Source organism: Nocardia niwae NBRC 108934 = DSM 45340 (genome assembly GCF_001613465.1).
Classification (GTDB): Bacteria; Actinomycetota; Actinomycetes; order Mycobacteriales; family Mycobacteriaceae; genus Nocardia; species Nocardia niwae.
On the sequence record NZ_BDCK01000020.1, the window covers coordinates 57509 to 114396 of the forward strand.

A 56888-nucleotide genomic window follows, 5' to 3' on the forward strand; every position below is an offset into this window, starting at 1 on the left:
TCTCGGTGGCAAGCTCCTCCTCGATCACCCTGATCGGGTTGGTCGCCGCGGCCACCCAGCGCATCCGGGTGGGTTCGGCGGCCGTACAGGTAGGTCATCACACCTCGGCCTCGATCGTGGAGGCGTTCGGCACGATCGACGCGCTGTATCCGGGCCGGCTCGACCTCGGTCTCGGCCGGTCGGGTCATCGGCGCGGCCAGTTCGGGGCGGAAGCCGCGCGACCCGAGAGCGGCAAGCCGGTGGTCGACGCGCGGACCGGGCGCACCGAGGTTCGCGGCGGCGTGGTCGTTCCGCCGCCGTTCGATCCCGGCCGCATCACCGACCGGTCGCGGTTCATCGCCTCGGCGGGCGCGTTGCAGCAGCGCGGCGCGCAGCCGCTGGACTTCGCCGAGCAGGTCGACGAGGTGCGCGACCTGCTCGCGGGCACCTTCGTCAGCCCGGAGGGCATTGCGCTGCACGCGGTTCCCGGTGAGGACGCGCAGGTGCGGTTGTGGCTGTTCGGCAGCACCGCGGGCGAGAGCGCGGAACTGGCCGGGCGACTGGGGCTGCCGTTCGCGGCGGCCTACCATGTCTCGCCCGGCACCGCGCTGGACTCGATCGAGGCGTACCGCGCGGCGTTCCGCCCCTCCGCCGAACTGGCCGAACCGTACGTGGTGATCTCCGCCGACGTGGTCGTCGGCGAGGACGACGCGACCGCGCGGGGGCTCGCCGCCGGCTACGGCCACTGGGTCTACAGCATCCGCAGCGGCGCGGGCGCGGCCGAGTACCCCGATCCGGTGTCCATCGCCCCGCTCACCGCGGAACAGCGGCGCCTCGTCGACGATCGCCTGGCCACCCAGTTCGTGGGCTCCCCCGGCACCGTCGTGGAGCGCCTGGACGCACTGCAACGCGTCAGCGGCGCGAACGAACTGCTGGTCACCACCATCACCCATCGGCACGCCGACCGCCTGGAATCGCATCGGCTGCTCGCCGAGGCCTGGGGGCTGCGCGCCGCCCGCGCGGCCTGACCCTGCTGCGGCCGGTGCGCCCCGGGCGCACCGGCCCGCGGACACCGACGCGGAAACGGTGATCTGTCCGCGCAGGCCCCGGCGCACCGTCCGGGGGCGGGCCGCCGCAGGTCACGTCACCGGAGCAGATACGTGCTGCCCGCGACGGGAGAACTCAGACGCCGACCGGAGCGGCCGTGACGCCGTAGCCGAGGTTGGTCAGCACCTCACTGGTCGCCTTGGCGAAGTTCAGCGTGATGAAGTGCAGGCACGGAGCGCCCTCATCGATCAGCCGCTGGGCGATCTCCGTGGCGATCTCGATGCCCGCCGCGCGCACCGCCGCGGTGTTCTCCTCGCCACCGTCGCCCGCCGCCTTGCGCAGCCGCTCCATGACCGCGGGAGGCAGCGGCCTGCCGCACAACTCCTCGGCGCGCTGCACCGTGCGCAGCGACGTGATGGGCATCAGCTCGGGAATGATCGGCTTGGCGCCTTCGATCGGGTCCAGCGCCACGAGCCGATCCCGCATGCGCAGGTAGTGCTCCACGTCGAAGAACATCTGGGTGATCGAATATTCCGCTCCCGCACGCAGTTTCGCGGCCAGGAACGCGGTGTCGGTCGCCAGGTCCGGCGATCGATGATGGCCCTGCGGGAACGACGCCACGCCCACGTGGAAATCGCCGAGATCGCGCACGATGCGCACCAGTTCCTCGGCGTAGGAGACACCCTCGGGATGCCGGTGCCACTCCCCCAGTGGGTCACCGGGCGGGTCGCCGCGCAGCACCAGGATGTTGCGGATCCCGGAGTCGGCGTACGCGCCGACCAGCGAGCGCAGTTCGGCGACGCTGTGCCCCACCGCGGTGAGGTGCGCGACCGGCAACAGCGTGGTCTCCTGCGCCAGTTCCCCGGTCACGCGGACGGTGCGGTCGCGCGTGGAGCCGCCCGCGCCGTAGGTCATCGACACGAACGCGGGATGCATGCACTCGAATTGCCGCACGGCGCGCCACAGCCGCGCCTCGGCGGCCGCGTCGCGGGGCGGATTGAACTCCACGGAGAAGGGCACCGCGTGCCCCGCGTGAGCCCGCAGACTCTGTACGACCGAAGGTGTGCCAGAGACGTTCGGGTGCGTCCGGGACGGCCGGCCAGGGGTCGAGCTTCCCCGCACGTTGTCGAAAGTCACCGGTTCAGTGTAGAGGTGGCCGGTGGCGGCCCCGTCGGGTCGCTCGGGCGCCCCGCGTATTCTTCGCAGCGGGCGATATGGTCGCCACGCCGAGCGACACGCGCGCCCGCCTCCGCTCGGCCCCGAATCACCCGCAGCGCCCGGGCACCCTCCGCGACCCAGCGCGTCCACCATCCGCACGACCTTGGAGGCTCCTCTGTCCGCCGCAACCGGTACTCAGACGCCGCGCCCCGCGGTGCCGCAGCCGGGCACCCCCGCCTTCGTCACCGCCGTGGAAGACGCCCTGACCAGTTTCTTCGACACCCGCCGCCCGACGACCGAGCGCCTCGGCCCGGTGTTCGTCGAGGCCACCGACGCGCTCGAGCAGTTCGTGCTGCGCGGCGGAAAACGCACCAGGCCCGCGTTCGCGTGGACCGGGTGGCTCGGAGCGGGCGGCGACCCGCACGCGCCCGAGGCCGCCGCGGTGCTCACCGCGTGCTCCGCGCTCGAGCTGGTGCAGGCCTGCGCGCTGGTCCACGACGACATCATCGATTCCTCCCGGACCCGTCGCCGCTTCCCCACCGTCCACGTCGACTTCGAGCAGCGTCATCGGGACCGCGGGTGGGCCGGCGACGCGGCGCACTTCGGCACCAGCGTGGCCATCCTGATCGGCGATCTGGCGCTGTCCTGGGCCGACGACATGGTGCACGCGTCCGGCCTGGCGCCCGCGGCCATCGCCCGGTTCGCGCCGGTGTGGGCCGACATGCGCACCGAGGTGCTCGGCGGCCAGCTGCTCGACGTCAGCGGCGAGGCGGGCGGCGACGAATCGGTCGAAGCCGCGCTGCGCATCAACCGCTACAAGACCGCCGCCTACACCGTCGAACGCCCGCTGCACCTCGGCGCCGCCATCGCCGCCGCCGACCAGGGGCTGATCGACGCGTACCGCCGGTTCGGCACCGCCATCGGGATCGCCTTCCAGCTGCGCGACGACCTGCTCGGCGTGTTCGGCGATCCGGCGGTGACCGGCAAGCCGTCCGGCGACGACCTGCGCGAGGGCAAGCGCACCGTGCTGCTGGCCGAGGCGCTGCGCTGCGCCGACGAGACCGATGCCGCCGCGGCCGCGCTGCTGCGCTCGAGCATCGGCACCGACCTGGACGCGCAGCAGGTGCAGCGGCTGCGCGCGCTGCTCGTCGAACTCGGCGCGGTCGACGAGGTGGAACGCCGGATCACCGAGCTCACCGACAGCGGCCTGGCCGCCATCGAGACCAGCTCGGCGACCGCGGTGGCCAAGGAACGGCTGCGCGCGATGGCGCTGGCCGCGACCAAGCGCACCGCGTGAGCGCGGCACATCGCAGGGCGAGGAGGCGAACCCGGTGAGAACCGTTGCGGGACCGGCCGATCGCGTCGTGGTGGTCGGCGCGGGCTTGGCCGGCCTCTCCGCCGCCCTCTATCTGACCGGGGCTGGTCACACGGTGACGCTGCTCGAGCGCGCCGATCATCCCGGCGGCCGGGTGGGGCGCTATCGGGGCGCGGACTACGACATCGATTCCGGCGCCACCGTCCTCACGCTGCCCGAGCTGATCACCGACGCGCTCGCCGCCGTCGGCCGCGCCCCGGAGACCTGCGTGCCTCCCCTGCGCATCCACCGGATGACGCCGGGCTATCACGCCCGGTTCGCCGACGGCGCCGAGATCAGGGTCTTCGCCGATCCGGACGCGATGGCCGCGGAGGTCGAGCGGATCTGCGGTCCGGCCGAGGCACGGGGATACCGGCGCCTGCGCGCCTGGCTGGCGCGCATCTACGCGGCCGAATTCACCGAATTCATGGACACCAACTTCGACTCGCCGCTGGATATGGTGCGCAGCCCCGAAAAGCGCCGCGCGCTGATCGAATTGGTGCGCCTCGGCGGCTTCGGCAGGCTCGGCCCCCGGGTGCGCGGGTTCCTGCGCGATCCGCGCCTGGCGCGGCTGTTCACCTTCCAGGCGCTGTACGCGGGCATGCCGCCCGCGCAGGCTCTCGCCGTCTACGGCGCGATTCCGCATATGGACACTTCGCTGGGCGTCTACTTCCCCGAGGGCGGTATGCGGGCGATCGCCGGGGCACTGGCGCAGGCGTTCACCGAAGCGGGCGGCACGCTGGAACTGAACGCCGAAGTGGTCGGGATCGACTACGCGGGCCGGCGCGCCCGCCGCGCCCGCACCGCCGACGGGCGCTCGTTCGACTGCGACGCGCTCGTGCTCACCGCCGACCTCGGCTCGCTCGACCGCTTCGGTGTGCGGACCCGGCGCTGGCTGCGCGCCTCACCGTCGGCGCTCGTCGCGCACGGCACCGTCCCCGCCGCGGTCGCGGCGGACTGGCCGGTGCAGGCGCACCACACCATCGAATTCGGGCAGGCGTGGGACCGCACGTTCGCCGAGATCACCGCCCGCCGGGGCCGCGGCACGCTGATGAGCGACCCCTCGCTGCTGCTGACCCGGCCCGCCCTCACCGATCCGGGCCAGTTCATCGAACGCCCGGACGGACGCCACGAACCGTTCTCCTTACTGGCGCCGTGCCCGAATCTCACAGCGGCTCCGCTGGATTGGCCGCGACTGGGACCGGCCTATCTCCGGGAGCTGCTCACGGTGCTGGAAGCGCGCGGCTACCGGGGCATCGCCGAGCACTTCGCCGTCGACCGGCTCGACACGCCGCGGACCTGGCTCGACCACGGCATGCTCGCGGGCACGCCGTTCTCCGCGGCCCATCTCTTCCGGCAGACCGGCCCCTTCCGGCCGAGTAATTTCCCGCGCTCCAGCGACAATGTGGTTATCGCCGGTTGCGGCACCACGCCAGGTGTGGGCGTGCCAACCTCCCTGCTCTCCGGGAAACTGGCGGCAAACCGTATCGCGGGCGAACTCGGGCGCACTCCGCGTGCGACCCCGCGCACCAGCCGGATAGTGTTCGAGGCGACGCCGTAAACTAAGCGCCGACCTATTCGCTCGCGGTTGCGACCGCCGACCACTCGGGGGGACCGACACCAGATGGCATCCCCCGAAACGCGCACCGCTGAGGCCGCCTCCGCCGGTGACACCCGCACCTCGTCACTCGCCTCCGCACGTCGCGAATCGGCCGATCCCCGCGGTTTTCTTTGGTGGATGCGCACCAGCGCCGACTTCGCCAGAAGCCCGGAGGGCCATGCCGCCCTGCTCGGCTTCTTCGGCGCGATCATGATCATGTTCGGCGGCTTCGGCGCCGGCAGCGTCCGCAAGCGCGACCCGCTGCTGGAGGCCATGCACCTGTCCTGGCTTCGGTTCGGGCACGGTTACGCGCTGTCGACCATCTGCATCTGGATCGGCGTGCTGCTCATGATCACCGCCTGGGTCCGGCTCGGGCGCGCCACGATCGGGACGGGCGACCGGATCGGCGCCGAGGTGACGCTCAACGAACTACGCGCCATCGTCGGCATCTGGATCGCGCCGCTGCTGTTCGCCGTACCGATGTTCAGCCGCGACGCGTACTCGTATCTCGCCCAGGGCGCGCTGCTGCGCGACGGCTTCGACCCCTATCAGGTCGGACCGGTCGCCAACCCCGGCGTGCTGCTGGACAACGTCAGCCCGGTGTGGACCACCACCACCGCCCCCTACGGGCCGGTCTTCCTGCTGCTCGGACGCGCGATCACCGCCGTCACCGGCGACAACGTGGTGGCGGGCACCATCGCGATGCGCCTGGTCATGCTGCCCGGCCTGGCGCTGATGATGTGGGCGGTGCCCTATCTGACCAAGCATCTCGGCGGCAAGCCGACCGTCGCGCTGTGGCTGGCGGTGCTCAACCCGCTGGTGCTGATCCACCTGATCGGCGGCGTGCACAACGAGATGCTGATGGTCGGCCTGATGTGCGCGGGCATCGCCCTCGTGCTGGAGCGCCACCACGTGGCGGGCATCGTCGTCGTCGCGATCGGCGTGGCCATCAAGGCGACCGCGGGTGTGGCGCTGCCGTTCCTGGTCTGGATCTGGATGCTGCACGAACGCGAGCGCCGCGCCGCGCAGCGGGTCGGACGCGATCCGGAGCACCTGCCCGCGGGCGAACGGCCCGGCGACGCCGCGGAGCCCACCGAGGACATGCCGCATCCCGCGCTGATGTTCGGCAAGATCGCGGGGCTCGGTCTGAGCGTGTTCGCGGTCGTCTTCGTCGCCGCCTCGGCCATCGCAGGCGTCGGCATCGGCTGGCTCACCGCGCTGTCCGGGTCGAAAAAGATCATCAACTGGCTCTCGCTGCCCACCGTGATGGCGCATGCGATCACCTGGATCACTCCGCTGCGCCTGGAATCGGTGCTCGAGGTCACCCGCGCCCTGTGCGCGCTGGCCTTGGTCGCGGTGCTGGCCTTGACCTGGTGGCGGTTCCGGCACAGCGAGCGGGAAGCGGTGCTCGGCATCCTCATCGCGTTCGTCGCCATCGTCATCCTCTCGCCCGCCGCGCTGCCCTGGTACTACTCCTGGCCACTGGCGCTGGCCGCCGGTTTCGCGCTGTCCACCACCACGCTGATGGCGCTGGTAGGCGTGTGCACCTGGCTGATGCTCGTCTTCCAGCCGGACGGTTCGATCGGCCTGTACAACTTCTGGCACGTCGTCGCCGCCACCTTCGCCGCGGGCGTGGCGGCGCTGTCGCTGCGCACCGTGGACCCGCTGCGCCTGCGCACCGCGCCGCCGAACTCGGTCGCGGACACGCCCGGCGAGGCCACCGCTTCGCCCGCCGCCCCATGACCGAAGGCGGGCTACCCGGATCCGCCCTGCTCCCGCTCGCCTACCGCGAGTGCAGGCAGATCGCCGCCACGCACGGGCGCACCTATTTCCTCGCCACCCGGCTGCTGTCGGCCGAGCGACGGCCCGCCGTGCACGCGCTGTACGCGTTCGCGCGCATGGTGGACGACGTCGTCGACCGAACGGGCCGTCCCGCCGCGACGCCCGATCACGACCCCGCGGCGGAGCTCGACCTGATCGAGCGGGATCTGCGGGCCGCACTCGGATCGTCCGTCGGCGCGGCCGCGCCCGCGGCACCCAGCCCGCAGCACGGAACCGACCGGGCAGCGAGCCCGCGGCCGCGCGTCCTCGTTCTGGCCGCCGTCAGCCACACCATCCACCGCTACGGCATCGCGGCACAGCACTTCTGGACGTTCCTGGACTCCATGCGCATGGACGCGCCCGGCGCCCCGGCCTTCCGCGATCGCTACGCCACCATGGCCCAGCTGCGCGACTACATGCGCGGCTCGGCGGCCGCGATCGGATTGCAGCTGCTACCCGTGCTCGGCACGGTCGTCCCGCTGACCGAGGCCGAGCCCGCCGCCGCCGCGCTGGGCGAGGCGTTCCAGCTGACCAACTTCCTGCGCGACGTCGCGGAGGATCTCGACCGCGACCGGGTCTACCTGCCCGCCGACGCCCTCGCGGCGTTCGGCGTCGACGACGATCTGCTGTTCGAGTGCCGCCGCACCGGCCGGACCGATCCGCGCGTGCGCCGCGCCCTCGCCCACCTCATCGCGGTCAACCGGGATCTCTACCGCCGCGCCGAACCGGGCATCGACCTGCTCGAACCCCGGGTCCGCCCCGCCATCCGCACTGCGGCCACCCTGTACGCCGACATCCTGCGCCACATCGAACACAGCGACTACGCCGTCTTCGGCCACCGCGCCGTCGTCCCCCGCCGCCACCGCCTCCGCGTGGCCGCCACCGAATTCACCACCGCCGCCCTCCGCAGCCGACTCCCCCGCTGAGGACCGCCGGAACTCAGAACGGGTCGGCGGCCGCCCGGCGCAGCACTTCGCGGGCCAGGGGTCCGTGCAGGGCGTCGACCGGCTTGCCGGGCAGGGTCTCGTCGTCGGTGAAGATCCACTCCAGGATCTCCTCGTCGGTGTACTTGGCATCGCGCATCACCGTGATCAGGCCCGGCAGCGGCTTCACGACCGCACCGGTGTCGTCGAAGAACCGCTCGGGGACGCCCGCCACGCCGCCTCTGCGAACAGCGATCAGCTGATGATCGCGCAGCATCTGATGCACCCGGGTCACCACCAGTCCGAGTCGCTCGGCCACCTCCGGCAGCGGCACCAGGGCCACCGACTGCGGAAGGACGTCGTCACTGCAGGGAAATGCACTCACCCGGACAACGGTAGACGGTCCCGCGCCGCACGTCGTGAGACACCCGGGCTGGTGGGAGTCGATACCATCGTGGGGGCCGCACGGAGCGGCCGACTATGTGAAAGCCGGAGGACTTCTCTTGATCGGCCAGATGCTCGAAGGGCGCTATCGGATCGATGCGCCGATCGCCCGCGGCGGAATGTCGATGGTCTTCCGCGGGGTGGACACCCGCCTCGACCGGCCGGTCGCCATCAAGGTGATGGATCCGAAGTTCGCCGGCGACCCGCAGTTCCTTTCCCGGTTCGAGTTCGAGGCGCGCGCGGTCGCCAAACTCAAGCATCCTTCGCTGGTCGCGGTGTACGACCAAGGCGTCGACGGCGATCACCCCTTCCTGATCATGGAGCTGGTCGAGGGCGGCACCCTGCGTGAGCTGCTGCGCGAACGCGGCCCCATGCCCCCGCACGCGGTACGCGCCGTCGCCGAGCCGGTCCTCGCGGCGATCGGCGTCGCGCACTCCGCGGGCCTGGTGCACCGCGACATCAAACCGGAGAACGTACTGATCTCCGATGCGGGTGAGGTGAAGATCGCCGACTTCGGCTTGGTGCGCGCGGTAGCGGCGGCGAACACCACGTCGGCGAGCGTCATCCTCGGCACCGCCGCCTACCTCTCACCCGAGCAGGTCACCAGCGGCTCCGCCGACTCGCGCAGCGACGTGTACTCCTTCGGCCTGCTGATCTTCGAAATGCTCACCGGCCGGGTGCCGTTCACCGGTGACACGTCGATCTCGGTGGCGTATCAACGCATCGAGAACGATGTACCCAGTCCGAGCGGCTTCATCTCCGGGGTGCCGCCGGAGTTCGACGAACTGGTCGCCAAGGCCACCGCGCGCGAACCCGCGCACCGGTTCACGGATGCGAACGAGATGGCGGCCGCCCTGCGGCAGATCGGCGCCGCGCTGCACCTGCCCCCGTATCGGGTGCCTGCGCCGCAGGAGTCCGCCGAGCATCTCAGCGCCGGCTACCGAGCCGTTCCGCCGGACCCCGACGACCGGCCTGGCTTCGCCGGGGCATCGGCCCACGAGCAGCATCCGCCGCAGACGGTGCAGCACACCAGGGTGGTCACCGCGCAGCGGCCCCGCGTCGACCACATCCCGGAGAATTACGACCGGCCGCAACCGGTGCGTCAGCCCCATCCCGCGCCGCCGTATTCGCCCTACGCCGACGAACTCAACCGGTCCCGGCGCACGGTGTGGATGTGGGTGGCCATTGTCGCGGTTCTCACGTTGCTGGTCGGCATCGGCGGCTGGTGGCTGGGTGTCGGCCGGTACACGGCGGTGCCGCCGATCGCCGGTCTGGACACCGACAAGGCGGTCGCCACGCTGGAGAACGCCGGGTTCGAGACCGAGATCCGGCAGAAGGCGTCCGACACGATCCCGGTCGGCGGCGTGGTCGGCAGCGACCCGTCCGCCGGATCCAAGATCACCAAGGGGTCCACGGTCGCCGTCCTGGTCTCCAACGGCAAGCCCAAGGTGCCGGACGTCAAAGCCGGTGACCAGGTGTCGAAGGTCAACCAGTTGATCCGGGACAACGGGCTGCAACCGGTGGACGCCGGTGAGGAGGGCAACACCGCGCCCAAGGGGACGGTCGCCCGGGTGGAGCCGAGGCCCGGCACCGTGCTGCCGCTCGGCGCGCAGGTGAAGGTCTACCGCAGCAAGGGATCCCAACCCGTGAAGGTTCCCGACGTCCGCGGCAAGTCGACCGAGGAGGCCACCAAGATCCTCAGCGCCGCCGGCATCGCGATCCGCGAGACCAAACCGCAGTTCGACCGCGCCATCGAAGCGGACAAAGCCATCGGCACCCAGCCGGGCGCCGGCGCCACCATCCAATCCGGCGACGGCGTCGTCCTGCTGATCTCCAACGCGTTGAAGATGCCGGACGTGCGCGGATGGACCGTGGCCAACGCCCGCGCCAAACTGGAGAGCCTCGGCCTGCAGGTCGAGGTGAAGCAGCTGGCCCGGGCGGACAGCTCGCTGGTGGTCTCCCAGACCCCGGCTATCGGGGTCAATCTCGAGGCGGGCGACACCGTCACCATCGTCGCCCTCCCCTAGCGGACCGGCCCGCGGATCGGAGTCGACCGCGCGGCCCGGCCTCAGGAACTCAGCGCAGCATCTCGGCGACGAGGAACGCCAGCTCCAGCGACTGCTGGGTGTTCAGCCGGGGGTCGCAGGCGGTTTCGTAGCGGCCGGACAGGTCCAGGTCGGAGATGTCCTGGGCGCCGCCGAGGCATTCGGTGACGTCCTCGCCGGTCAGTTCGATGTGCATGCCGCCGGGGTGCGTGCCGAGCGCGTGGTGCACCTCGAAGAAGCCCTGCACCTCGTCGACGATGCGGTCGAAGTGGCGGGTCTTGAAGCCGGTGGACGCCTCGTGCGTATTGCCGTGCATCGGGTCGCACTGCCAGATCACCTGGTGACCGGTGGCCTGCACCTTCTCGATGATGGGCGGCAGTACGTCGCGGACCTTGGTGTGGCCCATGCGGGAGACGATGGTCAGCCGTCCCGGCTCGTTGTTCGGGTCGAGCCGCTCCACGTATTCCACGGCCTGCTCGGGCGTGGTGGACGGGCCGATCTTCAGGCCGATCGGGTTGGCGACCAGCTCCGCGAACGCGATGTGCGCGCCGTCGAGCTGGCGGGTGCGCTCGCCGATCCACAGGAAGTGCGCCGACAGGTCGTAGAGCACCGGCTCGCCGATCGCGTTCTCGCTCAGCCGCAGCATGGCGCGCTCGTAGTCCAGCACGAGCGCCTCGTGACTGGCGTAGATGCGGGCCGCTTTCAGGCTCGGATCGTTCACCCGGCACGCGGTCATGAAGGCAAGGCCGCGGTCGATCTCCTCGGCCAGCGCCTCGTAGCGCGCACCGGCGGGCGACTTGGCCACGAAGTCGCGGTTCCAGTCGTGCACCTTGTGCAGGTCGGCCATGCCCGCGCCGGTCAGCGCGCGCACCAGATTCATCGCGGCGCTCGCGTTCGCGTAGGCCCGGACCAGGCGCGACGGGTCGTGCTCGCGCAGCGCCGCATCGGCGGCCAGCGAGTTCACCATGTCGCCCCGATAGGACTTGAGGCCGAGCGAATCGGTGTCGGAGGAGCGCGGCTTGGCGTATTGGCCTGCGATCCGCGCGACCTTCACCACCGGCAGGCTCGCACCATAGGTCAGCACGACCGCCATCTGCAGCAACGTGCGAATGTTGCCGCGAATGTGCGGCTCGGTGTTGTCGGCGAACGTCTCCGCGCAGTCACCGCCCTGCATGAGGAACGCTTCGCCGCGGGCGACCTCGGCCAGCTGAGCGCGCAGCTCTTCCACTTCGGCGGGCACGCAGATCGGCGGCACGCTCTCCAGTACGGTGCGCATCTTGGCCGCCTGTTCCGGATCCCAGGACGGCTGCTGCAGCGCAGGTCGCGCCAGCGCGTCGTCCAGCCGCCTGCGCAGCTCGGCGGGCAGCGGCGGCAGTTCCGGCAGGCGATCGATGGGTACGTCGACGGTCCAGTTCACGACTTCAGAATACGGACCGTTCGCCCCGTGGGGATACCCGGTGGTAGTGGTGGATTCCGGCACCGAGGTGGCGAAAATCTCCACCGTATGGACCCTTGCGCGACACTCGGCACACGTCACCATAGGGTTGCCGGGAAACCCTTCACCTGCCGCGACGGCACCGGAAGCCGAGGAGAGACCGATCTCGCTGCGATATTTTTACGACTGCGAATTCATCGAGGACGGTGTGACCATCGATTTGGTCTCCATCGGCGTCGCCTGCGAGGACGGCAGGGAGTACTACGCGGTGTCCACCGAATTCGATGCCGGACGTGCGGGGCCATGGGTGCGCAAATTCGTGCTGCCCCAGTTGCCTTCGCCCTCCTCGCCGCTGTGGCGCAGCCGCACCCAGATCCGGGACGAGTTGTACGCGTTCCTGGTGCCGCGGCCGACGGTGCAACCGGAGCTGTGGGCATGGGTCTCGGCCTACGACCACGTCGCCCTGTGTCAACTGTGGGGTTCCATGGTCGACCTGCCCAACGCGCTGCCGCGCTACACCAACGAGTTGCGCCAGCACTGGGAGGCGCACGGCCGCCCGGAACTTCCGCCCATCCCGCCGGACGCGCACGACGCGCTGGCCGACGCCCGCCACAACCTCGCGAAGTTCGAAGCCATCGAGGCCGCGCGGCGGGCGACGCCCCGCCTGTGACATCCGCGGCATGACGCACGACGGCCCCGAGTCGATTCGACTCGGGGCCGTTCGCGTGGGGGCGTCAGTGGCCGTTCTTGCCGTTCGCCGCCTCCTGCACTCGTTGCAGCACCTTCAGCTGCTTGTGCTCTTCTTCGTGATCGATCTCGAAGTTCCGGTCGCTCTCCTCCTGCGGGTCGGGCCGCAGGAAGCTGCCGGTGCCGGGGCTGCCGGCCGAACCGAGCTGGTTCATCTTCTTGGGCACGGGGGCGCCCTGGTACTCCAGCGGGATCGGGTGGCCGTGGTCGTCGACCGGGCCGAGCGGCTGGTGCACCTCGATGTACTCACCGTGCGGCAGACGCTTGATCACGCCGGTCTCGATGCCGTGCTCGAGCACCGCGCGGTCGCTGCGCTGCAGACCCAGGCAGAACCGGTAGGTGAGGTAGTACGCCACCGGCGGCGCGACGAGCAGGCCGATGCGGCCGATCCAGGTGGTCGCGTTCAGCGAGATGTCGAACTTCAGCGCGACGATGTCGTTGACGCACGACAGCGTCAGCACCACGTAGAAGGCGATCGCCATCGCGCCGATCGCGGTCCGGACCGGGACGTCTCGCGGACGCTGCAGCAGGTTGTGGTGCGCGCTGGTGTCGCCGGTCAGCCGCTTCTCGATCCACGGGTAGGCGATCAGCACGGTGAACACCAGACCCATGATCAACGCGACCCAGAACACCGCGGGGACGGTGTAGTTGCCCAGGTACAGCTCCCACGGCGGCATCAACCGGGCCATGCCGTCGGTCCACATCATGTAGAAGTCCGGCTGCGAACCCGCCGACACCTGCGACGGGTTGTACGGACCCAGGTTCCAGATCGGGTTGATCTGGAACACGCCGCCCATAATGCCCACGATGCCGAGGGTGAAGGCGAAGAACGCGCCCTGGTCGGCGGCGAACACCGGCACGATGCGCGCGCCCACCACGTTGTTCTCCGTGCGGCCGGGACCGGGGAACTGGGTGTGCTTCTGGTACCACACCAGCGCCACGTGCGCGGCGATCAACGCCAGGATGATGCCCGGGAACAGCAACACGTGGGCGATGTAGAGGCGCGGGATGATGATGTCGCCCGGGAAGTCGCCGCCGAAGATCAGCCAGTGCATCCAGGTGCCGATGATCGGGATGCTCATCGTGATGCCGCCGAACGCGGCCCGCAGGCCGGTGCCGGAGAGCAGGTCATCGGGCAGCGAGTAGCCGAAGAAGCCTTCGAACATCGCCAGGATCAGCAGCAGCGAGCCGATCACCCAGTTCGCCTCACGCGGCTTGCGGAACGCGCCGGTGAAGAAGATCCGGAACAGGTGGATGATGATCGACGCCGCGAACAGCAGCGCCGCCCAGTGGTGGACCTGCCGGACGAACAGGCCGCCGCGGACCTCGAAGGTGATGTTCAGCGCGGTCTCGTACGCCCGCGACATGGTCACGCCGCGCAGCGGCTGGTAGGCGCCGTTGTAGACGACCTCGCTCATCGACGGGTCGAAGAACAGGGTCAGGTAGACGCCCGACAGCAGCAGGATGATGAAGCTGTAGAGCGCGATCTCGCCGAGCAGGAACGACCAGTGTGTCGGGAAGACCTTGTTGATCGACCGCTTCATGAACGCGGCGGCGCGGTAGCGCTCGTCCGCCTCGCTGGCTTGGGCTGCGACTGAAGGACTCATGAACGGCGCTCCCAGTAGGCCGGGCCGAGCGGCTCGATGAAGTCGCCGTTGGCGACCAGGAAGCCCTCAGCGTTGACGGTGATCGGCAGCTGCGGCAGCGCGCGAGCGGCGGGACCGAAGACCGGCTTGCCCCACTCGGTCGCGGAGAACTGCGACTGGTGGCAGGGGCAGAGGATCCGGTTGGTCTGCTGCTCGAACAGCGAGGTCGGGCAGCCGAGGTGGGTGCAGATCTTCGAGTAGGCGAAGTAGTCGCCGTAGTTGAAGCTCTCCTGACCCTTGCGCTTGATCGCCTTCTGCGCGTCTTCGGTGCGCAGGCGGATCAGCATGACGGCGTTGCGGATGCCGCGCAGCGACTGCAGCGTCGCGTGCTCGTCTCCGCGCCACTTCTCCTTCCACGGGAACACCGTCTCCATGGCGCCCGCGTCCAGGTCCTCCGGACGCACCAGCACCACGTCCTCCGGGCGACCGGTGTCGCGGCGGATGTAGATGGTCTCGCCCGGGAAGTCCGGGGTCCAGCCGGAGACCCACAGCGGCGACTTGTCGCCCTTGGCCCACGGGTTCTTGATCAAGCCGCCGACGAACACCAGCAGTGCGCCGATACCGAGCACGCCGACGCCCGCGCCCGCGGTGCGGGTGATCATCTTGCGACGCCCCAGCGTGGAGGTGTCCAGCGCGTCCTGCAGCTCGGCGACCAGTGTGCGGCGCTCGACCTCCGGCGACGGACCGTCGTGCCGCTCCTGGATGGACAGCTCGGCGGGGATGAACAGCTTGCGGATCAACACCACCGCTACGCCGATGACCAGCACCGAGATGCCGAAGGTGAGGCCGACCAGCGGGGTGAACAGCGAGTAGAGCCCGTGGCCCTCCTCGTCCTTGCCCTTGAACTCCCACGGCCAGAACAGGAACACGCCGACCAGCGCCGCGGCCGCGATGCCGGACACGGCGAACCAGAAGGTCACCGCGCGCTCGGCGCGCTTCTCCGCCCTGGTGCCCGGGATCGGGAAGCGCTCGCGGCGGTAGGCGACGTCCACGCCGTCGCGCTCGGTACCGAGCTTGACCAGTTCGTCGCGCGACATCTTGTCGAGTTCCGCCTCGGTCGGCTCGGCCGGGGTGGCGTTCACCGACTGCTCCTTCGACCGTTGCGCGTCGTGGCCCTCATCCGGCCGACCCATGTCGTCTCGCTCCTTCTCGCTGTTGCTCATGACCGGGATCCGATCCACATCGCGGCGCCGACCACGAGCGTGATGCCGACCACCCAGATGGCCAGGCCCTCGGTCGCCGGACCGAACCCGCCGAGATCCCAGCCGCCCGGGCTGTGCTCCTCGGTCGCGTTCTTGACGTAGGCGATGATGTCGCGCTTCTCCTCCGCGCTCAACTGGCGGTCGGAGAACTTCGGCATGTTCTGCGGGCCGGTGAGCATCGCGGCGAGGATCTGCTGCTCGCTGGCCGGTTCCAGCGGCGGCGCGAACTTACCGGAGGACAGCGCGCCGCCGCGTCCGGTGAAGTTGTGGCAGGACGCGCAGTTCATCCGGAACAGCTCGGAGCCGCGGGCGATATCGTCGCCGCGCAACGACTCCTGGGCGACCTCGCCGTTGGCATCGCGGACCACGGTCGGGCCGCCACCGTTGGCTGCCACGAACGCGCTCAGCGCGTCGGTCTGGTGGGCGTCGAACTTCGGCGGCTTGCGCTGCGCCTGGGCCTCGTTGCGGGCCATCGGCATGCGGCCGGAGGACACCTGGAAGTAGACCGCGGCCTCGCCGACGCCGATCAGGCTGGGACCACGGTCGGCGACACCCTGCAGGTTCGCGCCGTGGCAGGTGATGCAGGACGTGTCGTAGAGCTGCTGCCCCTCGCGGATGAGCGCGGACTGGTCCTCGTGCGCGGTGGCGCGCTGCGGGTCCGGCGTGAGGGCCGATGCCAGGAAGCCTGCTCCGACGAGGCCCACCAGCAGCGCAAGCCCGCCCGCGATGCGACGGCGAACGCGGCGCTGCCTGCGCGTCTTGCTGGCCTGGCCGTTCCCGGGGCTGGCGGGCTCTGGCGCTGACGGGGGAGATGAACTCATCTGTGTCCCTTTGGAGTAGACGGAACCGACTTCTGCGAAAGATCCTGGGTCGCGCCGCGCGCGCTCGGCAGCGCGGCGTCCACGATCAGCGGACGAAGTAGATCGTGGCGAACAGCCCGATCCACACGATGTCGACGAAGTGCCAGTAGTAGGAGACGACGATCGCCGCGGTGGCCTGTGCGGGGGTGAACTTGCTGACCTTGGTGCGCAGCAGCAGGAACACGAACGCGATCAGACCGCCGATGACGTGCAGACCGTGGAAGCCGGTGGTGATGTAGAACACCGAGCCGTAGGAGCTGCTGGAGATCGACGTGCCCTCGTGCACCAGGTTCATGTATTCGTAGCCCTGGCCGCCGACGAAGAACGCGCCCATGATCAGCGTGACGACGTACCAGCGGCGCAGGCCGAACACGTCGCCCTTCTCCGCGGCGAACACGCCCATCTGGCAGGTGAACGACGACGCGACCAGCACGGCCGTGACCGGCACGGCGAGCTTCAGGTTCAGTTCGGTCGGCTCCGGCGGCCAGTTACCGTGCGCCTGGGCGCGGGCGACGAAGTACATCGCGAACAGGCCGGCGAAGAACATCAGCTCGCTCGACAGCCAGATGATGGTACCGACGCTGACCATGTTGGGCCGGTTCAGCGAATGCACACGCTGGGTAATGGCCGATCCTGGGGTCCCTACTGCGGTCGTCACGGGGGTAAGTATGACTCGTCGTAGTACGACGGCCGTAGCCGGGTACGAAACTGGTTCCTCCGTGTCGGAAAACCCAGGGAACGACAGGCTCTGGACCAGGCGGGGGCCTCGGGGCGAGCGGTGCGCGCGACGCTGGAACGGGTCGCGCGCGGACGAACGCCCGGCCAGCATGACAGGCGAGGGTAAGGAGAAGCTGAGATGAACGTGTGGCGGCGGCTGTGGCGGCGGGAGCGGACCCCTGTCCTGGACCCGGACCGAGCCGATCTGATCGTGGTCGCGTCCGGCTTCGACGACGCGGAGGCCTGCTCGGCCGCGCTGGCGCGCGCTACCGCACTGACGCCGGACGCGCCCGCCGTGCTGCGCCACCACCTGCGCATCCCGCCCCGGCACGTGCAGACCGTCTGCGCGATCGCCGCGCAGGACGGCTACTCCCCCGCGCCGCAGGTCGGCGGCCCGGGCGCCGACGCACTCGAAACGGTGATCCTGCGGCGCGTCCAACTGCTCGACGCCCTGCACTGCTCCCAGGAGCGCTCCCGCATGGCCGGTCTGGCCCAGCGTCACGACGGCATCGCCGACGGCTGGGACGCCCTGCAGCCGGGACCGCAGGCATAACCGGTCGCGCACTAGGCTGCAGGCAACCAAACTGGTGCGGGAAACCAGTGTGACGGGAGAAGTGTGGAATGAGCGTGCGCAGCTGGCCCCAGGTGCTCGGAACCCTCGCCGACGGTGGCGACCTGGCCGCGGACGACACAGCGTGGGCGATGAACGAGATCATGTCCGACAACGCCACCCCCGCCCAGATCGCCGCGTTCGGCGTCGCCATGAAGATCAAGGGCCCGACGCCCGCCGAGCTGACCGGCCTGGCCACGGGCATGCTCGAGCACGCCCGGCTGGTCCGCATCGACGGCGACGCGGTCGACATCGTCGGCACCGGCGGTGACCGCTCCGGCTCGGTGAACATCTCCACCATGTCCTCGATCGTGGTCGCCGCGGCCGGGGTTCCCGTGGTCAAGCACGGCAACCGGGCCGCGTCGTCCAAGAGCGGCGGCGCCGACGTGCTGGAAGCGCTGGGCGTCAAGCTGGCGCTCGGTCCCGAGAGTGTGGCGCGCTGCGTGCGGGAAGCGGGCATCGGTTTCTGCTTCGCGGCCGTATTCCATCCCGCCCTGCGATACGCCGGTGCGGCACGCAGCCAGATCGGCATCCCGACCGTCTTCAACGTGCTGGGACCGCTGACCAACCCCGCGCAGCCGCGCGCCGGGCTGGTCGGCTGCGCGTTCGCCGACCTGCTGCCCGTGATCGCGGGCGTTTTCGCCGAGCGCGGCGCGAGCGCGCTGGTGGTGCGCGGCAACGACGGCTTGGACGAGATCACCACCTCCGACACCACCGAGGCCTGGATCGTCTCGGGCGGACGGACCCGCAAGACCACCATCGACCCCACCCGCATCGGCATCCCCCGGGTGGATCTGGACGCGCTGCGCGGCGGCGACGCCGAGGTGAACGCGGGTGTGGCCCGCGACGTGTTCGCGGGTAACGGTGGCGCGGTCCGCGACGCGGTGCTGCTGAATTCGGCCGCCGCGATCGTGGCCTACGACTGGTCGCGCGGCGCGGGCGATCCGGACGCCGACCTGCACGCGGCGCTCGCCGCGGGCATCGAGCGCGCCGCCGCGGCGATCGACACCGGTGCCGCCACCGCGCTGCTGGAGCGCTGGGCGAAGCTGACGCAGACCCTCGGCGACAGCTGAGGCGGGCCACCGCCGACACGCTGACCTGAACGGAGGCCCTGATCGGGCCGGGCGCGGCCGGTAACGTCGAGCGGGCAATCCGGCGCATGCCGAGTTTCGCCGGGCACCGCGCCGACCGGTTCGACCGACGAGGAGCACAGCCATGCGACCCACTGTCCCGGCGCTACTCGCCGTCCCCGCCGCCGTGAGCATCATCGCCGCCCCAGGGGCGAATGCGGCCGAAGGCGCGTTGTTCGCCGACGGCGTCGTCTACGAGGATCCGGTGGGCTGCGTCGAGGTCGGCGACGGGTCCGACGTGGAGATCCGCAACCGCACCGACGTCGTCGTACACCTGCACGACGCGCCGGGATGCTCCGGCGACGTCGTCGCGCTCGCGCCGAACGACGCCGCCTACTTCGCGGTGCGCAGCGTCCGGATCGAGGACTGAGCGGGACTACTCGCCCAGCGAGAACCCGGCCTCCACTTCGGCGCGCGAGTACGACTTGAACGCGATGTGCGTCGTGGTGCGCTCGACACCCGGTGTCTTGTCGATCCGGCCGGTCACCACCTCGGCGATCTGCTCGTGGTCGCGCACCCGCACGATCGCGATCAAGTCCACGTCGCCGGCACAGGAGTAGACCTCGGCGACGCCCTCGGTGTCCGCGACCGCCTGCGCGGTCTCGGGAATGCGGCCGTTGTCGGCGTGGATCAAGACGATCGCGGTAATCATGACGCTCAGCCTAAGCGGTCGAGATAGCCCTGCTCGGTCGGTTGCGCGCGGACCGCCGCGTCGGCCAGTTCCGCCCAGCCCAGCCATCGCGCCGCGCCGAACAGCGGCTCGTGATACCCGTCGGTGGTCCGCACGATCCGCACCCCGGGCCGGGCCAGCCAGCGGGCGATCAATGCCACCTCTTCCGGTGCGGCGCCGCGCAGCGGCGGGGCGTCGTCGCCCGCGGTCCTCTCGCCGGATCCCCCGATCGGCGCCGCGCTCTGTGGAAGCGGATCCTCGGTGTGCGCGAAAACCCCTGTCGGCACGACGGTTTCGGCGGAGGCCACGATCTGTTCCACGATGGGCATCGGCGGCGTACCGCGTGGCGCGGTGCCCGAACCGGCCAGGCGGCCGTACCGGATGACGGCGAACTCCCACCCGCCGTCACCGTCCGGGTGCGCGGCGATCAGTTCGGCGATGCGGGCCACGGCGGCCAGGCGTTGCATCCGGTGAAGCGCGCGCACCACCCGCGCCGCCCGGTCACGCAGCCGCGCGGCGGCCTCGAACTGCTCTGCCCGCGAATGGATTTCGATGCGATCGAGCATGTTCCGGATCGGCGCGTCGCCGCGCCCCGCGAACAACGCGCGCACGAGCTCGGCCGCGGGGGCGTACTCCGTCATGGTCGACGGTCGTCCGCCGGAGCCCGCCGGACACCCGCCGACGAGGGCGGGCGGGCACTCGTGCACCGCCCGCCGGGACAGCCGGGTAGTACAGGTCCGCAGGCCGGTGAATTCGGCGATGATCACGCCGAGATCGGCGGCGTCGTTGCGGGAGTGGAACGGCCCCAGCGCATTCCCACCGGCCTCGCGCACCACCGAGAACCGGGGGAACGGCTCGTCGGTGAGGGTGAGCCACCAGGCCCGCTTCGGGAATTTCGACCGGCGGTTGTAGGGCGGAGTGTGCGCCACCAGCAGCCGCAGTTCGCGGACCCCGGCCTCCAGCGCGTGCGCGCACACCACGTGATCGACCCGCGTCGCCAGCGACACCATCTCCTTCATCCGGCCACGGGTCTCCGAACCGGTGAAGTAGTTGCGGACGCGGCGGCGCAAGTTCACGGCCGTCCCTATATATAGGGCTTCTTCGGTGGGACCGCGGAACAGATACACCCCCGGAGCGGCGGGGAGATCCGCCGCGAGGACACGTTTCGAGCGCTGCCGGGGCGTGACGTCGGGAAGATAGTCGAGCAGTTCGGTGAGACTGTGCACGCCTTGGTTGCCCACTCGGCCGATCAGCGCGTGCAATACGTCGACGGTCGCACGGGCGTCGTCCAATGCGCGGTGGGTGGGTTGCGTGGAGGCGCCGAGCAGCCGGGCCAGCGAACTCAGCCGGACGGAGGGAGCCTCATCGCGCCCGAGCACGCGCCGTGCCAGTTTCACGGTGCACAGCACCTGCGCCGGTGGCCACGGGGTGTCGCACTGCGCCGCGGCGGCGCGCAGGAAGGCCATGTCGAATCGGGCGTTGTGCGCCACCAGCACCGCGCCCGCCGCGAATTCCAGGAAGCCGGGCAGCACCGCCTCGATGCGCGGCGCGGCGTACACCATCGCGGTGGTGATGCCGGTGACGTGCACGATCGCGGGTGGGATCGTCCGCCCGGGGTTGACCAGCGTCGCGAACTCGCCCAGCACCTCCCCACCGCGCACCTTCACGGCGCCGATCTCGGTGATGCCGTCGGCCCCGGGGCTGGTCCCGGTGGTCTCCAAGTCCACGACCACGAATGTCGTGTCGTACAGGGGGGTGTCGAGCTCGTCGAAAGCCAGCTGCTGGGCGGGCGGGCGCGGCGCGGGGGCGGACACGGCGTGCAGCGTAGGGCCACGGTCCGACAGGAACCGGGCGCGCGGACACGACACGAAATGTCCGAATGACACCGTGGGGATTCGAGGGCGGTACCCGGGAAATGATCTAGAAATGCGATAAAGAGAGCCAGATCACAAAAGGTCGATAACTGTATCAAACATTGCCGCGAGTCCGGCAAAAGGCGACAGTCGCGCCCCGGGCAGTTCGACAGGCCCCGGCTCTACAGTGTACGAACAGGCGTCCATATCGGAGTCTACGTCTGATTTCTAGCATTTACCTGGGAAAACGAGCCTCGAGTCCACCTCGCGGCGCCAGCCGGTATCGACCGGTTCTTCCATCCGTCGAAACCCACCCGATCGTGGGAATACTCAGCCGTTATCTGTTCGTGATTCGATGGGACATATCTCACACCGATTCGCCGGTGAAATTGTTGAGCGACCGCATTTCGCTTTGCCGACGCTTTACAAATCACCGTGATGTCTTCGTAACCTTTTCGAGACCTCACGGAGTCCGCCGCGCCGACCGGTGCGGCGCCGACGAAGTCCGCGGCACCACCGGGTGCGGCGTCGTGAGGCAGATTGGGAGTACCGCATCATGACGACCAACGCCGTCAAGCGTCACGCACAGCGCGCTGTTGCCGCCGGGGCCGTCGGCGCTGCCACCGTCGGCGCGTTCCTGCTGCCCGCAGCCCCCGCGTCGGCCCAGCCGGTGACCATCCCCGGCGTGGGGACCTTCGAGGTCCCGAACGAAGTCCCGGTGCCGCCGGGTCTGCCGGGCCTCGAACTGCCCGGTCCGGCTCCCCTCCCCTTCGCCGCACCCAAGAGCTCCGGCGACATCGCCCTGGACGCCGCGCTGAGCAAGGTCGGCTCGCCGTACGTCTACGGCGCCGCGGGCCCCAACTCGTTCGACTGCTCCGGACTGGTCCAGTGGTCCTACCGCCAGGCGGGCGTGGAACTGCCCCGCACCAGCGGCGCGCAGCTCGCCGCGGGCAGCCCGGTCTCCTTGGACGACCTGCGGCCGGGCGACCTCGTCTCCTTCTACGGCGGCAGCCACTCCGGCCTCTACGCCGGTGACGGCAACGTCGTGCACGCGTCCACCTCGGGCCAGCCCGTGAAGGTGGCGCCCATCTCCTCGATGCCGGTCGCAGGCGCTCGCCGCTTCTGAGAAGCAGCTGGTCGGGCCGCAAAGGGCCGCGGCCCGACCGCAGGACGGCGCTGTGATCGTTTCGTGCTCTACTGGACACCGACCACGGCGGTTCCGTAACCTAACCGAGACCTTCGACTGACTACCCGCGGTTCGCCCGACGCAAACCCCGGGTTCGGCGAAGACCTCTGCGTCGGTTTCACGAGAGATCGCTTCACGAGAGAACGGGGCACCGCGGGCTGTGGCTGAACATCACCGGAGACGGCAGGCCAAACGCCTGATGGGCGGGACGCTGGCAGCCGGAATCCTGGCCGCGGGCCTCTACAGCGGCAGCCCGGCCGGAGCCGATCCCGTAGCGCTGCCCACCACCGCCACCGAGGCCGTGCAGCGGATGATCGATCTGTCTCATCAGTCGGAGCAGCTCAACCAGCAGGCTCTGGGAGCCGAAGCCGAGCTGGAGGCGAAGCTCGCCGTCCAGCGTGACGCCGACGCCCGCCTGGCCGCCAGTACCGACCTGGTCGACCGCGCCCGTGACGAGGTGCGCCGGTACCAGCCGGTCATCGACCGCACCGCGATCGCCGCCTACCAGGGCGCCCGCACCAATCGCCTGTTCGCCGTGCTGGTCAGCGATTCACCGCAGCAACTGCTGGACCAGATGTCCACGCTGGACGTGGTGTCGGCGCAGACCGCCGAACAGCTCGACCACTACGACAAGGCCACCGCCGCCGCTACCGCGGCCGAATCGGCGGCCCGCTCCGCCGCCGACGCCGCCCGCTCCGCCGCGCAGAAAGCCGAGGCGGTGCGCATCGATCTGGAACACAAGCGCAGCGATCTCGGCGGCGCCATCGCCGAGGTGGTGCAGGCGTGGGGCGCGCTGTCGGCCAAGGACAAGTCGGCCCTCGCCGGATCCCCGTTCCCGCCCGGATTCGACCGCGACAGCCTCCTGCAGGGTCTCGTTCCCGGCAGCGGCACCAGCGCGCTGGCGGCCGGGCTCACGCGGGTCGGCGACCCCTACGTGTGGGGTGCCACCGGTCCGAACCAGTTCGATTGCTCCGGCCTGGTCCAGTGGGCGTTCAAACAGGTCGGCAAGAACGTGCCCCGGACGAGTTCGCAGCAGGCCTCCTACGGCACCCCCGTGGACAAGGACGATCTGCAGCCCGGCGACGTCGTGTTCTTCTACTCCGACATCTCGCACGTCGGCATCTACGCGGGCAACGGGCTCATGCTGCACGCCTCCACCTTCGGCGTCCCCGTCGCGGTCGCACCCATGGGCTCGACGCCGTTCCATTCGGCTCGGCGATACTAGAGGCCGTGAGCGAGCCAGCCAGCGGCACCGCACTACCCACGACAGCACCGACCAGCGGCGGTCGATCGTGAGCGACCCGCGCGGTCGACGCGGCACCTCCGGCACCGCGCGGCCTTCCGGCGCCGCAGCCCCGACCGGGGTGCGCCGATGACCGGCTTGCGGAGCCTGCGCGCGTGGTGGTCGGCGCGGCGGCGCTTCGAGTTCTGCCTGACCGTCGCGATGGTGGTGGCGCTCACCGGCGTGTGCGTGGGGCTGCTCGTGGTGCCGAACACGGTGCTGCCGAAACTGCGGGCCGCGCAACCGGGTGCGGTCGAGGCGGTGGGGCAGGCGGCGGCCGCCGATCCGAGGCTGGCCGAGGTGCGCCGCATCGTCGAACCGTTCGGATCGATCATCGCCCGTCAGGTGCCCACCGGCGACGGACAGCGGTCACTGGTCGTCGGCCATCCCGACCAGCGCATCGAAATCGATGTGCTGGAGCGCGAGCTCGCCGAGGCCACCGCCGCGGTAACCGACGTGTGGGGTCCCGGCTGGGCACAGTCTGCGCTCGTCGTCGTCGCATCGTCGCCCTCCGAATTCGCCGCGCTGCTGCGTTCGCCCGATCTCCTGCCCGCCGAGGTCGCCGCTGCCTCCATCGCCGATCCGTTCTCGCCGGGCAGCCGGCCTACCGGGCAGCGTGTCGTCTTCGGTCCCGACACCGGGCGCCGCCTCGACCCCGAGGGCATGGCCACCCTGCTGCGACACGAACTCACCCACATCGCCGCGCGCGCCGACACCGTCGACGGCGCCCCGCTGTGGATGCTGGAAGGCTTCGCCGATTACACCGCCCACCATCGCGAGGGTCAGCGGTTCGCCGACATCGCTCCCACGCTCACCGCGCACGCCCACGCCGGGCGGATTCCCGGCGACCTGCCCACCGACGCCGAGTTCTCCGGTCCCGATGCTGCCTTCACCTATGAAAGGGCCTGGTCGATCTGCGCTTTCGTCGCCGAGAAATACGACCGCCCGCGTCTGGTCCAGCTCTACCTCCGCGTCGCTGGGGGCAAGCAGGATCCGGCCACGGAAGACAACATCCTGCGCGAAGTCCTCGGCACCACCCGCGCCGATTTCGTCGACGACTGGCGCGAGTGGCTCCGAGCCCGAACCGCATGACCGCATGACCGCATCGGCGTCATAGCTACCGCTGGTCGGTCTGCGCCAGCTGGGACGCACGGCGCAATCGCGACAACGAAGACCCCGGCGGCCCGATCCCGGCACCGCCCCGGAATCCCGTCCGTCACCGCGGTCGCTCTCACCAACGGCGCCGACAACGTCGGCGTCCACGTCCGGCCTTCCCGACCGCGACCCGGCTCGCGTCCGAGCGGCCGTCGCGTTCGACCAGCGCACCTCGACCCCCGATTTCGAGCGACGCCAGACCGAGCATCCGCCGTTCGCGGCCCGGCTCGCGTGTGCGCACACGCGAGCCATAAGAGGGCCGCGAACCCGCCGCGCCGAAGGCGCGGCAGAACAAACACAGTATTTTGTTGCGCATGGCCCGAACTTTGCTGGTTACCAATGATTTCCCGCCGCGGCCGGGCGGTATCCAGTCCTACCTGCAGGCATTGGCCGGTGAGCTGCCGCCCGATGACCTGGTGGTCTATGCTCCGCGCTGGCGTGGCGACAGCCATCTGAAGTACGACGCCGAGCAGAAGTTCCAGGTGATTCGCCATCCGACGACGCTGATGCTGCCGACGCCGCTCGTGCTGCGGCGCGCGGCGCGGCTGCTGCGGAGCGAGAAGTGCGACACGGTGTGGTTCGGGGCGGCGGCGCCGCTGGCGCTGATGTCGCCCGCGCTGCGGCGCGCGGGCGCCGAACGCATTCTGGCCAGCACGCACGGCCATGAGGTGGGTTGGTCGATGCTGCCAGGGGCCAGGCAGGCGCTGCGGGTCATCGGCGAGCACACCGACGTGGTCACCTACGTCAGCCGCTACACCCGCCGCCGGTTCGCGTCCGCGTTCGGAGCGAACGCGGCGCTGGAGTACCTGCCGCCGGGCGTGGACACCGAGGTGTTCCGTCCGGATCCGGCGGCGCGCGCCGAGCTGCGTGAACGTTACGGCTTGGGCGATCGTCCGACGATCCTGTGCTTGTCCCGGCTGGTGCCCCGCAAGGGGCAGGACGCGCTGATCGTGGCGATGCGCGATATTCGCGAGCGCGTGCCGGGCGCGGTTCTGGTGATCGCGGGCGGCGGCCCCTTCGACGAGAAGCTGCGCGCCCTCGCGGTCGCCATGGGCGTCACCGACGACGTGGTGTTCACCGGCCGCGTCCCCTCCGGTGAGCTGGCCGCCCATCACACGCTGGCGGACGTCTTCGCGATGCCGTGCCGGACCAGGGGCGCCGGCCTGGATGTGGAGGGCCTCGGCATCGTCTACCTGGAGGCATCCGCGTCCGGTGTCCCGGTGGTGGCGGGCAATTCCGGCGGCGCGCCGGAGACCGTGATCGAGGGCGAGACGGGGCGGATCGTGGATGGCCGCTCCATGCAGCAGATCGCCGACGCGCTGGTGGAGATCCTGTCGGATCGGGACGCGGCCGCGCGGATGGGCGCGGCGGGGCGCGTGTTCGTGGAGCGACAGTGGCGCTGGGACGCCCTGGGCGCGCGCCTGCGACAGCTGCTGCGGTGATCCGCGTCGCATCTACTACGCTCAGCGGAGTGAGCAGTATCCAGGTCGCAGACCAGACCTTCGTCGCCGCATCGGGGGCCGCCGTGGCCGACCTGCTGTCCGGACCGAACCAGTGGCGCCGGTGGTGGCCGGACCTGGTACTGGAGGTCCGTGAGGATCGAGGCGAGAAGGGAATCCGCTGGTCGGTGGCCGGAGCGCTGACCGGAACGATGGAAGTGTGGTTGGAACCCTCGCTCGACGGGGTGATCCTGCACTATTTCCTGCACGCGGAGCCGCAGCCCGCGCTGCCTGCGGGCAAGCTGGCCGCCGCCAACCGGGCGCGCCGGGTCGCGGGCAGGAACATGTCGTTCGAGCTGAAGTCCCGGCTGGAGGCGGGACGCCCTGCCGGTGTCGCTCCCGCGCCCCGGTCTTGATCTACCAGCACCGACGCTGAAAGGAATCGCTGTCCGCATGGCCGACAGGACCCAGAGATCGATCGTCATCGAGGCCCCGTCGCAGCAGGTGATGTCCGTCATCGCCGATCTGGAGTCCTATCCGGAGTGGGTGTCGGCGGCGAAGTCGGTGGAGGTGCTGAAGGCGGGACCGGACGGTTTGGCCGAGACCGCGCGGTTCGTGCTGGATGCGGGGGTGGTCAAGGACACCTACGTGTTGTCCTATGACTGGCGCGCCGACCGCAAGGCGGTCAGCTGGCGGCTGCTCAGCGGCGAGTTGCAGAAGGCGCAGAACGGCACCTACGAGCTGATCGACCGCCCCGACGGGGGCACCGAGGTCGTCTACACGCTGACCGTCGATCTGAACATCCCGATGATCGGCATGTTCAAGCGCAAGGCCGAGAAAGTGATCACCGACACCGCGCTGAAGGAACTGAAGAAACGGGTCGAAGGCTGACCGCGCACAAGACCCGGGTCGAACTGTTCATCGGCAAGGGCGGGGTAGGCAAGACGACGCTCGCGTGTGCCACCGCTATGGCCGAGGCCAGGTCGGGCCGTCGCGTGCTGGTCGCTTCGCTCGATCAGGCGCACTCGCTGGGTGACGCGCTCGGTTTCCGCTTCCCGCACGATCCCGGCACCGTCACCGGTGTCGCCACCGTGCTGCCCGGCGTGGACGTGATCGAGATCGATTCGCTCGCGCTGCTCGAGGACCGGTTCCGCGACGTGGTGCGGTTGGTCTCGACCGGCGGCGGGCACCAGCACGGCGTCGATCTCGCGGCGCTGGATCCGGCGGAGCTGACCGGCCTGCCCGGTGTGCAGGAACTGCTGATGCTGGTGGAGATCACCCAGTTCGCCGCCGAGGACGACTGGGATCTCATCGTCGTCGACTGCCCGCCCTCGGCGGACATGCTGCGCATCGTCACCGCGCCCGCCACCTTGCTCGGCTACGTGGAACGGATCTGGCCGCCGCACCAGCGTGCGATGAGCGCCATCGGCACCGACCTGCGCCGCGCCGTGCTTGCGGTGACGGTCGAACGGATCGTCAAGGCGGTCACCGAGGTTCGCGACCTGCTCGCCGACCACCGGCGCACCGGGGCCCGGCTGATCACCGTGGCCGAGCGGGTCGCGGTGGCCGAGTCGCAGCGGGTGCGTTCGGCGGCGACGCTGCTCGGCCTGCGGCTGGATGCCGTGGTGGTGAACAAGGTGCTGCCCGACCTCCCGGCGCCCTCCGTGTCCGGCGGAGCCGAACATCCTGCGGTGCGCTGGTATTCGAACCGGCGCGGCGAGCAATCGGATGTCGTCGCCGAGTTGCGGGGCAAGATGCCGGGTATCCCGGTGGTGCTCGCGCAGCACACCGGTCCCGAACCGATCGGACTGGACTCGCTGGCCGCGCTGTCGTACGCGATGGAGTCGGCGGGCGACACCGGCGACGCTGCGCTTATGCTGAGCGACAATCAGACGGAGGTCGACGCGAGTTCCGGCGAACCGCTGGTTCTCCGGGAATCCGGCACCGGATTGCAGTCGGTGTACGCGCTGCGCATGCACCTGCCGGTGGTCGACGCCGCCACGTTGCGCCTTGGCCGAGTGGAGGACGATTTGATCGTGGGAGCGGACGGTGTCCGGCGCCGGGTGCGCCTGGCGCCGGTATTGCGGCGGTGCACGGTCGACGGCGCCGAGCTCGCGGACGAGTACCTGGTGGTCCGCTTCCGGCCCGATCCGCGGGTCTGGGCGCAGGCGTCCGAAAGTCACGACCATGACCGGTGATCGGCACACGCCCCACGGCGACGGAGCCGGCGGCCGGACCGCGCCGGACGGTATCGGCGAGTTCGCCGAGGAGTTGAAGCTGCTCGCGGAGGCGGTGCTGGAGCGGGTGGAGCCGGTGCTGCGGCGCGCCGCCGACGGGCAGGTCGAGTGGTCCAGCTGCAGCTGGTGCCCGGTGTGCGCGGCCGCGGCGCTGGTGCGCGGGGAGCATCACGACGTACTGGCCGCGATCGCCGATCACGGCACCGCGATCGTCACCGTGCTGCGCGAGGCGCTGGCGGGAGTGCCGGTCGACCCCGTCATGCCCGCCGACACCGACCCGGAAACCGGTGCGCCGCATCGCCACGGTCCGCCCGAGGACGGCGACGGCCCGCGTTACGTCGACATACCCGTGACGATCAAGGTATGACGCAGCAGATGGCCGGTACGCGATCGCTGACCGTCGGAATAGACGTCGGCGGCACCAACATTCGGGCGTCGGTGATCGACGACAGCGGCGAAGTGCTCGACACGGTCCAGGCTCCGACGCCGCATTCCGCGCGAGCCTTGGAGGATGCGCTGGACCGGGCCGTGCGCGAGCTGTCCGGCAGGCATCCCATCGGCGCCGTCGGGTTGGCGGTCGCCGGGTTCATCAACGGCGATCGCTCCACCGTCCGGTTCGCCCCGCACCTGCCGTGGCAGGACGCCCCGGTCGCCGAGCGGCTCACCGAGCGGCTGGAACTGCCGGTCATCCTGGAGCACGACGCCAACGCGGCGATGTGGGCCGAATACCGGTTCGGCGCGGCCGCAGGCGGGCACAACGTGGTGCTCGTCGCGATCGGCACCGGCATCGGCGCCGCCCTGCTCATCGACGGCCAGCTCTACCGGGGCACGCACGGCGTCGCACCAGAACTAGGCCATCTGCAAGTCGTCCCGCAGGGGCGGCCCTGCCCGTGCGGCAAACGCGGGTGCTGGGAGCGCTACTGCAGCGGAACCGCGCTGGCCGAGACCGCGATCGAAATGCTGGCCAGCGACACGGTGCATTCCGTGCTGGCCAGGGATGTGGCGCGGGATCCGGGTTCGCTGACCGGACGGCGGGTCGCGGGGGCGGCGCAGGACGGCGACCCGCTCGCGTCGCGGGTGATGGCCGACTTCGCGCGCTGGCTCGGGCTCGGGCTGGCGTTCGTCAGCGACATCTTCGATCCGGACCTGGTGGTCATCGCGGGCGGGGTCAGCAGTTCGGCGCCGCTGTTCCTCGACGAGGCGCGCGAGGAGTACGCGCGCGCGATCACGGGTGCTGGACACCGGCCGCTGGCCCGCATCCGGACCACCCAGCTGGGCGAGGCCGCGGGCATGATCGGGGCCGCCGATCTCGCCAGGGCCGCACTGTCCTCCGGCGCGCGCAAGTCCGCGCGCGTGGCACGGACCAGCCGGTGACGGCAGCGGCCACGCCCTGGTGGCCTGCCGCGACACGCCGGTCGCAGCTATCGGTCGGCGTCGGGGCCGAAGTGTGGTGAGATTCGCCGCTGCGGTTGGATGTGATCTTGCACCAGCGGTAAAGTCGGCAATTGAAGCAGGTGCCCGCAACTATCCCGGTCCCGGGGGAAGGACGTCATGTTCTACTGGCTGCTGAAGTTCGTGCTGCTGGGACCGTTCATTCATCTCTACAACCGGCCTACGGTCGAAGGTGTGGAGAACATTCCGGCGGACGGGCCGGCCATTATGGCGGGTAACCATCTCTCCTTCGCCGACTGGCTGTTCGCTCCGTTGCTGAGCCCGCGGCGGATCAACTACCTCGCCAAGGCCGAGTACTTCACCACCCCGGGCATCAAGGGCCGGTTCCAGAAATTCTTCTTCAGCGCCACGGGTCAGTACCCGATCGACCGCAGCGGCGCCGACGCCGCCGAGGACGCGCTCAACGCCGCCCGCAAGCTGCTCGACCAGGGCCGCCTGGTCGGCCTCTACCCGGAGGGCACCCGTTCTCCCGACGGCCGCCTGTACAAGGGCAAGACCGGCCTGGCCCGCTTGGCGCTGGAGACCGGCGTCCCCGTCATCCCGGTCGCCGTCATCGGCACCGACGAGGTGAGCCCGCCCGGCCCGTTCCGCTGGCGTCGCAGGAAGGTGACCGTCAAATTCGGCGAGCCCATCGACTTCTCCCGCTACGAGGGCATGGGCGGCAACCGCTTCGTCGAGCGCGCTGTCACCGACGAGGTCATGTACGAGCTCATGCGGCTCACCGGCCAGGAGTACGTCGACGTCTACGCCCACAGCCTGAAGAAGGGCGTCCCCAGCGGCAGCCACCCCGGCGCCGTGTCCGTCCGCATCCCGGACACTGCCGCGGGCTGATCCACTTCCCCCGTTCCGCACGCGGGCCGGTGCGCAACCGTTGACCGTTCGGACGAAAATCTGTGGTATCCGGTCGGAGGACGACCTGTGCGCTGCCGTCGCCGCCGGCGCCGACGCGGTCGGATTCATCTCGAGCGTCACGCATGTCAGTGCGGACGCGCTCGATCGGCGTCGTGCCGCAAGCTTGTCGGCGGCCACCCCGCCGTTCGTCACCCGCGTGCTGGTCACCCATCTGGTGGACCCCGCGGCGATCATCGAACTGGCCGACCGAGTCGGTGTCGACGCGATTCAAGTCCACGGGCTCGTGACCGTCGATATGGTCGCCCGGGTGCATGAGCGCGCCGCGGGGCGGGCGATCCTCGCCGCGGTACACGTGGCAGGCCCGGAAGCCGTCGGCGCCGCACGCGCGGTCGCTCCGTATTGCGACGCGGTGCTCCTGGATTCACGAACTTCGGAACGATTGGGTGGCACCGGGCGCCCGCACGACTGGTCCATCAGTGCCGCCATCGTCCGCGCGATGGCCGAGTTCGACCGTCCCGTGGTGCTCGCCGGTGGCCTGACGGCCGCCACTGTCGCCGCAGCCGTCCGGCAGGTCCGCCCATACGCCGTCGACGTCAACAGTGGCGTCGAAACCGCGCAGGGCGATAAGGATCCCGCTGCTTGTGACGCTTTCGTCGCCGCGGCTCGATCGACGCCATGACGAACCGGGCCGGTGCCATAGACTCTGCCGAGTCGTCCAGGGCGACAAGGTAATGGCAAGTCTTCGGTAAGACGACGCGGCGAGAGTACGGGCATGTTCAAGAAGTTGCTTGCGGCAGCCGGGGTCGGTGGGGCCGAAGTGGAGACCGAGTTGTTCACGCCGGGCGTGCAGCCCGGGGGCACGGTGGAAGGCGTGATCCGGTTGCGGGGCGGGGCGGTGGCCCAGGAGATCGCCCAGGTGGCCGTCGAGTTCGTCACCAGAGCCGAGCAGGAGTACGAGGACCACGAAGGCGTGCGGGACATCACCTTCGGCCGGACCGGGGTGCACGGACCGTTGTCTCTGCCCGCGGGCGCGGCGCCGGAATTCCGCTTCGCGGCGCGTGCGCCGATGGAAACGCCGATCACGTTCTACAACGGCAGGCACCTGCCCGGCACGGTGGTGTCGTTGCGCACGATCGTGGAGATCCACGGTGCGGTGGACGCCGCCGACACCGACCCGATCGGCGTCGGCGCCCTGCCCGCCCAGCACGTCGTGCTGGAAGCCGTGGAGCGTCTGGGATTCCACCTGCGCAGCGCGGACGTGGAATCGGGCCGGGTGCACAACACCCCGCAGACGCTGCCGTTCTACCAGGAGATCGAGTTCGCCGGTTCACCGCGCTATCCGCGGCTGAACCAGCTCGAGGTGACGTTCGTTGCGACCGACACCGGCATGAGCGTGGTCCTGGAGGCGGACAAGCGCGGCGGCTGGATTTCCGAAGGCCGCGACGTCTTCGACGCGCTGTGGGTGGATTACCGGCATCTGGGCGGCGTGGACTGGGCGGGCGAACTGCACCACCGGCTGGAGCGTTTGGCGCGCTGAGCTTGTTGGCCACCCGTACCCGACCCGTTCACGTGGCGTTGAAGTAGTTGCGGCAAGGTTGCCTGATGAGCGGCTCGGCCTCAGGACCATCCCGGCGCACCGTCTTGCGCGCTTGCGCGCTCGGATTCGTGGCGGCCCCAGCGCTGGCGGCGTGCTCACCGGACAACGGCCCGGCGCTGGTCCGGCCGCGCCCGGTGCTGACCCACGGTGTTGCGGTGGGTGATCCACGCCCGGACGGCGCGTTGATCTGGGCCCGCGCCGATCGCCCCGCCACCTTGCTCGTGGAAACCGCGGCCACGGAATCGTTCGCCCATGCCGAGCGTTTCACCGGTCCGCTGCTCACCCCGGACTCCGACGGCACCGGCCGAGTCCGGGTCAACGGCTTGCCCGCGGGACAGCAGGTGCACTACCGGGTGACGCTGCGCGGGGAGGACGGCGCCACGTCCGAACCGGTCACCGGCGTCTTCCGCACCGCCCCCACCGCCGCGGCGGACATCCGGCTCCAGTGGTCCGGCGACGTCGCGGGGCAGGGCTACGGCATCAATCCGGAATTGGGCGGCATGAAGATCTTCGCCGCCATGGCCGCTCGCGACCCACACCTGTTCCTGCACTCCGGCGACTCGATCTACGCCGACGGACCGTTGCAGCCGTCGGTCACCCTGCCCGACGGCCGGATCTGGCGCAATGTCGTGAGCGAGGCGAAAAGCGCTGTCGCGCAGACCTTGGATCAGTTCCGCGGCAACTACGCCTACAACCTGACCGACGAGAACTACCGCCGCTTCAACAGCTCGGTCGCCCAGGTGGTGCAGTGGGACGACCACGAGACGGTGAACAACTGGTACCCGGGCGGACTGGTCGGCGAGTCCAAGGGCTACACCGAGCGCGGCATGGACGTCCTCGCCACCCGCTCCTGGCAGGCCTTCCACGAGTGGATGCCGCTGGAGCCCACGGAAGCGGTGGACGGCAGGCTGTATCGCAGGATCGCCTATGGCCCGCTGCTGGACGTCTTCGTGCTCGACATGCGCACGAACAAGGACGCCAACAACGCCGACAACGGAACCGACGGTCGCATTCTCGGCGCGGCGCAGACCGAGTGGCTCATCGACAGCCTGCGCGAATCCACCGCCACGTGGAAGATCATCGCCAACGACCTGCCGCTGGGCCTCATCGTCCCGGACGGCGAACAGAAGAACACCACCGCGTACGAAGGCCCCGCCAACGGCGATCCCGGCGCGCCGTCGGGCCGGGAGCGCGAGATCGCCCGGGTGCTGTCGTCGATCCGGGCGAACAACGTGGTCAACGTGGTCTGGCTGACCGCCGACGTGCATTACACGGCGGCGCACCGCTATTCGCCGGAGCGCGCGGGCTTCACCGACTTCGACGAATTCTGGGAGTTCGTCTCGGGTCCGCTGAACGCGGGGGCATTCGGCCCGAACCAGCTCGACGGCACGTTCGGCCCGGAGGCGGTCTACGTGCACGCGCCGCCGGTACAGAACAGCTCGCCCTTGGACGCCTTCCAGCATTTCGGCGAGGTGCGCATCGACGGAAAGTCCAGGGAACTGACCGTCGATCTGTGCGATGCCGCCGGATCCGTCCTGTTCAGCAAGAGCCTTGCGCCCGCATCGCGATAACACCCGACTTCGGGGGAGCGGCGCGGGCCGCGCTGTGGTTAGCTTTTCTGCCATGAGCACGCCGCAAACTGTCTCCAACGCCGAGGAATACCTTCCCCGCGATACCGCCGATGTCGTTCGCACTGTGCGGGATTCACGAGGGCGATCGGAACGGTTGATGGTGCGCGGTGGCGAGCTGCTCGACGAAGGGCTCACACTGCCCGAGCAGCCGACGGTGGTGTCGCTGCGGCGGATGAATCAGGTGCTGGACATCAACCTGGGCCGGCGCACCGTCCGGGTGCAGGCGGGCGCCAAGCTCTCCGACGTCGACCGCAGGCTCGGCGCGCACGGCCTCGGCCTGCCCATCGTCGGGGATCACCGCGACATCACCGCGGGGGGCTTCGCCTCGGTCGGCGGCGTGAGCGCGGCCTCGCACAAGCACGGCCTGTTCATCGACCAGATCGTCGATCTGGAGTATGTGGACACCGACGGACGCATCGGCACCTGCGGGCGCACCCATCACACCGAGCGGTTCCAGCGCATCCTGGGCGCGGGCGGCCGCGCGGGCATCATCACCGCGCTCACCCTGGACGCGATCGAGGTCGACAAGGACCACACCTGGCTGAACACCCACGCCGACCGGTTCCTCGACTTCGATTCCTTCGTCGAGCACGCCCACGCGGAGATCGCGCGGCCCGGCAACGCTCAGCTGCAGGTCGGCCGCTGGGTCGACACGGCGCCGCTGAAGGTGGCGCGCCCGGTCGGCACCGGCCACGTGCAGCTGGGCACCGTGCGCTTCGGTCAGTGGTCGAGCCTCTACCCCACCGCGCCCACCCGAGGGCTGCGCGCCCGGCGCGAGGTCGGGTCGCGGGCGCGGAAATCGCTGGGCGCCATCGCCTCCGCCGCACCGGGCAAGGCGGGCATGCCGGTGCGCAACGCGGCGGCGGGCGCGGTGCTGTTCGCGCCGAAGGTCCAGACCCTGCGCGATGCCGAGTATCTGGCCGATACAGCGCTCAGCTCGTCCGAGCGTGGTCCTGCCTACCGGGTGGGCGTTTTCGCGCCGCTGTCGAGCTATGCGTCGGTCTTCTACCGCCTGCACGACCTGTTCTCGGGGCACCGCGAGCGCACCGGCTGCTTCACCGTCATCTCCGCGATGACCTACGGTGTGCGCTCGCGCTACCTGCGCGCGGAATCCGCCGCCCGCGGCCTGCCGCCCGAGGACCACGGCTTGATCACCTTCACCTGCCGCCTGCGCCCCGCCGCCCTGCCGTCGGAACTGCTGCGCGACATCGTCTCCGGGATCGAGGAGATCTGCCGCTCGGAGAACGCGCTGCGGTACGAGGCGGAGTAGAAGATGCATGAAACGCGCATATCACAATGCGATTCGATGCTCGATCCGCAAACGGGGGGTTGACCGCTACGTCTGCTCCACAGAAACTTCTCCTATACGGGGCGGGGATTTCGCTCCGTTCTCAGGGAGGGAAATGCAATGACCGCACCAACCGATATTTCGCCTGTTCGCGGCTCGGAGAACAGCGATATCGTCAGCCTGGCGACGGAATTGACCTCGGATCAGTTCGAGAAGCTGTTCGCTCTCGAACTCCGTCGGCCGGTTGCGGTGTCCGACGCGGACACTGCGGACTAGGGAAACCGAGTCAACGGGGGCGGGACCCTGCCCCCGTTGACGGATTCCGATTCGCATGCGGACGCTGCATGTATTCACAGGACCGACGATCAGTCCCGCGGAAGTTCTCGAAATAGCGCCGCGCGCGCGAATCAAAGGCCCGATCGCGCACGGCGATTTATTCGATGCATCGATTCGTTCCGGGATATTGTTCTGATCATCGACGGGCTCTTTCATCACTCGGCGACCATCCGGCGCTACTCGCCTGCGAGGGTGCGCCAGCGACCGTCCGGTCAGTGCCGCGCGACTGTGTGCGAATGTCGAACTCAGATGACCAGGTCCGTCACGAGTCACGTAATAGGCGATGTGCCCGATAATTCCGATCAGCAACAGGATCGCAAAATATTCCCGCATTTTCGGCCGACTGGATGTCAACCACCCGATACCGCACACAAGATTGTTACCGTCGCTCCGGGACGTATCGGAGCGGCCACACCACCGAGCGCACGCGCGTCTTCATCTTCCACGTATACGTTGACGAATCGCCGGAGGTCGTTTTCTCCCGTGGTGATACGCGCCTTCAAGGCGGGATGCTGACGAATCAGCGAGTCCAGAACTTCCCCGACAGTCGAGCCACTGCACAACACCTTTGCATTACCTGCCGCATGTGATCGCAGCATCGTAGGCAACACGACAGTCGCACCGATTTCCCTGTCCACCCCGTTATCCCCCTGCCCGCTGGATTCAGGGACGGTACTTCGGTAAGTTTCCCGCCCGTGTCGAGCATACATCGTATGCGCTTGCGGGGGGTACTCGCGGAGCCGGGTTTCAGGGCGTTGTGGGTGGCGAATGCGTTCGGCGACATCGCTTCCAACACGACGGTGGTGGCCCTGAGCGTCACATCGGTCGTTGTTCTGCACGCGAGCCCGTTCCAAGTCGGCGTGATCGCAGCCCTTTCCCGTGCTGCTTATCTGGTGGTGGCGCTGCCTGTCGGCGTATGGGTCGACCGGTGGAGCCGCAAACGCGTCCTGCTCGTCTCGGATCTCGTCCGGTTGACCGCTGTCATGTGGATCCCGCTCGCGTACTTCCTTGGCGTGCTCGCGATCTGGCAGCTCATGCTGGTGGGAGCGGTGGTCAGCACAGCCAATGTCTTCTTCGACGTCGCGCATACGGCGATCCTGCCGGACCTGGTGGGACGCAAACGGGTTTCGGATGCGTCGGCTCGCCTGCAGTCCGTCGACACCGTCACGAGCGCAACGATTCCGGCCGCCGCCGGAAAGTTGATCGCCTCCACCTCCGCGGCGGTGGCATTCCTGGTCGCGGGGACAGTCAGCCTCCTCTCCACGCTGTTCGTCTGGCGGATCACCAAAGGCCGCTCGGGCACGACCAGCGCGAACGAACCGGCCCGATTCGGCACGGCTGTGCGTGAAGGTATCCGGTACGTCGCGGGACACCGCATCCTGCGCGCGACGGTCACGGCCGGAGTGCTGCTGAACTTCGGCGCGGGTATGTACAACGCGGTGATCGCGGTCTACGTGTTGCGTGAATGCGGACTCTCCGCCGGCCAGTACGGGTACGCCCTCGCGCTCGGTTCGACCGGGGGATTCGTCGGATCACTGGGCGGTCAGCACATCGGACGGGCACTGGGCGAGATCCGCACACAGGTGATCGGTTATTTCGCGATGGCCGCCGCGCTGGCCGCGCCGGCGCTCGCTCCCCACCTTCCGGTACCGGCGTGGATTTCGTATGCCGCCGCGGTCTTCCTGCTGTCGTTCCTCCTGGTCGTCATCAGTGTGAATCACTTCCGGAATGCACGCTCGCCTGACACCGCATCGGCTGCTCGGCCGTGTGAGCGCTTCCCGACGGTTCGCGACCCTGGGCATCGTTCCGATCGGCGCGCTCGCCGGCGGGCTGGTGGCGAGCCACCTCTCGGCAGCGGCGACGCTGTTGATCGCCGCGGCCTTCCCGGCGTCGACTCTGATCGTTTTCGCGTTCTCGCCGGTGATCGGAATGCGCGTGCTCCCCGCGGAACTCGAAGTCGACGACGAGACGGAGACCGTCCTTCCGGACACGGAGAGGACCGCTGCGCACTCGACCGGCGTGCCCGATGATGCGCAGGCGGCGCAGCCCGCGGCCGTCCCCCTACCGCCCGCACGCCCCTGACCTGCACCGGTCAACCGGATTCCGGAAACCCCCACCGTCCCAGAGTTTTTTCGACATAGTGGTAAACACTTGCGTTCCCTACTTATACGCGAGCGTACCCCACTCCATGTTCGTGATCGGATCAAACTTCATGAGGACGAGCACATCCGCCGCGGCGGTCGGCGCATTCGCTGTCACAGCCCTGGTCGCGGGAACCGCGGCCGGTTCACCCGGAGCGGCCTACGCCGACATCGCACAAGAGGAAGATCCGCCGGGTGTGATCATGGTGGACAGCACGGCGGACGAGGCAGCGGCCGATCCGCGAGACGGGCAATGCCGCACCGCCTCCGGCGCCTGCACACTGCGCGCCGCGGTGCAGACGGCCAATGCCCATCCCGGGAGCACGATCGTGCTGCCCGCCGGGCGATACGTCTTGACGATCGACCCCGACCAGCGGAAAGTGCAGGGCCGCAACCCGGACCCCACCACGGGAGATCTGAACCTCGTCGCGCCGACGACCTTGCGCGGCGCAGGTCCCGAGCGAACAGTGCTGGACGCGAACGGAATCGACCGGGCGCTCAGCATCTCCGCGCCCACGGTGCTGACGGGATTGACGGTTACCGGCGGACGCACCGCCCAGCACGAGATCCCCTTCTACGACACCGGCGGAGGCGGCATCGCGAATTCGTCGAACCTCGTACTCGACGACGTCGTGGTCCGGGACAACAGCGCCGGGTACGGCGGCGGCATCTTCAACGTGCCCGGCTCGGACCTGCGGACGCGGAATACGGTCGTCACCGGCAATTCCTCCGGCGAGGCGGGCGGTGTGCGGTGCGACGACACCTGCACCTTCACCGACTCCACGATTTCCGACAACCGCGTGGTCGATCCCGGAGTCTGGTACCGCCCAGGCGGTTTCGCCGGACGCGGCGGCGGCGTCGATGTCCGGGGCCGGGGCGTGGTGACTTTCGAGCGCGTCACGATCACCGGGAACACCGCATCGGCCGGCGGCAGCGGCATCAACGTGGCGCCCGCCTACCTCGACACCCTTCCGCGCCAGGTGACCGATCTCGTCGAGGTGCCGCTGGGCCGCGTCGTTCTGCGCGACTCCACTGTGCGGGGCAACAGGTCCGGCGCCGCTGTGGTCAACTGCGTGGAGGTCTTCGCGGCGATCGTGTCCGAAGGCGGCAATACCAGCGACGACGCGTCCTGCAACCTCACCGGGGCCGGCGACAGGATCGTGCCCTAGGCGGCAGGCGGCGTCGGCCCGAGCAATGCCAGGTGGATGTGCACCACGGCGTCCTCGAGTTCGAGCAAGTCGCCTCCCGCACGGAGGGTTCGGCGGACGGCCTCGTTGGTCGCGTCGGTCACCGCCAGGTACGCGTAGTCGGGGACGGCGGGATCGGCGGGGCCCGCCTCCGCGCGCCACGTGTGGAGGAACCCGGCGAACCAGCGCTGGCATCGTTCGAACGACTCGAGCGCGCGCGGCCCGGCCACGGCGGTCTCCAGATAGAACGCGCGGGCGAACGACGGCTCGTCACGCAACAAGGTGAGGTACTCGCGGATGCCGAGGCGGAGAGCTTCCAGCGGCTCTGCCGATTCGGACCGGATCTGCCGCATGACCTGCCGGAGATGGTCGATCATCAGATCGCGACCGGTGTCGGCGGCCGCCAGGAAGCAGGCTTCCTTGTCCGGGAAATGCTGGTAGAACGTACGACGCGAAACCTTGGCCGACGCGGCGATATCCGCGACCGTCGCATCGAGATAGCCGCGGTCGGCGACGACGACCGTCACGCCGAACAGCAGCCGCTGCCGTTGCGACCCCGTCACGAGGTCACGAGCGAGACCGTGCGGCCCGTGCGGTAGAGCCTGCAGCGTCGGCTCCAGCAACTTCTTACGTCCCACCCGCACTTTCATATCAGGGTGCGGTCCCAGTGCCGGCGCGGGCTCCGCTGGTTCGGGCGCCACACACACGAAACGGCCCCACCGGATCTCCGATGGGGCCGTTTCGGCAGGTCTTCAGCTCAGTGCTTCTCGGGCCCGAGGTAGTACTCGAACACCAGCCCGGCGGCGGCCGCCAGGATGCAGACGACGCCGATGCCGATCAGCCAGAACTGGAAGAACGCCAGGCCGAGGGCGGTCACCGAACCGGCGGCGGCCAGAGTGATCGGCCAGAAGCTGCCGGGCGAGAAGAAGCCCAGGTCGCCGGCACCGTCCACGATCTCGGCGTCCTCGTAGTCCTCCGGGCGCAGGTCGAGACGACGGGCGACGAACCGGAAGTAGGTGCCGATGATCAGCGACAAACCCGCGGTCAGCACCGTGGCCGTGGTGCCCGCCCATTCGACGCCGGTGCGCGACTGGCCGGTGAAGAAGCCGTAGACCACCGCCACGATGATGAAGAACACCGTGAGCAGTTCGAAAATCCGCGCTTCGATCTTCATGTCAGATCAAATCCTCACTTGCTCTCGGCCGAGGCCGCGCTCTTGACGTCGCGCCTGGTGTTGAACGGCGTGGTGGAGGTGGCCACGGGGGACTCACCGATGGACTCCAGCGCCTCGGCGTTGGTCTTCCCCGCCTGGCGAGCGTCCAGGTACTTGGTGAACTTCTCCGGCGTGACCGCGCGGACCTCGAAGTTCATCATCGAGTGGAAGGTGCCGCACATCTCGGCGCAGCGGCCGACGAACGCGCCCTCCTTCTCGATCTTGGTGATCTGGAAGACGTTGTCGGAGTGGTTTTCCTTCGGGTTCGGCATCACGTCGCGCTTGAACAGGAACTCCGGCACCCAGAAGGCGTGGATCACGTCGGCGGCGGCGAGCTGGAACTCGATGACCTTGCCGGTCGGCAGCACCAGGACCGGGATCTCGTTGCTCGAGCCGATCGTCTCGACCTTGTCGTAGTGCAGGTAGGACAGGATGTCGTTCTCCGGCTTGCCGTGCACCGGGCCCGGCTGCGGGTGACCGTCCTTGGTCCGCTCCTCGTACCCCTCGAGCTGCTCCTGGCTCAGCGCCTCACGTGAGGCGTCGATGCCGTCGAACTTGTAGCCGTCCTTGAAGTCGACTTCGCGGTAGCCGAACTTCCAGTTCCACTGGAAGGCGGTCACGTCGACCGTGACATCCGGGTCGGCCACCTTCTCGTGCACGTAGTTCTGCACGACCACGGTGAAGTAGAACAGCACGGCGATGATGACGAACGGGATCGCCGTGTAGGTCAGTTCCAGCGGCACGTTGTAGCCGGTCTGGCGGGGGAACTCCGGGGAGTCGGCCTTCTTGCGGTGGAACGCGACGGTCCAGAAGGTCAGGCCCCAGACCAGCACGCCCATCGCCAGCGCGGCGACGACCGACCAGGTCCACAGTTCCCGCATCCGAGTGGCCTGCGGAGTGATACCCGACGGCCAGCCGAACCGCAGCCAAACATTGTCGATCGAGCAGCCCGAGACGAGCAGCGCGGTGATCCCCAAGGACACCGCCAGCCCGGCCCGCCGAAGGATGCGGCCCTGCCGACCCCGGGCGGGTCGTGCCCCGATCTCTTCGCTCGCCTTGTGCGCCACGCTCACGCCTTCCTGGTCGCCACACATTCCGACAGTGCATCGTTCGGGGCTGCGATCGGCCCCGACGATACGTCTCAAGCTTGTTCAGGGCACCCTCCGGGCCAGCGCGTTCCGCGCGGGTCGCCTGAGAGAGACCTGAGTACTACGCAGCGTAGACCAAACGCACCCCCCGTTTGTCGTCGGGTCGGCTTCGACACCTCGCCGAGCACGCCCGGATCACCGTCACCAGCGATTCCGCCCGGGGCGCGATGCGCACGACGCGCGGATGCCGGTGGTGCGGCATACTCGGACACTAGATTTCGTCCCCCTGCGCCCCATCCGGTGCGCGCGTATCCCGACTGCGAGAAATGAGGTTGCCGACGCCGTGTGTGGACTGCTCGGATTCCTGGCATCTGACGAGGCGGCACCTGGCACGGTGGAGCAGGTCTACGAGGCCTTGCACTGCGTACGTCACCGCGGCCCGGACGAGCGCGGCACCTGGCACGACGACCAGGTGATCTTCGGGTTCAACCGCCTGTCGATCATCGACATCGAGCACTCCCACCAGCCGCTGCGCTGGGGCCCGCCCGAGCAGCCCGACCGCTACGCGCTCACCTTCAACGGTGAGATCTACAACTACCTCGAGCTGCGCGCGGAGCTCGCCGAGGCGCACGCCGCCGAGTTCCCGGACGGCAAGATCTTCCACACCGAGGGCGACAGCGAGGCCATCGTCGCGGCGTTCCACTATTGGGGGCCGGAGGCGGTGCGCCGGCTGCGCGGCATGTTCGCCTTCGCGATCTGGGACACCGAGACCAAGGAGCTGTTCCTCGCCCGCGACCCGTTCGGCATCAAGCCGCTGTTCCTGGCCACCGGGCCGGGCGGCACCGCGTTCGGCAGCGAGAAGAAGAGCCTGCTGGAGCTGCTGCCCGCGCTGGAGCTGAGCGACGCGCTGGACCCTCGGGCGCTGGAGCACTACACGGTGCTGCAGTACGTGCCGGAGCCGGAGACGCTGCACAAGGACGTGCGCAGGCTGGAATCGGGCAGTTACGCCACCGTGCGGCCCGGGGCGGCTCCGGCCGTCACCCGGTACTTCACCCCGAAGTTCCCGGTGCGCCCGTTCACGCCCGGCTCGGCCACCGCGCGCTACCGGGAGATCGCCGCGGCGCTCGAGGATTCCGTCGCCAAGCACATGCGCGCCGACGTGACGGTCGGCTCCTTCCTGTCCGGCGGCATCGACTCCACCGCGGTAGCCGCGCTGGCCATGCGGCACAACCCGAAGCTGATCACGTTCACCACCGGGTTCGAGCGCGAGGGCTACTCGGAGGTGGACGTGGCCGCCGAGAGCGCCGAGGCGATCGGCGCGCGGCACGTGGTGAAGGTCGTCTCCCCCGCCGAGTTCGCCGCGGCGATCCCGGAGATCGTCTGGTACCTCGACGACCCGGTGGCCGATCCCGCCCTGGTCCCGCTGTACTTCGTCGCCAAGGAGGCGCGCAAGCACGTCAAGGTGGTGCTTTCGGGCGAGGGCGCCGACGAGCTGTTCGGCGGGTACACCATCTATCGCGAGCCGCTGTCGCTGAAGCCGTTCGAGAAGCTGCCCCGCGGTCTGCGCAGGCTGGCGGGCAAGCTGTCGGACCGGATTCCGGACGGCACGCGGGGCAAGAGCCTGCTGCACCGCGGCTCGCTCACCCTGGAGGAGCGCTACTACGGCAACGCGCGCAGCTTCAACGACGCACAGCTGCGCGCCGTGCTGCGCGAGTTCCGGCCGGAGTGGACCCACCAGGACGTCACCGCGCCGCTGTACGCGCAGTCGCGCGGCTGGGACCCGGTGGCCCGGATGCAGCATCTGGACCTGTTCACCTGGCTGCGCGGGGACATCCTGGTCAAGGCCGACAAGATGACCATGGCCAACTCCCTGGAACTGCGCGTGCCGTTCCTGGACGCCGAGGTCCTGAAGGCGGCCGAGGGGCTGCCGTTCGACCAGAAGATCACCAAGGAGACCACGAAGTACGCGCTGCGCCAGGCGCTGGAGGGCATCGTGCCGCCGCACGTGCTGCACCGCGCCAAGCTCGGCTTCCCGGTCCCGCTGCGGCACTGGCTGCGCGGCACCGAGCTCTACGACTGGGCGCAGCAGCAGGTCGCCGAGTCGCAGACCGATCACCTGCTGAACAAAGCCGCGATCAGCGAAATGCTGGTCGCCCACCGCGCCGGAACCGCCGACCACAGTCGCAGGCTGTGGACCTTGCTGGTGTTCATGGTGTGGCACGGCATCTTCGTCGAAGACCGGATCAAGCCGGAGATCCAAGAACCCACGTATCCGGTTTCGCTGTAGGGGCGGGAACAACGAAAGGCGCGCACCCCGCGGGGTGCGCGCCTTTCGTCACGGCGATCAGAGCAGCGTCTTGATGTCCGCGGCGGCCTCGGGGCCGTAGGCCTGGGTGAGGCGCTCGAGCGCGGACTCCTTGCTCAGCGTCCATTCCTGGGTGCCCATGGTCTCCAGCACAAGCACGGCGATCAGCGACCCCAGCTGCGCGGAACGCTCCAGGCTCAACCCGGCGGTGTGCGCGGTGAGGAAGCCCGCGCGGAAGGCGTCGCCGACGCCGGTGGGCTCGACCTTCTCCACCTCGGGCACGACGCCGACGGTCACCTCGGCGCCGTCGCGGTCAACGATCCGCACGCCCTCCGCACCCAGCGTGGTGACGCGGATGCCGACCTTCTGGGCGACCTCTTCCTCGCTCAGACCGGTCTTCTGCAACAGCAGCGCCCACTCGTACTTGTTCGTGAACAGGTACGCGGCGCCGTCGATGAGCTGCACCGACTGGTCGCCGTCCAAGCGGGCCAGCTGCTGGGAGGGATCGGCGGCGAACGGAATGCCGAGTTCGCGGCATTCGGCGGTGTGCCGCAGCATCGCCTCGGGGTCGTTGGCGCCGACCAGCACGAGGTCGAGTTCCCGGCTCTCGGACAGCTCCGCGATGGAGATGTCGCGGGCCTCGCTCATCGCGCCCGGGTAGAAGGACGCGATCTGGGCCATGTCGTCGTCGGTGGTGCACACGAAACGCGCGGTGTGCGCGCGATCGGACACCAGCACGGTGGAGCAGTCGACCCCGTGCTTCTCCAACCAGGCACGATATTCGCCGAAGTCGGCGCCGACGGCTCCGACGAGCAGGGGCGTGCGATTGAGCAGGCCCATGGCGTAGGCGATGTTGCCGCCGACGCCTCCGCGACGGATCTGCAGATCATCGACGAGGAAGCTCAGCGACACATGGTCGAGCTGATCGGCCAGCAGTACGTCGGCGAACCGTCCGGGAAAACGCATGAGATGGTCGGTCGCAATGGACGCGGAAACGGCTATGGACACGTGGCTGAGCCCCTTCAACGGTAGGCGGCAGGCGGTGCAGACCGGGACGCGAGTCCCGATCTCACCGTAGCTGAACCGCCTCCCAGAGTCTTCAGGCCGTACTGGTTGGGCGGCACCGCATTTGCGTTCGGGTCCTGCGTGAGTGCCGCTCGAGCTCTGGGGGTTCCCGGCGAGTTACCCATGTCCTCGCGAGATCGGTCGTCGCGTGTCGTGCGCTCGCCGGGCTGCTACCTCAGTTGAAGGAGTCGCCGCAGGCGCAGGAGCCGGTGGCGTTCGGGTTGTCGATGGTGAAACCCTGCTTCTCGATGGTGTCGACGAAGTCGATCGAGGCGCCCTGCACGTACGGCGCGCTCATCCGGTCGACGGCCAGCGTGACGCCACCGAAGTCGACGGTCAGGTCGCCGTCGAGCGAGCGGTCGTCGAAGAACAGCTGGTAGCGCAGGCCGGCACAACCACCCGGCTGCACCGCGATCCGCAGCGCCAGGTCGTCGCGACCTTCCTGGTCCAGCAGGGCCTTCGCCTTCGCGGCGGCGGCGTCGGTCAGAGTCACACCGTGGGTGGCGGTCTCGTTCTGCACAGTCATGAACTCTCCTCGAGGAACCTTGGTCGACCCGTGAACAGCGCACGGGTCGTGTCGGTAAACACCACTCGGCAGGCTGCTTATTCCTCCATCTTGCCACCAGCCGATCCGTGGGGGCGCGCAACCTCCGTGACCCCGCACACTCCCGGCGAATCGGACCGCATTTCTCGCCGCGCAACCCATCGAATAGCCTGGTCGGTGTGAAGTTGTTCCGGCGCGGCGAGTCCAGCAGCACCGACGCGACCGCCGAATCGACGGTGGTCACGGACGGTGACTCGGCCGCGGGCACCACCCGCAGCACGGCCACGGCCACCGCGGGCAAGGGCCGTCCCACTCCGAAACGCCGTGACGCCCAAGGCAAACGGCGCGGCCCGGTAGCGCCCGCTCCGCTCACCGCGAAGGAGGCCCGCGCCCGGCGCAAGGCCGCGCGGGGCAGCAGGGAGGAGCGCAAGGCCGCGGCCGCCCGGCGGCGCGAGGCCGCCGCCGATCGCCGCGAGCGCATGCTCGCGGGCGAAGACAAGTACCTGCCACAGCGTGACCAGGGTCCGGTCCGGGCGTTCGTCCGCGACATCGTCGACGCGCGGCGCAATCTGGTCGGCCTCTTCATGCCGATGGCGCTGGTGCTGATCCTGTCGATGTTCGTCGCGCCCGCCCTGCAGACCATCGTCACCCTGGCCATGCTGGTGATGATGCTGTTCATGGCCGTCGAGGGCTTCCTGCTCGGCCGGGTCGTGAACAACCGGGTCAGGGAGCGTTTCCCGGAGACCACCGACATCGGCTACCGGCTCGGCTGGTACGCCTTCGTCCGCGCCTCCCAGATCCGCAAGATGCGCGCCCCCAAGCCGCGCGTCAGCCCGGGCGACGCTGTGTAGTTCGGCCGCGCCTTCGGCGCGGCGGGTTCGCGGCCCCCTTATGGCTCGCGTGTGCGCGGCCGGGCCGCGAACGGCGCATGCTCGGTCTCGCTTCGCTCGAAACCGCGAGTTGAGGTGCGCTGAGCGCGTTAGTGCCGCAGGTCGTCACACGGATGTTCACGGGTTGTGGTGACTCTCTGTCGACTGTGCCCGGTCGCCGCTTCCTCCATCGTCGCGTGCGCGGCGGCCACGCACACGCGAGCTGGGCCGCGAACGGCGGGTGTTCGCTTCGCTTGAAACCGGGGGTCGAGCTGGTGTGCGTCTGAAACCCGGGAGGTGCGGTTTCCAGCCTTCGCCTGGTGAGACCAGCTGCTCCTGGCCGGCTGCACCGTGCTCGATGTGGGCGTGGTGTTCGGATGCCGCGTGCGCTCGGCCGGGCTCCGCGCGGCTTCCGCGATGAGCGCGGCTCGGTGGCCGGTCGGTCAGCGGTGGTGGGAGTTGCGGCCGAGCATTGCCGTCAGCTCGGAGTGCAGCCGCTCAGCGTCGCGGTCGACCACATTCGAGGAGCCCGCGCGGGCTGTGCCGCGGGCGAGGACTGTGGCGAAAGCCACGACGACCGCCAGGGTGATGAGGAAAGTAGCCATGGCAGTAATTTTTCGTCCAATCATTTACCGCCGAAAGTGGCGGTACTGACATAGTTCGTAAAAATTCGGCCACTAGACTGGTGACATGCTGTCGAAGGTCGCCGTGGTGCTGTCCGAACGCATGGCCATGTTCGAATTCGGTGTCGTATGTGAGGTTTTCGGTCTCGACCGCACGGCCGACGGGCTGCCCGGCTTCGATTTCCGGGTATGCGGCGCGGAGCCGGGCGTTCCGCTGCGCTCGACCAGCCCCGGGATCACGATCACACCGGAATACGACCTCGCGGAACTCGCGTCGGCCGATCTGGTTGCCATCCCCGCCGCCGCGGCCGACCAGGGATTCGACCCGCGGGTCGTCGCGGCCGTGCGCGACGCGGCGGCCGCCGGAGCGACCGTGCTCACCGTGTGTTCCGGGGCTTTTCTGGCGGGGGCGGCCGGGCTGCTGGACGGCCGCAAATGCACCACGCACTGGCGCCATGTGGAGGCGCTCGCCGCCGCGTATCCCGCGGCCACTGTCGATCCGGACGTGCTGTTCGTCGACGAGGGCGACCTGATCACCAGCGCGGGCACCGCCGCGGGCATCGACGCCTGCCTGCACCTGGTGCGGCGTGAACTCGGCAGTGGCGTGGCCAACGCGATCGCGCGGCGCATGGTGGTCCCTCCGCAGCGCGACGGCGGGCAGCGCCAGTTCATCGAACGCCCGGTCGCCGCCTGCACCTCCGACAGCCTCATCCCCACCTTGGAGTGGATGAACGAGCACCTCGACCTGCCGCACACGGTCGAAGACCTGGCCACCCGCGCCAACATGTCCACCCGCACCTTCGCGCGCCGCTTCGCCGCCGAGACCGGAACCACCCCGGTGAAATGGCTCACCAACCAGCGCGTGCTGCTGGCCAAGCAACTGCTCGAGGAATCCGACCTCGGCCTGGAACGCATCGCCGCCCGCTGCGGTTTCGGCTCCGGCGCCCTCCTGCGCCACCACTTCCAGCGCCTGGTGGGCATCGCCCCAACCGAATATCGCCGCCGCTTCGGCCGCAGCCCGGAAGCAGCGGTCTGACCGTTCGCGAACCGCTGCATGTCACGCGCACGCACCGCCAGGGCTGCTCGGCCTGCTCGCAGCGCGTCGCCGCCACCCGGAAGCACGCCGAGGCGGGGCACGACCAGGAGCACCCCTCGGGACCGCGATAGCCGCTGTTCGGTTGGTAGCGTGCACCCGTGTCAGAAGCTCCCCTGTCCGCGGCGCCGCGGAGCACCCTCGTTCTCGGTGGCGCGCGGTCCGGGAAGTCGGCGTACGCGGAGGACATCGCGATCCGGTCGGGCGGCCCGGTGCGTTATCTCGCCACCGCGGTGCCCGACCCCGCCGACCATGATTTCGCCGAGCGGATCGCCGGGCACCGCAGTCGCCGCCCAGCGGGCTGGTCCACCGTCGAAAGCGCCGATCCGGCGGTAATCCTCACCGATCCCACGCCGACGCCCGTCTTGACGCTGATCGACGACATCGGCACCTGGTTGACCGCTCGCATCGACGCGCGCGACGCATGGGACGCCCCGCGCGGCACGGTCTCCCCCGACACCGACGCGCTGGTCGCCGCCGTCGCCGCCTACTCCGGCGATCTCGTGATCGTCAGCCCGGAGGTGGGCATGGGCGTCATCCCGGCCACGCGCTCCGGCCACCTGTTCCGCGACGAGATCGGCACCCTCAACCAGCGACTGGCCCAGGTCTGCGACGAGGCTTTCCTCGTCGTCGCCGGGCTCCCGGTCCGCCTCAAATAGTTCGCGAGCAGCGTCGTCCGCAGCGGGTACCTGTGGCCCGGCCGACCAGTCCCCTCCCGGGCCGCAGCTCGCGTCTCACGAGGACGACACCGATTACCGGCATGTGGCGCCACGACGACCGACCCGGCCCTGCTCCCCTATCGCGTGGCACGCGGCGACTTCGCCGCGGGCGGTAGGGCTTCCGTCGGCAGCCGGACGGCTCGGCGATGCCGCGGGCGCAGGCGAACCGGTGCGGTGAGATCAGGTCGCGGGCCCACGGCGGGAGGGGGCAATGGCAAGATTGGGCGGCGTAGCGGGCGGAATCGCCATGACCGAAAGGCTCGATAGTGACGCACGGATTCGGACCGGTAGCGCCTCCGGACGCACAATCTCGTGCGGCGGCCGAGCAGCGGCAAGCGCAGCTGACCAAACCCGCCGGCGCGCTGGGCCGTCTGGAGCACCTCGGCAACTGGGTGGCCGCCTGTCAGGGCACGTGCCCGCCCAAGCAGTTCGAGCGTGCGCGGGTCGTGGTGTTCGCCGGGGATCACGGCGTCGCGCGGCACGGGGTGTCGGCGTATCCGAGCGAGGTCACCGCGCAGATGGTCGCGAACTTCCTGGGTGGCGGCGCCGCGGTGAACGCCCTCGCGGCGGTGGCGGGCGCGACGGTACGGGTCGCGGACATCTCCGTCGACGCCGACACCGACCCGCAGGTGTCCAAGCACAAGGTGCGCCGCTCCAGCGGGGCAATCGACCGCGAGGACGCGCTCACCGCCGAGGAGGTCCGTGCGGCGATCGAGGCGGGCCGCGCCATCGCCGACGAGGAGATCGATGCGGGCGCCGACCTGCTGATCGCGGGCGACATGGGCATCGGCAACACGACTCCGGCCACCGTGCTCGTCGCGAGCCTCACCAATACCGAACCGGTCGCCGCTGTCGGCCGCGGCACCGGCGTCGACGACGCGGGATGGATTCGCAAAGTCGCCGCGATCCGCGACGCGATGCGCCGGGCCCGGCCGGTGGTGAAGGATCCGGTCGAACTGCTCCGGGTCGCCGGTGGCGCCGACTTCGCCGCGATGGCCGCGTTCCTCGCCCAGGCCGCCGCTCGGCGCACGCCGGTCGTGCTCGACGGCGTCGTCGTCACGGCCGCGGCGATGGTCGCCGAAGACCTCGCCGCGGGCGCGAGCGCCTGGTGGCTGGCCGGTCACCGCTCCACCGAACCGGCACACGACCTCGCGCTGCGACACCTGGGCCTCGACCCCGTGATCGACCTGACCATGCGCCTCGGCGAAGGCTCCGGAGCGTTGACCGCCCTTCCCGTCCTCCGCGCGGCGGTGGCCACGCTCGCGGAGATGTCCACCTTCGCCGAAGCGGGCGTCAGCACCGCCGACGACCCCGAACCGGCGGACCCCGCCCCGAATCTGCGCAAGTGAAGTCCTCCCAGCCCTGCGGCGCCTTCCTCCCCCTGCCCACCGGTGGGCAGCCGATCCCCGCGGCTCCAGGCTCCGCGACACACCGGCCGACCGCCGGACCGCAGCCGGTCATCGACCGGATCTCCGGCACAACGCGCGCGATACCGCCCGGCGCACGAGGTCCGGTGTGAACGGCGTTCGGCTGGCGATTTCCTGGCTGACCGTTCTGCCGGTGCGCGGCCCCGATGCCGTGAACCGCTCCGCGGCCGGACGCGCGATCCTGCTGGCGCCGCTGATCGGCGCGCTGCTCGGCGCGGGGGCCGCGGGCCTGCTCTGGGCACTGAGCCGGGCCGGGGCGAGCGCGGCGCTGGCCGGGTTGCTGGTGGTCGGCGCACTGGCATTGATCACCAGGGGTATGCACCTGGACGGTCTGGCCGACACCTTGGACGGACTCGGCAGCTACGGGCCGCCGGAGCGGGCCAGACAGATCATGAAGAGCGGCGGGGCCGGACCGTTCGGTGTCGCGGGACTCGCCTTCACCATCGGGATACAAGCGTTCTCGTTCGCGGCCCTGGCCGAGTCGGGTAGGTGGCTCGCCGTCGCTCTCGCCGTGACGACCGGCCGGATCGCGGTGATCCTCGCCTGCCGGGGGATCCCCGCCGCGCCGGACACCGGTTTCGGCATTCTGGTCGCCGACACGCAGTCCTCCTTTGCCGCGGCCGCCTGGTCGGTGCTCGCGGTCGCCCTCGCCGTATTCGCCGTCCCGGGCCGTCCGTGGCTCGGCCCCGCCGCCGTGGCGCTCGGTCTGACCGTCTCGGCGATCCTGGTCCGGCACTGCGCCCGCCGCTTCGGGGGGCTCTCCGGTGACGTCCTCGGCGCCGCGGTCGAGACCACCGTGGCGTTCACGGCGGCTGTGCTGTCCCTCGCCGTCCAGCCCGGCTGACCGTCGGCAGTCCAGGTCCGGCCCGCCGATTCGACCAGTGATCCCGGCCGGATGGAGGCGAGAGTCTGAGTCACTGGAATTTTTCCGGCCGTGACGCGCGGGTCGTCTGGGTCGGGCAATAAGGTGGGCGGTATGTCTTCTGAGCGCCTGTACTTTCGCCAGCTGTTGTCGGGACGCGACTACGCCGTGGGCGATCCGATCGCGACGCAGATGCGCAACTTCGCGTATCTGATCGGCGATCGGGAAACAGGCGAGTGCGTGGTGATCGATCCGGCTTACGCGGCGGGGGATCTGGTGGACATCGCCGAGGGTGACGGCCTGCGCCTGCGCGGCGTGCTCGCCACCCATCATCACCCCGATCACGTGGGCGGCACGATGCTCGGCTTCACCCTGCGCGGAGTCCGCGAACTGCTCGAAAAGACAAGCGTTCCAGTGCATGTCAACGCCACTGAGCTGCCCTGGGTGGCCAACGTGACCGGCATCGCGGAGAGCGAGCTGACCGGTCACGAGCACGGCGACAAGGTCACCGTCGGAGCCTTCGAGATCGAGTTACTACACACGCCCGGTCACACCCCGGGCAGCCAATGCTTTCTGTTCGACAACCGCCTGATCGCCGGCGATACGTTGTTCGTCGACGGCTGCGGCCGCACCGACTTCCCCGGCGGCGATTCGGACGAAATGTTCCGCAGCCTGCGCTACCTGGCCGGACTTCCCGGCGACCCGGTCGTGTACCCGGGCCACTGGTATTCGCAGGAACCCAACGCCGCGCTGTCCACTGTCCGGGACAAGAACTACGTCATGCGTCCGACGACGCTGGAACAGTGGCACATGCTCATGCCGGGCTGAGTCACATCGGTCGCATCCACCCGTGCTTGTCGGCGAAGGTTCCGCGCTGGATGCCGGTGAGGGTGTCGCGCAGTGCCATGGTGACCACGCCCGGCTCTCCGCCGCCGATGGTGAATTCGCCCGCCTCGGAACGGACCCAGCCGACCGGCGTGATCACCGCGGCGGTGCCGCACGCGAAAACCTCGGTGATCTCCCCGGATTCGGCGCCCTTGCGCCATTCCTCCACCGAGAGCTTGCGCTCCTCGACCGGGAAGCCGGAATCGGCGGCGAGGGTGAGCAGCGAGTCCCGGGTGATGCCCGGCAGCAACGAGCCGGACAGCTCCGGGGTGACCAGCCGCGCCTCGGAGCCGGAGCCGAAGACGAAGAACAGGTTGTTGGTGCCCATTTCCTCGACGTAGCGGCGCTCACACGCGTCCAGCCACACCACTTGGTCGCACCCCTTGGCCGACGCCTCGGCCTGCGCGAGCAACGAAGCCGCGTAGTTGCCCGCGACCTTCGCCTCGCCGGTGCCGCCGGGCGCGGCGCGCACGTATTCGGTGGACAGCCAGACCCGCACCGGCTTCACGCCCCGCGGGAAGTACGCCCCCGCCGGGGAGGCGAGCAGCAGGTACTTGTACGCCGCGGCGGGTTTCACGCCCAGCCCGGCCTCGGTGGCGAACATGAACGGCCGCAGGTACAGCGACTCCTCGCCGCCCGCGGCGGGCACCCAGTCCCGGTCGACCTCCAGCAACTGCCGCACCGACTCGATGAACAGCTCGTCCGGCAGTTCGGCCATCGCCATCCGGCGAGCCGACCGGCGGAAACGCGCGGCGTTGGCGTCGATGCGGAAGCAGGAGACGCTGCCGTCGCTCTGCCGGTAGGCCTTCAGTCCCTCGAAGATGGCCTGACCGTAGTGGAACACCATGGTCGCGGGATCCAGCGCCAGCGGCGCGTACGGCTCCACCCGCGCGTTGGTCCACGCGCCGCCGACGTAATCGATCGAGACCATGTGATCGGTGAAGTGGCGCCCGAACCCCGGCTCCGCCAGTACCTCTTGCCGCCGCTGCGCCGGAAGCGGCGCGGGATGCGGAACACGGGTGAACTGTGCGGCAGCGGTCATGGCGACGATCCTATCCGGCCCGATTCCGGCCATTTCGCCACGGTCCTCCCCGCACCGGAGCGTCCTCGGCGGCTCGTGGGCGCGTCCGTCACTTGGTGTTGGTCCGGACGAACGGCGGGCGGACGGTTTCGCAACGCAGACGGCGGCCGCGCACATCCACCTCGACCTCGACCCCGGGTTCGATGCCGGCCGCGGTGTCGAGCAAGGCCAGCGCGATGCCGAGTTTGAGCGTGGGCGAGAAGGTGCCGGACGTGGTTTCGCCGACCGGCTCGCCCTCGCGCAGCACGGTCTGCCCCTGCCGGAGCACACCGCGGTCGAGCGCCTTGAGCCCCAGCAGGATTCGGCGCGGGCCCTCCGACTTCTCCTGCTCCAGAGCGGCCTTGCCCCAGAACTCCGGCTTCTGCCAGCCGACCGCCCAGCCGCAGCGCGCCTGCACCGGAGAGATGGCGGGCGAGAGTTCGTGCCCGTGCAGCGGATAACCCATCTCGGTACGCAGGGTGTCGCGGGCGCCCAGCCCGGCCACTTGGCCCTCGGCGGCGCGCACCTGCTCGACCAAGGCTCGGAACAGCGGTTCGGCGTCGGCCCAGCGCGGCAGCAGCTCGTAGCCGTGCTCGCCGGTGTAGCCGGTGCGGCAGACCCGGACGGGGCGGCCGTCCCAGTCGGCGTCGGCATAGGCCATGTATTCGAGGTCGACGGGCAGGCCGAGCGCGCCGAGCACCTCGCCGGAGCGCGGGCCTTGCACCGCGAACACGGCGTAGTCGCGGTGCTCATCGGTCACCGTGACGCCGTCCGGCGCGGCCTTGCGCAGCTCGGCGACGACCGCCGCGGTGTTGGCGGCGTTCGGCACCAGAAAGATCTCGTCGTCGCCGACGTAATAGGCGATCAGGTCGTCGATCACGCCGCCCTCCGAGGTGCAGCACAGGGTGTACTGCGCCTTGCCCGGAAGGATGCGGCCCAGATCGTTGGTGAGCGCCGAGTTGACGAACTCCGCGGCCCCGCGGCCGCGCACTGTCGCTTTGCCCAGATGACTGACGTCGAACAGCCCGACCGTCGTGCGGACGGCTTGGTGCTCGGTCACCGTGCCCGCGTAGGACACCGGCATCTCCCAACCGCCGAACGGCGCGAACGTGGCGCCCAGCTCGACGTGCACGGCGTGGATCGGTCCCTGCAGGAGGCTCGTCTCGGTCACCAGCCGAGCTTATCCGGGACCGCGGCGGCGCGAGCCCGCCCCAGGCACGCTACGGCCGGAACCACATCGGGATCAGTGTCGGGCCGTGCTCCGGCAGCGTATGGGTCGTTCCGGTCGGGGCGAAGCCGCAGCGGCTGTAGAGCCGAGCGGATCGTTCGGTGCTGGCTTCGAGGAAAGCCGGAACGTCCGCTTCGGACGCCGCTTTCAAGCGGTCGGCGAGGACCACCGCACCGGCCCCCTTGCCGCGATGCTCCGGCACCGTGACGATCACTTGCAGGTACCGGTGCGGGAACTCGCGGGGGTGTGCACGGGCGAGCAGGTCGGTGAGGACCGCCAGCCGCTGCGCCACGCGCAGCTCGGGAGCCTGCTCGAGCATGGTCCGCGCCTCGGCGGCTTCGCCGGCGAATCGCTCGACCGAGGTGACGTGCTGCCAGATCGACATCGACCAGATCTCCTCGCCCGGACCCGCGACCCAGATCTCGTCGTCGCGCAACGCCCGATCGACCAGCCCGGGCACGAACGCGGTTCGGAAACCCGGGTCGGCCTGCCCTTCGAGCACCCACTCCGTCACCACCTCATCCGCGCTGGCGATCCCGAACGCGTCGATCAGCGCGTCACGGTCGTGCGGACCGGCCTGTCGAGCAGTGATCTCCATCCGCGGCACCTTTCGCTGTGAACACCGTATCGGTGCACGAATCTAGGCAGGTCAGAGCCGTCTGGCTACTATTTCGTCACACCTGTTCGTGTGTCGAAAAGGAACACCGATGACGTGCGCGGTCTGCCGCAACGCACTCGCCCAGCCCGCCAAGGGCCGACGGCGCAAGTACTGCTCGCGCTCCTGTCAGGCGCGCGCCTACCGCGCCCGCCGCGCGGCGATCCCGGTGCGCCGCGCAGCCCGCCCGACGCGGCTCACCGCGGTCGGCATCGCCAGGGCGGCGGTGGAGCTGGCCGACCGCGACGGGATCGACGGCCTCACCATGCGCCGCCTGGCCAGCGCCCTCGGCGTCGCGACGGCCACCCTCTACCGCCATTTCCCCGACCGGGAAACGCTGCTGGCGAGCATGGCGGAGCTGGTGCTCGACGAGATCCCGCCGCCCGAGGCCGGATGCACCGGCTGGCGTCCTCGGTTGCGGCACGAGGCGCACGAGGAGTGGCGTCTCTATCGCAGGCATCCGTGGATGCTGCCGCTGCTGGCGCGCACCCGCCCGCCGGTGGGCCCGGCGCTGCTGGACGTCCTGGAACGGAACTTCGCCGCCCTCGACCGCCCCGGGCTGACCCCGCGCACGAGCTTCGCGATCTACCTAGCGCTCTCGGGCCTGGTGCAGGGGCTTGCGCTGCTGTGGAGTTCCGAGCGCGCCGACCGCTTCGGCGATCCGCGCGACGCCGCCGCGGCGACCGCGCCGCGCCCCGACCTCGCCGGACTGCTGGACCCCGCGATCCGCCCCGTCCTGCACCGCGTCCTCGCCGCCACCCAGTCCTTCGAGATGGACTTCGACGACCTGCTGCACAGCGCGGTGGAACTGCTGCTCGACGGCGTCGCGGTGCGCTATCCGGAACGCACCGAATAGCCTGTGCCAATGACCGCTGTTGCAGATCGCTCGCTCGGACCGGAACTGGCACGCACCGAGACCATCGGCGCGGACACCGATGTGCTCGTCATCGGATTGACCTCCTCGGAGGACGGTCCCGCCATCGTGCCCGAGGACCTGTTCGGCGACGTGCTCACCGCCGACGTGCGCGCGGAACTGCTCGATCAGCTGGGCGCGGTGGGGGCGAAGGGCAAGGCCGAGGAGCTGACCCGGATCCCGGCGCCGGCCGGGCTGGACGGGGTGACCAGCGTTCTGGCCGTCGGTCTGGGCTCCGCCGACAAACTCGACGCCGAGCAGATCCGTCGCTCGGCCGGCGTGGCCGCCCGCTCGCTGTCCGGCACCGAACTGGTGGTGACCACGCTGTCCGGGCTGGACATCGGCGCCGCCGCGGAAGGCTTCTACCTGGGCGCCTATTCCTTCACGCCGTTCCGCTCGGACAAGTCCGCGCCCAAGCCGGACGAGCGGCCCGTGGCGCGGGTCGAGTTGCTCGTGCCCGAGCCGGGATACGGCGAGGAGGCCCTGTTCCGCGCGCAGCTCACCGCCGAGGCCGTCGCCACCGCACGGGATTTCGTGAACACTCCGCCCAGCCACCTGTTCCCGGCCGAGTTCGCCTCGCGCGCCCAGGAACTCGCCGAGGCCGCGGGCCTCACCGTCGAGGTGCTGGACGAGAAGGCGCTGGAAGCGGGCGGTTACGGGGGTGTGCTCGGCGTGGGCAAGGGCTCCTCGCGCCCGCCGCGCCTGATCCGGATCACCTACGCGGGCGGTCCGAAGAAGGTGGCGCTGGTCGGCAAGGGCATCACCTTCGACACCGGCGGCATCTCCATCAAGCCCGCGCAGAACATGGAGAACATGACCTCCGACATGGCGGGCGCCGCCGCCGTGATCGCCACGACGCTGCTGGCCGCGCGCCTGAGCCTGCCGATCACCGTCACCGCCACGGTGCCGATGGCGGAGAACATGCCCTCGGCCACCGCGCAGCGCCCCGGTGACGTGCTCACCCAGTACGGCGGCATCACCGTCGAGGTGCTCAACACCGACGCCGAGGGCCGGTTGATCCTGGCCGACGCGATCGTGCGCGCGAGCGAGGACGATCCGGAGTACCTGATCGACGTGGCGACGCTGACCGGAGCGCAGATGGTCGCGCTCGGCACCCGCACGCCCGGCGTGATGGGCACCGACGAGTTCCGCGACCGGGTGGCCCGCATCTCCCGTGAGGTCGGGGAGAACGGCTGGGCGATGCCGCTTCCCGCCGAATTGCGCGGCGACCTGAACTCCAAGATCGCCGACCTGGCCAATGTCGCGCCGCACCGCTGGGGCGGCATGCTCTCGGCCGGACTGTTCCTCAAGGAGT

At 69.7% G+C, this 56888-nt stretch carries 55 protein-coding genes (2 of these 55 running past the window's edge); 36 read left to right on the plus strand and 19 right to left on the minus strand.

Annotated features, from left to right (window positions below):
• On the plus strand, positions 1 to 1007 hold the 3' portion of the coding sequence (locus NNI01S_RS12550; RefSeq protein ID WP_063020248.1) for an LLM class flavin-dependent oxidoreductase. 154 nt of this gene lie to the left of the window's left edge; the window shows 1007 of its 1161 coding nt (coding positions 155-1161); its start codon lies beyond the left edge, outside the window; it ends in the stop codon at positions 1005 to 1007.
• A gap of 154 nt (positions 1008 to 1161) precedes the next feature.
• Here NNI01S_RS12550 and NNI01S_RS12555 read toward each other — a convergent pair whose 3' ends face one another.
• Entirely contained in the window at positions 1162 to 2163 is a 1002-nt protein-coding gene (locus NNI01S_RS12555; RefSeq protein WP_084488753.1) for a methylenetetrahydrofolate reductase, read from the minus strand.
• A gap of 184 nt (positions 2164 to 2347) precedes the next feature.
• Here NNI01S_RS12555 and NNI01S_RS12560 point away from each other — a divergent pair, with 184 nt between their 5' ends.
• The 4 genes from NNI01S_RS12560 (at position 2348) to NNI01S_RS12575 (ending at position 7885) form a co-directional block, all read left to right on the plus strand.
• On the plus strand, positions 2348 to 3481 hold the full coding sequence (locus NNI01S_RS12560) for a polyprenyl synthetase family protein (RefSeq protein ID WP_063020249.1): 1134 nt from the start codon (positions 2348 to 2350) through the stop codon (positions 3479 to 3481).
• A gap of 34 nt (positions 3482 to 3515) precedes the next feature.
• Entirely contained in the window at positions 3516 to 5099 is a 1584-nt protein-coding gene (gene crtI / locus NNI01S_RS12565; protein ID WP_063020250.1) for a phytoene desaturase family protein, read from the plus strand.
• A gap of 63 nt (positions 5100 to 5162) precedes the next feature.
• A complete protein-coding gene (locus NNI01S_RS12570) occupies positions 5163 to 6881 on the plus strand; it encodes an alpha-(1->6)-mannopyranosyltransferase A (RefSeq protein WP_063020251.1) in 1719 nt (572 codons plus the stop codon).
• Complete coding sequence (locus tag NNI01S_RS12575) at positions 6878 to 7885, plus strand: phytoene/squalene synthase family protein (protein WP_063020252.1); 1008 nt, start codon at positions 6878 to 6880, stop codon at positions 7883 to 7885. Before NNI01S_RS12570 ends, NNI01S_RS12575 begins: the two co-directional genes overlap by 4 nt.
• A gap of 13 nt (positions 7886 to 7898) precedes the next feature.
• Here NNI01S_RS12575 and NNI01S_RS12580 read toward each other — a convergent pair whose 3' ends face one another.
• Positions 7899 to 8267, minus strand: coding sequence for an Rv2175c family DNA-binding protein (locus NNI01S_RS12580; RefSeq protein ID WP_063020253.1), 369 nt, complete (start codon positions 8265 to 8267; stop codon positions 7899 to 7901).
• Between the two features lie 118 nt (positions 8268 to 8385).
• Here NNI01S_RS12580 and pknB point away from each other — a divergent pair, with 118 nt between their 5' ends.
• Positions 8386 to 10353, plus strand: coding sequence for a Stk1 family PASTA domain-containing Ser/Thr kinase (gene pknB, locus NNI01S_RS12585; RefSeq protein WP_218019188.1), 1968 nt, complete (start codon positions 8386 to 8388; stop codon positions 10351 to 10353).
• A 49-nt stretch (positions 10354 to 10402) separates the two neighbouring features.
• Here pknB and NNI01S_RS12590 read toward each other — a convergent pair whose 3' ends face one another.
• A complete protein-coding gene (locus tag NNI01S_RS12590; RefSeq protein WP_063020465.1) occupies positions 10403 to 11788 on the minus strand; it encodes a class II 3-deoxy-7-phosphoheptulonate synthase in 1386 nt (461 codons plus the stop codon).
• A gap of 187 nt (positions 11789 to 11975) precedes the next feature.
• On the opposite strand from NNI01S_RS12590, the gene NNI01S_RS12595 reads away from it, so the two are divergent.
• The gene (locus tag NNI01S_RS12595; RefSeq protein WP_063020466.1) at positions 11976 to 12476 is read left to right on the plus strand and encodes a polyadenylate-specific 3'-exoribonuclease AS; all 501 of its coding nucleotides are present in this window, start codon (positions 11976 to 11978) and stop codon (positions 12474 to 12476) included.
• A gap of 64 nt (positions 12477 to 12540) precedes the next feature.
• Here NNI01S_RS12595 and qcrB read toward each other — a convergent pair whose 3' ends face one another.
• The 4 genes from qcrB to ctaE form a co-directional block, all read right to left on the minus strand.
• Positions 12541 to 14160 (minus strand): cytochrome bc1 complex cytochrome b subunit, encoded by a 1620-nt coding sequence (qcrB, locus tag NNI01S_RS12600; protein ID WP_063020254.1) that lies wholly within the window; start codon positions 14158 to 14160, stop codon positions 12541 to 12543.
• Positions 14157 to 15332: a cytochrome bc1 complex Rieske iron-sulfur subunit gene (qcrA, locus tag NNI01S_RS12605; RefSeq protein WP_063020468.1), complete on the minus strand. Its 1176-nt coding sequence runs from the start codon at positions 15330 to 15332 to the stop codon at positions 14157 to 14159. The genes qcrB and qcrA overlap by 4 nt, the downstream gene beginning before the upstream one ends.
• Before the next feature lie 26 nt (positions 15333 to 15358).
• Complete coding sequence (qcrC, locus tag NNI01S_RS12610) at positions 15359 to 16222, minus strand: cytochrome bc1 complex diheme cytochrome c subunit (RefSeq protein ID WP_084488754.1); 864 nt, start codon at positions 16220 to 16222, stop codon at positions 15359 to 15361.
• A gap of 85 nt (positions 16223 to 16307) precedes the next feature.
• Entirely contained in the window at positions 16308 to 16919 is a 612-nt protein-coding gene (gene ctaE / locus NNI01S_RS12615) for an aa3-type cytochrome oxidase subunit III (RefSeq protein ID WP_063020255.1), read from the minus strand.
• Between the two features lie 198 nt (positions 16920 to 17117).
• Between ctaE and NNI01S_RS12620 the strand changes: the two genes are divergently transcribed.
• The 3 genes from NNI01S_RS12620 (at position 17118) to NNI01S_RS12630 (ending at position 19088) form a co-directional block, all read left to right on the plus strand.
• Positions 17118 to 17531, plus strand: a complete 414-nt coding sequence (locus tag NNI01S_RS12620; RefSeq protein ID WP_063020256.1) for a hypothetical protein — start codon at positions 17118 to 17120, stop codon at positions 17529 to 17531.
• 68 nt (positions 17532 to 17599) lie between these two features.
• Positions 17600 to 18661 carry an anthranilate phosphoribosyltransferase gene (gene trpD / locus NNI01S_RS12625; RefSeq protein WP_063020257.1) on the plus strand — a complete coding sequence of 354 codons (1062 nt, stop codon included), beginning with the start codon at positions 17600 to 17602 and terminating at the stop codon, positions 18659 to 18661.
• Between the two features lie 142 nt (positions 18662 to 18803).
• A complete protein-coding gene (locus NNI01S_RS12630) occupies positions 18804 to 19088 on the plus strand; it encodes a hypothetical protein (protein ID WP_063020258.1) in 285 nt (94 codons plus the stop codon).
• Between the two features lie 6 nt (positions 19089 to 19094).
• Here NNI01S_RS12630 and NNI01S_RS12635 read toward each other — a convergent pair whose 3' ends face one another.
• Together NNI01S_RS12635 and NNI01S_RS12640 are read right to left on the minus strand one after the other, a co-directional pair.
• Positions 19095 to 19370 (minus strand): Lrp/AsnC family transcriptional regulator, encoded by a 276-nt coding sequence (locus NNI01S_RS12635; RefSeq protein ID WP_063020259.1) that lies wholly within the window; start codon positions 19368 to 19370, stop codon positions 19095 to 19097.
• Positions 19371 to 19375: 5 nt separating this feature from the next.
• Entirely contained in the window at positions 19376 to 21202 is a 1827-nt protein-coding gene (locus NNI01S_RS12640; RefSeq protein WP_063020260.1) for a DEDD exonuclease domain-containing protein, read from the minus strand.
• Between the two features lie 595 nt (positions 21203 to 21797).
• Between NNI01S_RS12640 and NNI01S_RS12645 the strand changes: the two genes are divergently transcribed.
• The 15 genes from NNI01S_RS12645 (at position 21798) to NNI01S_RS34455 (ending at position 35636) form a co-directional block, all read left to right on the plus strand.
• A complete protein-coding gene (locus NNI01S_RS12645) occupies positions 21798 to 22367 on the plus strand; it encodes a C40 family peptidase (protein ID WP_063020469.1) in 570 nt (189 codons plus the stop codon).
• Between the two features lie 259 nt (positions 22368 to 22626).
• Positions 22627 to 23652: an NlpC/P60 family protein gene (locus NNI01S_RS12650; protein WP_063020261.1), complete on the plus strand. Its 1026-nt coding sequence runs from the start codon at positions 22627 to 22629 to the stop codon at positions 23650 to 23652.
• 147 nt (positions 23653 to 23799) lie between these two features.
• Positions 23800 to 24801, plus strand: coding sequence for a hypothetical protein (locus tag NNI01S_RS12655; protein ID WP_063020262.1), 1002 nt, complete (start codon positions 23800 to 23802; stop codon positions 24799 to 24801).
• A 377-nt stretch (positions 24802 to 25178) separates the two neighbouring features.
• A complete protein-coding gene (locus NNI01S_RS12660; protein ID WP_063020263.1) occupies positions 25179 to 26306 on the plus strand; it encodes a glycosyltransferase family 4 protein in 1128 nt (375 codons plus the stop codon).
• 29 nt (positions 26307 to 26335) lie between these two features.
• Positions 26336 to 26719, plus strand: a complete 384-nt coding sequence (locus tag NNI01S_RS12665; RefSeq protein ID WP_063020264.1) for a hypothetical protein — start codon at positions 26336 to 26338, stop codon at positions 26717 to 26719.
• Positions 26720 to 26756: 37 nt separating this feature from the next.
• Complete coding sequence (locus NNI01S_RS12670; protein WP_063020265.1) at positions 26757 to 27194, plus strand: SRPBCC family protein; 438 nt, start codon at positions 26757 to 26759, stop codon at positions 27192 to 27194.
• A gap of 23 nt (positions 27195 to 27217) precedes the next feature.
• Entirely contained in the window at positions 27218 to 28501 is a 1284-nt protein-coding gene (locus NNI01S_RS12675; RefSeq protein ID WP_084488755.1) for an ArsA family ATPase, read from the plus strand.
• Positions 28491 to 28907: a hypothetical protein gene (locus NNI01S_RS12680; protein WP_063020267.1), complete on the plus strand. Its 417-nt coding sequence runs from the start codon at positions 28491 to 28493 to the stop codon at positions 28905 to 28907. Before NNI01S_RS12675 ends, NNI01S_RS12680 begins: the two co-directional genes overlap by 11 nt.
• Positions 28904 to 29914: an ROK family protein gene (locus tag NNI01S_RS12685; RefSeq protein ID WP_063020268.1), complete on the plus strand. Its 1011-nt coding sequence runs from the start codon at positions 28904 to 28906 to the stop codon at positions 29912 to 29914. The genes NNI01S_RS12680 and NNI01S_RS12685 overlap by 4 nt, the downstream gene beginning before the upstream one ends.
• A gap of 177 nt (positions 29915 to 30091) precedes the next feature.
• Positions 30092 to 30823, plus strand: a complete 732-nt coding sequence (locus tag NNI01S_RS12690) for a lysophospholipid acyltransferase family protein (protein WP_063020269.1) — start codon at positions 30092 to 30094, stop codon at positions 30821 to 30823.
• 40 nt (positions 30824 to 30863) lie between these two features.
• Positions 30864 to 31523, plus strand: a complete 660-nt coding sequence (locus NNI01S_RS12695; protein ID WP_063020270.1) for a phosphoribosylanthranilate isomerase — start codon at positions 30864 to 30866, stop codon at positions 31521 to 31523.
• A 93-nt stretch (positions 31524 to 31616) separates the two neighbouring features.
• On the plus strand, positions 31617 to 32381 hold the full coding sequence (locus tag NNI01S_RS12700; RefSeq protein WP_063020271.1) for a sporulation protein: 765 nt from the start codon (positions 31617 to 31619) through the stop codon (positions 32379 to 32381).
• 65 nt (positions 32382 to 32446) lie between these two features.
• Complete coding sequence (locus NNI01S_RS12705; RefSeq protein ID WP_063020272.1) at positions 32447 to 34012, plus strand: alkaline phosphatase D family protein; 1566 nt, start codon at positions 32447 to 32449, stop codon at positions 34010 to 34012.
• Positions 34013 to 34064: 52 nt separating this feature from the next.
• On the plus strand, positions 34065 to 35342 hold the full coding sequence (locus tag NNI01S_RS12710) for an FAD-binding protein (protein WP_063020273.1): 1278 nt from the start codon (positions 34065 to 34067) through the stop codon (positions 35340 to 35342).
• A gap of 138 nt (positions 35343 to 35480) precedes the next feature.
• Positions 35481 to 35636 carry a hypothetical protein gene (locus tag NNI01S_RS34455; protein WP_157114729.1) on the plus strand — a complete coding sequence of 52 codons (156 nt, stop codon included), beginning with the start codon at positions 35481 to 35483 and terminating at the stop codon, positions 35634 to 35636.
• Between the two features lie 410 nt (positions 35637 to 36046).
• On the opposite strand, the gene NNI01S_RS36455 is transcribed toward NNI01S_RS34455, so the two are convergent.
• Positions 36047 to 36406: a MoaD/ThiS family protein gene (locus tag NNI01S_RS36455; RefSeq protein ID WP_084488756.1), complete on the minus strand. Its 360-nt coding sequence runs from the start codon at positions 36404 to 36406 to the stop codon at positions 36047 to 36049.
• Between the two features lie 3 nt (positions 36407 to 36409).
• Here NNI01S_RS36455 and NNI01S_RS12715 point away from each other — a divergent pair, with 3 nt between their 5' ends.
• Both NNI01S_RS12715 and NNI01S_RS12720 read left to right on the plus strand, forming a co-directional pair.
• Complete coding sequence (locus tag NNI01S_RS12715) at positions 36410 to 37726, plus strand: MFS transporter (RefSeq protein WP_063020274.1); 1317 nt, start codon at positions 36410 to 36412, stop codon at positions 37724 to 37726.
• Positions 37727 to 37908: 182 nt separating this feature from the next.
• Positions 37909 to 39006: a CSLREA domain-containing protein gene (locus tag NNI01S_RS12720; protein ID WP_063020275.1), complete on the plus strand. Its 1098-nt coding sequence runs from the start codon at positions 37909 to 37911 to the stop codon at positions 39004 to 39006.
• Here the strand turns inward: NNI01S_RS12720 and NNI01S_RS12725 are convergent.
• From NNI01S_RS12725 to ctaC, 3 genes are all read right to left on the minus strand, one after another.
• Complete coding sequence (locus tag NNI01S_RS12725; protein ID WP_169812961.1) at positions 39003 to 39662, minus strand: TetR/AcrR family transcriptional regulator; 660 nt, start codon at positions 39660 to 39662, stop codon at positions 39003 to 39005. The two genes, NNI01S_RS12720 and NNI01S_RS12725, sit on opposite strands and share 4 nt — an antisense overlap.
• Before the next feature lie 119 nt (positions 39663 to 39781).
• Positions 39782 to 40198, minus strand: a complete 417-nt coding sequence (locus NNI01S_RS12730; protein ID WP_063020277.1) for a cytochrome c oxidase subunit 4 — start codon at positions 40196 to 40198, stop codon at positions 39782 to 39784.
• A gap of 14 nt (positions 40199 to 40212) precedes the next feature.
• Positions 40213 to 41304: an aa3-type cytochrome oxidase subunit II gene (gene ctaC / locus NNI01S_RS12735; protein ID WP_063020470.1), complete on the minus strand. Its 1092-nt coding sequence runs from the start codon at positions 41302 to 41304 to the stop codon at positions 40213 to 40215.
• Between the two features lie 364 nt (positions 41305 to 41668).
• Between ctaC and asnB the strand changes: the two genes are divergently transcribed.
• Complete coding sequence (gene asnB, locus NNI01S_RS12740; protein WP_063020278.1) at positions 41669 to 43612, plus strand: asparagine synthase (glutamine-hydrolyzing); 1944 nt, start codon at positions 41669 to 41671, stop codon at positions 43610 to 43612.
• Positions 43613 to 43669: 57 nt separating this feature from the next.
• On the opposite strand, the gene NNI01S_RS12745 is transcribed toward asnB, so the two are convergent.
• Positions 43670 to 44638: a carbohydrate kinase family protein gene (locus NNI01S_RS12745; RefSeq protein WP_063020279.1), complete on the minus strand. Its 969-nt coding sequence runs from the start codon at positions 44636 to 44638 to the stop codon at positions 43670 to 43672.
• Between the two features lie 232 nt (positions 44639 to 44870).
• Complete coding sequence (locus NNI01S_RS12750) at positions 44871 to 45221, minus strand: HesB/IscA family protein (protein ID WP_039797033.1); 351 nt, start codon at positions 45219 to 45221, stop codon at positions 44871 to 44873.
• A 197-nt stretch (positions 45222 to 45418) separates the two neighbouring features.
• Here NNI01S_RS12750 and NNI01S_RS12755 point away from each other — a divergent pair, with 197 nt between their 5' ends.
• Positions 45419 to 46090, plus strand: a complete 672-nt coding sequence (locus NNI01S_RS12755) for a DUF3043 domain-containing protein (protein WP_063020280.1) — start codon at positions 45419 to 45421, stop codon at positions 46088 to 46090.
• 461 nt (positions 46091 to 46551) lie between these two features.
• Here NNI01S_RS12755 and NNI01S_RS34460 read toward each other — a convergent pair whose 3' ends face one another.
• Positions 46552 to 46713, minus strand: coding sequence for a hypothetical protein (locus tag NNI01S_RS34460; RefSeq protein WP_157114733.1), 162 nt, complete (start codon positions 46711 to 46713; stop codon positions 46552 to 46554).
• An 85-nt stretch (positions 46714 to 46798) separates the two neighbouring features.
• On the opposite strand from NNI01S_RS34460, the gene NNI01S_RS12760 reads away from it, so the two are divergent.
• From NNI01S_RS12760 to NNI01S_RS12780, 5 genes are all read left to right on the plus strand, one after another.
• Entirely contained in the window at positions 46799 to 47767 is a 969-nt protein-coding gene (locus NNI01S_RS12760; RefSeq protein WP_063020281.1) for a helix-turn-helix domain-containing protein, read from the plus strand.
• A 158-nt stretch (positions 47768 to 47925) separates the two neighbouring features.
• Entirely contained in the window at positions 47926 to 48483 is a 558-nt protein-coding gene (locus NNI01S_RS12765) for a bifunctional adenosylcobinamide kinase/adenosylcobinamide-phosphate guanylyltransferase (RefSeq protein WP_084488757.1), read from the plus strand.
• Between the two features lie 326 nt (positions 48484 to 48809).
• Positions 48810 to 49892, plus strand: a complete 1083-nt coding sequence (gene cobT, locus NNI01S_RS12770) for a nicotinate-nucleotide--dimethylbenzimidazole phosphoribosyltransferase (RefSeq protein WP_063020282.1) — start codon at positions 48810 to 48812, stop codon at positions 49890 to 49892.
• A gap of 166 nt (positions 49893 to 50058) precedes the next feature.
• Positions 50059 to 50814 carry an adenosylcobinamide-GDP ribazoletransferase gene (locus NNI01S_RS12775; protein WP_063020283.1) on the plus strand — a complete coding sequence of 252 codons (756 nt, stop codon included), beginning with the start codon at positions 50059 to 50061 and terminating at the stop codon, positions 50812 to 50814.
• Positions 50815 to 50946: 132 nt separating this feature from the next.
• Positions 50947 to 51660 carry an MBL fold metallo-hydrolase gene (locus NNI01S_RS12780; protein WP_063020284.1) on the plus strand — a complete coding sequence of 238 codons (714 nt, stop codon included), beginning with the start codon at positions 50947 to 50949 and terminating at the stop codon, positions 51658 to 51660.
• A 1-nt stretch (position 51661) separates the two neighbouring features.
• Here NNI01S_RS12780 and NNI01S_RS12785 read toward each other — a convergent pair whose 3' ends face one another.
• From NNI01S_RS12785 to NNI01S_RS12795, 3 genes are all read right to left on the minus strand, one after another.
• Positions 51662 to 52759: a branched-chain amino acid aminotransferase gene (locus NNI01S_RS12785; RefSeq protein ID WP_063020472.1), complete on the minus strand. Its 1098-nt coding sequence runs from the start codon at positions 52757 to 52759 to the stop codon at positions 51662 to 51664.
• Positions 52760 to 52847: 88 nt separating this feature from the next.
• Positions 52848 to 53948, minus strand: coding sequence for a glycine cleavage system aminomethyltransferase GcvT (gene gcvT, locus NNI01S_RS12790; protein WP_063020285.1), 1101 nt, complete (start codon positions 53946 to 53948; stop codon positions 52848 to 52850).
• Positions 53949 to 53997: 49 nt separating this feature from the next.
• Positions 53998 to 54603 (minus strand): GNAT family N-acetyltransferase, encoded by a 606-nt coding sequence (locus NNI01S_RS12795; RefSeq protein ID WP_063020286.1) that lies wholly within the window; start codon positions 54601 to 54603, stop codon positions 53998 to 54000.
• A 109-nt stretch (positions 54604 to 54712) separates the two neighbouring features.
• On the opposite strand from NNI01S_RS12795, the gene NNI01S_RS12800 reads away from it, so the two are divergent.
• Both NNI01S_RS12800 and NNI01S_RS12805 read left to right on the plus strand, forming a co-directional pair.
• Positions 54713 to 55516 (plus strand): TetR/AcrR family transcriptional regulator, encoded by an 804-nt coding sequence (locus tag NNI01S_RS12800; RefSeq protein WP_063020287.1) that lies wholly within the window; start codon positions 54713 to 54715, stop codon positions 55514 to 55516.
• A gap of 9 nt (positions 55517 to 55525) precedes the next feature.
• A protein-coding gene (locus tag NNI01S_RS12805) for a leucyl aminopeptidase (RefSeq protein ID WP_063020288.1) crosses the window boundary here: on the plus strand, positions 55526 to 56888 show its 5' portion. 149 nt of this gene lie beyond the right edge of the window; the window shows 1363 of its 1512 coding nt (coding positions 1-1363); the start codon lies at positions 55526 to 55528; the stop codon falls past the right edge of the window.

Bases quoted from the DNA above. Each gene is read 5' to 3' on its own strand.
- NNI01S_RS12570 (WP_063020251.1), top strand. From the start codon at position 5,163: ATGGCATCCCCCGAAACGCGCACCGCTGAGGCCGCCTCCGCCGGTGAC.
- NNI01S_RS12575 (WP_063020252.1), top strand. From the start codon at position 6,878: ATGACCGAAGGCGGGCTACCCGGATCCGCCCTGCTCCCGCTCGCCTAC.
- qcrB (WP_063020254.1), bottom strand. From the start codon at position 14,160: ATGAGTCCTTCAGTCGCAGCCCAAGCCAGCGAGGCGGACGAGCGCTAC.
- qcrA (WP_063020468.1), bottom strand. From the start codon at position 15,332: ATGGGTCGGCCGGATGAGGGCCACGACGCGCAACGGTCGAAGGAGCAG.
- qcrC (WP_084488754.1), bottom strand. From the start codon at position 16,222: ATGAGTTCATCTCCCCCGTCAGCGCCAGAGCCCGCCAGCCCCGGGAAC.
- NNI01S_RS12620 (WP_063020256.1), top strand. From the start codon at position 17,118: ATGAACGTGTGGCGGCGGCTGTGGCGGCGGGAGCGGACCCCTGTCCTG.
- trpD (WP_063020257.1), top strand. From the start codon at position 17,600: ATGAGCGTGCGCAGCTGGCCCCAGGTGCTCGGAACCCTCGCCGACGGT.
- NNI01S_RS12630 (WP_063020258.1), top strand. From the start codon at position 18,804: ATGCGACCCACTGTCCCGGCGCTACTCGCCGTCCCCGCCGCCGTGAGC.
- NNI01S_RS12635 (WP_063020259.1), bottom strand. From the start codon at position 19,370: ATGATTACCGCGATCGTCTTGATCCACGCCGACAACGGCCGCATTCCC.
- NNI01S_RS12645 (WP_063020469.1), top strand. From the start codon at position 21,798: ATGACGACCAACGCCGTCAAGCGTCACGCACAGCGCGCTGTTGCCGCC.
- NNI01S_RS12650 (WP_063020261.1), top strand. From the start codon at position 22,627: ATGGGCGGGACGCTGGCAGCCGGAATCCTGGCCGCGGGCCTCTACAGC.
- NNI01S_RS12655 (WP_063020262.1), top strand. From the start codon at position 23,800: ATGACCGGCTTGCGGAGCCTGCGCGCGTGGTGGTCGGCGCGGCGGCGC.
- NNI01S_RS12660 (WP_063020263.1), top strand. From the start codon at position 25,179: ATGGCCCGAACTTTGCTGGTTACCAATGATTTCCCGCCGCGGCCGGGC.
- NNI01S_RS12670 (WP_063020265.1), top strand. From the start codon at position 26,757: ATGGCCGACAGGACCCAGAGATCGATCGTCATCGAGGCCCCGTCGCAG.
- NNI01S_RS12680 (WP_063020267.1), top strand. From the start codon at position 28,491: ATGACCGGTGATCGGCACACGCCCCACGGCGACGGAGCCGGCGGCCGG.
- NNI01S_RS12685 (WP_063020268.1), top strand. From the start codon at position 28,904: ATGACGCAGCAGATGGCCGGTACGCGATCGCTGACCGTCGGAATAGAC.
- NNI01S_RS12690 (WP_063020269.1), top strand. From the start codon at position 30,092: ATGTTCTACTGGCTGCTGAAGTTCGTGCTGCTGGGACCGTTCATTCAT.
- NNI01S_RS12700 (WP_063020271.1), top strand. From the start codon at position 31,617: ATGTTCAAGAAGTTGCTTGCGGCAGCCGGGGTCGGTGGGGCCGAAGTG.
- NNI01S_RS12705 (WP_063020272.1), top strand. From the start codon at position 32,447: ATGAGCGGCTCGGCCTCAGGACCATCCCGGCGCACCGTCTTGCGCGCT.
- NNI01S_RS12710 (WP_063020273.1), top strand. From the start codon at position 34,065: ATGAGCACGCCGCAAACTGTCTCCAACGCCGAGGAATACCTTCCCCGC.
- NNI01S_RS34455 (WP_157114729.1), top strand. From the start codon at position 35,481: ATGACCGCACCAACCGATATTTCGCCTGTTCGCGGCTCGGAGAACAGC.
- NNI01S_RS36455 (WP_084488756.1), bottom strand. From the start codon at position 36,406: ATGTATGCTCGACACGGGCGGGAAACTTACCGAAGTACCGTCCCTGAA.
- NNI01S_RS12715 (WP_063020274.1), top strand. From the start codon at position 36,410: ATGCGCTTGCGGGGGGTACTCGCGGAGCCGGGTTTCAGGGCGTTGTGG.
- NNI01S_RS12720 (WP_063020275.1), top strand. From the start codon at position 37,909: ATGAGGACGAGCACATCCGCCGCGGCGGTCGGCGCATTCGCTGTCACA.
- NNI01S_RS12730 (WP_063020277.1), bottom strand. From the start codon at position 40,198: ATGAAGATCGAAGCGCGGATTTTCGAACTGCTCACGGTGTTCTTCATC.
- NNI01S_RS12750 (WP_039797033.1), bottom strand. From the start codon at position 45,221: ATGACTGTGCAGAACGAGACCGCCACCCACGGTGTGACTCTGACCGAC.
- NNI01S_RS34460 (WP_157114733.1), bottom strand. From the start codon at position 46,713: ATGGCTACTTTCCTCATCACCCTGGCGGTCGTCGTGGCTTTCGCCACA.
- NNI01S_RS12760 (WP_063020281.1), top strand. From the start codon at position 46,799: ATGCTGTCGAAGGTCGCCGTGGTGCTGTCCGAACGCATGGCCATGTTC.
- NNI01S_RS12780 (WP_063020284.1), top strand. From the start codon at position 50,947: ATGTCTTCTGAGCGCCTGTACTTTCGCCAGCTGTTGTCGGGACGCGAC.
- NNI01S_RS12785 (WP_063020472.1), bottom strand. From the start codon at position 52,759: ATGACCGCTGCCGCACAGTTCACCCGTGTTCCGCATCCCGCGCCGCTT.
- NNI01S_RS12795 (WP_063020286.1), bottom strand. From the start codon at position 54,603: ATGGAGATCACTGCTCGACAGGCCGGTCCGCACGACCGTGACGCGCTG.
- NNI01S_RS12800 (WP_063020287.1), top strand. From the start codon at position 54,713: ATGACGTGCGCGGTCTGCCGCAACGCACTCGCCCAGCCCGCCAAGGGC.